At 59.3% G+C, this 55756-nt stretch carries 54 protein-coding genes, 1 tRNA gene and 3 pseudogenes (1 of these 58 only partly in view); 28 read left to right on the top strand and 30 right to left on the bottom strand.

Annotated elements, in window-relative coordinates; genetic code table 11:
- The 3 genes from AWM79_RS20445 to rssC all read left to right on the top strand — a co-directional run.
- On the top strand, positions 1-669 hold the 3' portion of the coding sequence (locus AWM79_RS20445; protein WP_060783651.1) for an MlaA family lipoprotein. It extends 18 nt beyond the left edge of the window; the window shows 669 of its 687 coding nt (coding positions 19-687); its start codon lies off the left edge, out of view; its stop codon occupies positions 667-669.
- Between the two features lie 261 nt (positions 670-930).
- On the top strand, positions 931-2112 hold the full coding sequence (gene rssB, locus AWM79_RS20440) for a two-component system response regulator RssB (RefSeq protein ID WP_017133559.1): 1182 nt from the start codon (positions 931-933) through the stop codon (positions 2110-2112).
- Positions 2112-2594, top strand: coding sequence for an anti-sigma factor antagonist RssC (gene rssC / locus AWM79_RS20435; RefSeq protein ID WP_017133558.1), 483 nt, complete (start codon positions 2112-2114; stop codon positions 2592-2594). The genes rssB and rssC overlap by 1 nt, the downstream gene beginning before the upstream one ends.
- Before the next feature lie 125 nt (positions 2595-2719).
- On the opposite strand, the gene dusA is transcribed toward rssC, so the two are convergent.
- Positions 2720-3730, bottom strand: a complete 1011-nt coding sequence (dusA, locus tag AWM79_RS20430; protein WP_060783650.1) for a tRNA dihydrouridine(20/20a) synthase DusA — start codon at positions 3728-3730, stop codon at positions 2720-2722.
- Between the two features lie 97 nt (positions 3731-3827).
- Between dusA and AWM79_RS25760 the strand changes: the two are divergent.
- Positions 3828-3977: pseudogene (locus tag AWM79_RS25760) on the top strand (site-specific integrase); the annotation flags it as partial.
- Between the two features lie 204 nt (positions 3978-4181).
- Here the strand turns inward: AWM79_RS25760 and AWM79_RS20425 are convergent.
- Positions 4182-4637, bottom strand: coding sequence for a winged helix-turn-helix transcriptional regulator (locus AWM79_RS20425; protein ID WP_017133556.1), 456 nt, complete (start codon positions 4635-4637; stop codon positions 4182-4184).
- A gap of 151 nt (positions 4638-4788) precedes the next feature.
- On the opposite strand from AWM79_RS20425, the gene AWM79_RS20420 reads away from it, so the two are divergent.
- From AWM79_RS20420 to AWM79_RS20380, 9 genes are all read left to right on the top strand, one after another.
- Complete coding sequence (locus tag AWM79_RS20420; RefSeq protein ID WP_060783649.1) at positions 4789-6045, top strand: MFS transporter; 1257 nt, start codon at positions 4789-4791, stop codon at positions 6043-6045.
- Positions 6046-6141: 96 nt separating this feature from the next.
- The gene (locus AWM79_RS20415; RefSeq protein WP_017133554.1) at positions 6142-6438 is read left to right on the top strand and encodes a 2Fe-2S iron-sulfur cluster-binding protein; all 297 of its coding nucleotides are present in this window, start codon (positions 6142-6144) and stop codon (positions 6436-6438) included.
- A 63-nt stretch (positions 6439-6501) separates the two neighbouring features.
- On the top strand, positions 6502-7254 hold the full coding sequence (locus AWM79_RS20410; RefSeq protein WP_017133553.1) for a hypothetical protein: 753 nt from the start codon (positions 6502-6504) through the stop codon (positions 7252-7254).
- Positions 7255-7269: 15 nt separating this feature from the next.
- Positions 7270-8610: an ATP-grasp domain-containing protein gene (locus tag AWM79_RS20405; protein ID WP_060783648.1), complete on the top strand. Its 1341-nt coding sequence runs from the start codon at positions 7270-7272 to the stop codon at positions 8608-8610.
- 72 nt (positions 8611-8682) lie between these two features.
- Positions 8683-10014, top strand: a complete 1332-nt coding sequence (locus AWM79_RS20400; RefSeq protein ID WP_017133551.1) for an ATP-grasp domain-containing protein — start codon at positions 8683-8685, stop codon at positions 10012-10014.
- 31 nt (positions 10015-10045) lie between these two features.
- Entirely contained in the window at positions 10046-11275 is a 1230-nt protein-coding gene (locus AWM79_RS20395; protein WP_060783647.1) for an ATP-grasp domain-containing protein, read from the top strand.
- A 31-nt stretch (positions 11276-11306) separates the two neighbouring features.
- A complete protein-coding gene (locus tag AWM79_RS20390; RefSeq protein ID WP_017133549.1) occupies positions 11307-12203 on the top strand; it encodes an EamA family transporter in 897 nt (298 codons plus the stop codon).
- A 137-nt stretch (positions 12204-12340) separates the two neighbouring features.
- A complete protein-coding gene (locus tag AWM79_RS20385) occupies positions 12341-13570 on the top strand; it encodes an aminotransferase class V-fold PLP-dependent enzyme (RefSeq protein WP_244159582.1) in 1230 nt (409 codons plus the stop codon).
- A gap of 116 nt (positions 13571-13686) precedes the next feature.
- Positions 13687-14868 carry an MFS transporter gene (locus AWM79_RS20380; protein WP_017133547.1) on the top strand — a complete coding sequence of 394 codons (1182 nt, stop codon included), beginning with the start codon at positions 13687-13689 and terminating at the stop codon, positions 14866-14868.
- 8 nt (positions 14869-14876) lie between these two features.
- Here AWM79_RS20380 and AWM79_RS20375 read toward each other — a convergent pair.
- A pseudogene (locus AWM79_RS20375) lies at positions 14877-15116 on the bottom strand (AsnC family transcriptional regulator); the annotation flags it as partial.
- Between the two features lie 605 nt (positions 15117-15721).
- On the opposite strand from AWM79_RS20375, the pseudogene AWM79_RS25755 reads away from it, so the two are divergent.
- Positions 15722-15979: pseudogene (locus AWM79_RS25755) on the top strand (site-specific integrase); the annotation flags it as partial.
- A 31-nt stretch (positions 15980-16010) separates the two neighbouring features.
- Here the strand turns inward: AWM79_RS25755 and AWM79_RS20370 are convergent.
- The 4 genes from AWM79_RS20370 to AWM79_RS20355 form a co-directional block, all read right to left on the bottom strand.
- Positions 16011-16352, bottom strand: a complete 342-nt coding sequence (locus AWM79_RS20370; protein ID WP_060783645.1) for a lysozyme inhibitor LprI family protein — start codon at positions 16350-16352, stop codon at positions 16011-16013.
- Positions 16353-16604: 252 nt separating this feature from the next.
- On the bottom strand, positions 16605-17084 hold the full coding sequence (locus AWM79_RS20365) for a YbaK/prolyl-tRNA synthetase associated domain-containing protein (protein WP_017133544.1): 480 nt from the start codon (positions 17082-17084) through the stop codon (positions 16605-16607).
- Positions 17085-17093: 9 nt separating this feature from the next.
- Entirely contained in the window at positions 17094-17858 is a 765-nt protein-coding gene (locus tag AWM79_RS20360; protein ID WP_017133543.1) for a sulfite exporter TauE/SafE family protein, read from the bottom strand.
- Between the two features lie 4 nt (positions 17859-17862).
- Complete coding sequence (locus tag AWM79_RS20355) at positions 17863-18948, bottom strand: TauD/TfdA family dioxygenase (protein WP_060783644.1); 1086 nt, start codon at positions 18946-18948, stop codon at positions 17863-17865.
- A 110-nt stretch (positions 18949-19058) separates the two neighbouring features.
- Between AWM79_RS20355 and AWM79_RS20350 the strand changes: the two genes are divergently transcribed.
- The 4 genes from AWM79_RS20350 to AWM79_RS20330 all read left to right on the top strand — a co-directional run bounded on the left by AWM79_RS20350 (position 19059) and on the right by AWM79_RS20330 (position 21756).
- Entirely contained in the window at positions 19059-19973 is a 915-nt protein-coding gene (locus AWM79_RS20350; protein ID WP_017133541.1) for a LysR family transcriptional regulator, read from the top strand.
- A gap of 763 nt (positions 19974-20736) precedes the next feature.
- Positions 20737-21066 carry a DUF2790 domain-containing protein gene (locus tag AWM79_RS20340; protein WP_017133539.1) on the top strand — a complete coding sequence of 110 codons (330 nt, stop codon included), beginning with the start codon at positions 20737-20739 and terminating at the stop codon, positions 21064-21066.
- A 155-nt stretch (positions 21067-21221) separates the two neighbouring features.
- Positions 21222-21509 carry a hypothetical protein gene (locus AWM79_RS20335; RefSeq protein ID WP_060783643.1) on the top strand — a complete coding sequence of 96 codons (288 nt, stop codon included), beginning with the start codon at positions 21222-21224 and terminating at the stop codon, positions 21507-21509.
- On the top strand, positions 21502-21756 hold the full coding sequence (locus AWM79_RS20330) for a hypothetical protein (RefSeq protein ID WP_060783642.1): 255 nt from the start codon (positions 21502-21504) through the stop codon (positions 21754-21756). The genes AWM79_RS20335 and AWM79_RS20330 overlap by 8 nt, the downstream gene beginning before the upstream one ends.
- An 80-nt stretch (positions 21757-21836) precedes the next feature.
- Here AWM79_RS20330 and AWM79_RS20325 read toward each other — a convergent pair whose 3' ends face one another.
- The 14 genes from AWM79_RS20325 to AWM79_RS20260 all read right to left on the bottom strand — a co-directional run bounded on the left by AWM79_RS20325 (position 21837) and on the right by AWM79_RS20260 (position 35400).
- On the bottom strand, positions 21837-22754 hold the full coding sequence (locus AWM79_RS20325; protein WP_060783641.1) for a dihydrodipicolinate synthase family protein: 918 nt from the start codon (positions 22752-22754) through the stop codon (positions 21837-21839).
- 129 nt (positions 22755-22883) lie between these two features.
- The gene (locus tag AWM79_RS20320) at positions 22884-23912 is read right to left on the bottom strand and encodes a trans-3-hydroxy-L-proline dehydratase (RefSeq protein WP_060783640.1); all 1029 of its coding nucleotides are present in this window, start codon (positions 23910-23912) and stop codon (positions 22884-22886) included.
- A 9-nt stretch (positions 23913-23921) separates the two neighbouring features.
- Entirely contained in the window at positions 23922-24644 is a 723-nt protein-coding gene (locus AWM79_RS20315; protein ID WP_060783639.1) for an amino acid ABC transporter ATP-binding protein, read from the bottom strand.
- Positions 24637-25287 (bottom strand): amino acid ABC transporter permease, encoded by a 651-nt coding sequence (locus AWM79_RS20310; protein ID WP_017133533.1) that lies wholly within the window; start codon positions 25285-25287, stop codon positions 24637-24639. The genes AWM79_RS20315 and AWM79_RS20310 overlap by 8 nt, the downstream gene beginning before the upstream one ends.
- Positions 25288-25299: 12 nt before the next feature.
- Complete coding sequence (locus AWM79_RS20305; protein WP_017133532.1) at positions 25300-25971, bottom strand: amino acid ABC transporter permease; 672 nt, start codon at positions 25969-25971, stop codon at positions 25300-25302.
- Entirely contained in the window at positions 25964-27733 is a 1770-nt protein-coding gene (lhpI, locus tag AWM79_RS20300) for a cis-3-hydroxy-L-proline dehydratase (protein WP_060783638.1), read from the bottom strand. Before lhpI ends, AWM79_RS20305 begins: the two co-directional genes overlap by 8 nt.
- A 10-nt stretch (positions 27734-27743) precedes the next feature.
- Positions 27744-28562, bottom strand: coding sequence for an ABC transporter substrate-binding protein (locus AWM79_RS20295; protein WP_017133530.1), 819 nt, complete (start codon positions 28560-28562; stop codon positions 27744-27746).
- Between the two features lie 232 nt (positions 28563-28794).
- Positions 28795-29544: an AraC family transcriptional regulator gene (locus AWM79_RS20290; RefSeq protein WP_026013355.1), complete on the bottom strand. Its 750-nt coding sequence runs from the start codon at positions 29542-29544 to the stop codon at positions 28795-28797.
- Between the two features lie 84 nt (positions 29545-29628).
- Complete coding sequence (locus tag AWM79_RS20285; protein ID WP_017133528.1) at positions 29629-30885, bottom strand: NAD(P)/FAD-dependent oxidoreductase; 1257 nt, start codon at positions 30883-30885, stop codon at positions 29629-29631.
- A complete protein-coding gene (locus AWM79_RS20280) occupies positions 30882-31118 on the bottom strand; it encodes a (2Fe-2S)-binding protein (RefSeq protein WP_060783637.1) in 237 nt (78 codons plus the stop codon). The genes AWM79_RS20285 and AWM79_RS20280 overlap by 4 nt, the downstream gene beginning before the upstream one ends.
- Complete coding sequence (locus tag AWM79_RS20275) at positions 31111-32226, bottom strand: NAD(P)/FAD-dependent oxidoreductase (protein ID WP_060783636.1); 1116 nt, start codon at positions 32224-32226, stop codon at positions 31111-31113. Before AWM79_RS20275 ends, AWM79_RS20280 begins: the two co-directional genes overlap by 8 nt.
- Positions 32223-33155 (bottom strand): 4-hydroxyproline epimerase, encoded by a 933-nt coding sequence (locus tag AWM79_RS20270; protein ID WP_017133524.1) that lies wholly within the window; start codon positions 33153-33155, stop codon positions 32223-32225. Before AWM79_RS20270 ends, AWM79_RS20275 begins: the two co-directional genes overlap by 4 nt.
- Positions 33156-33264: 109 nt before the next feature.
- Positions 33265-33936, bottom strand: coding sequence for a GntR family transcriptional regulator (locus AWM79_RS20265; RefSeq protein WP_060783635.1), 672 nt, complete (start codon positions 33934-33936; stop codon positions 33265-33267).
- A gap of 393 nt (positions 33937-34329) precedes the next feature.
- Complete coding sequence (locus AWM79_RS20260) at positions 34330-35400, bottom strand: AbrB family transcriptional regulator (protein WP_060784026.1); 1071 nt, start codon at positions 35398-35400, stop codon at positions 34330-34332.
- A gap of 131 nt (positions 35401-35531) precedes the next feature.
- Between AWM79_RS20260 and AWM79_RS20255 the strand changes: the two genes are divergently transcribed.
- Positions 35532-36434, top strand: coding sequence for a LysR family transcriptional regulator (locus AWM79_RS20255; protein WP_017133520.1), 903 nt, complete (start codon positions 35532-35534; stop codon positions 36432-36434).
- A gap of 18 nt (positions 36435-36452) precedes the next feature.
- Here AWM79_RS20255 and AWM79_RS20250 read toward each other — a convergent pair whose 3' ends face one another.
- From AWM79_RS20250 to AWM79_RS20220, 7 genes are all read right to left on the bottom strand, one after another.
- Positions 36453-36812, bottom strand: coding sequence for a Na+/H+ antiporter subunit G (locus tag AWM79_RS20250; protein ID WP_017133519.1), 360 nt, complete (start codon positions 36810-36812; stop codon positions 36453-36455).
- Entirely contained in the window at positions 36809-37087 is a 279-nt protein-coding gene (locus AWM79_RS20245) for a K+/H+ antiporter subunit F (RefSeq protein WP_060783634.1), read from the bottom strand. The genes AWM79_RS20250 and AWM79_RS20245 overlap by 4 nt, the downstream gene beginning before the upstream one ends.
- Positions 37084-37572: a Na+/H+ antiporter subunit E gene (locus AWM79_RS20240; RefSeq protein ID WP_017133517.1), complete on the bottom strand. Its 489-nt coding sequence runs from the start codon at positions 37570-37572 to the stop codon at positions 37084-37086. Before AWM79_RS20240 ends, AWM79_RS20245 begins: the two co-directional genes overlap by 4 nt.
- Positions 37569-39248: a monovalent cation/H+ antiporter subunit D gene (locus AWM79_RS20235; protein WP_060783633.1), complete on the bottom strand. Its 1680-nt coding sequence runs from the start codon at positions 39246-39248 to the stop codon at positions 37569-37571. The genes AWM79_RS20240 and AWM79_RS20235 overlap by 4 nt, the downstream gene beginning before the upstream one ends.
- The gene (locus AWM79_RS20230) at positions 39245-39589 is read right to left on the bottom strand and encodes a Na+/H+ antiporter subunit C (protein WP_017133515.1); all 345 of its coding nucleotides are present in this window, start codon (positions 39587-39589) and stop codon (positions 39245-39247) included. The genes AWM79_RS20235 and AWM79_RS20230 overlap by 4 nt, the downstream gene beginning before the upstream one ends.
- Positions 39589-42525, bottom strand: coding sequence for a monovalent cation/H+ antiporter subunit A (locus tag AWM79_RS20225; RefSeq protein WP_060783632.1), 2937 nt, complete (start codon positions 42523-42525; stop codon positions 39589-39591). Before AWM79_RS20225 ends, AWM79_RS20230 begins: the two co-directional genes overlap by 1 nt.
- A 294-nt stretch (positions 42526-42819) precedes the next feature.
- On the bottom strand, positions 42820-43773 hold the full coding sequence (locus AWM79_RS20220) for a DMT family transporter (RefSeq protein WP_017133513.1): 954 nt from the start codon (positions 43771-43773) through the stop codon (positions 42820-42822).
- A gap of 83 nt (positions 43774-43856) precedes the next feature.
- Here AWM79_RS20220 and AWM79_RS20215 point away from each other — a divergent pair, with 83 nt between their 5' ends.
- From AWM79_RS20215 to AWM79_RS20205, 3 genes are all read left to right on the top strand, one after another.
- Positions 43857-44420 (top strand): helix-turn-helix domain-containing protein, encoded by a 564-nt coding sequence (locus tag AWM79_RS20215; RefSeq protein WP_017133512.1) that lies wholly within the window; start codon positions 43857-43859, stop codon positions 44418-44420.
- Between the two features lie 288 nt (positions 44421-44708).
- The gene (locus AWM79_RS20210) at positions 44709-46163 is read left to right on the top strand and encodes an FAD/NAD(P)-binding protein (RefSeq protein ID WP_060783631.1); all 1455 of its coding nucleotides are present in this window, start codon (positions 44709-44711) and stop codon (positions 46161-46163) included.
- A 148-nt stretch (positions 46164-46311) separates the two neighbouring features.
- Positions 46312-46385, top strand: a tRNA-Cys gene (locus tag AWM79_RS20205).
- A gap of 631 nt (positions 46386-47016) precedes the next feature.
- On the opposite strand, the gene AWM79_RS20200 is transcribed toward AWM79_RS20205, so the two are convergent.
- Together AWM79_RS20200 and AWM79_RS20195 are read right to left on the bottom strand one after the other, a co-directional pair.
- Positions 47017-47793, bottom strand: a complete 777-nt coding sequence (locus AWM79_RS20200; RefSeq protein WP_017133511.1) for an SDR family NAD(P)-dependent oxidoreductase — start codon at positions 47791-47793, stop codon at positions 47017-47019.
- Positions 47794-48123: 330 nt separating this feature from the next.
- Entirely contained in the window at positions 48124-49065 is a 942-nt protein-coding gene (locus AWM79_RS20195) for a LysR family transcriptional regulator (protein ID WP_060783630.1), read from the bottom strand.
- A 144-nt stretch (positions 49066-49209) separates the two neighbouring features.
- Here AWM79_RS20195 and AWM79_RS20190 point away from each other — a divergent pair, with 144 nt between their 5' ends.
- From AWM79_RS20190 to AWM79_RS20165, 6 genes are all read left to right on the top strand, one after another.
- A complete protein-coding gene (locus AWM79_RS20190; RefSeq protein ID WP_060783629.1) occupies positions 49210-50880 on the top strand; it encodes a thiamine pyrophosphate-dependent enzyme in 1671 nt (556 codons plus the stop codon).
- 245 nt (positions 50881-51125) lie between these two features.
- On the top strand, positions 51126-51956 hold the full coding sequence (gene pxpB, locus AWM79_RS20185; RefSeq protein ID WP_244159581.1) for a 5-oxoprolinase subunit PxpB: 831 nt from the start codon (positions 51126-51128) through the stop codon (positions 51954-51956).
- Positions 51953-52927: a 5-oxoprolinase subunit C family protein gene (locus AWM79_RS20180; protein WP_060783627.1), complete on the top strand. Its 975-nt coding sequence runs from the start codon at positions 51953-51955 to the stop codon at positions 52925-52927. Before pxpB ends, AWM79_RS20180 begins: the two co-directional genes overlap by 4 nt.
- Before the next feature lie 64 nt (positions 52928-52991).
- Positions 52992-53459, top strand: a complete 468-nt coding sequence (gene accB / locus AWM79_RS20175; RefSeq protein WP_060783626.1) for an acetyl-CoA carboxylase biotin carboxyl carrier protein — start codon at positions 52992-52994, stop codon at positions 53457-53459.
- A gap of 2 nt (positions 53460-53461) precedes the next feature.
- Complete coding sequence (accC, locus tag AWM79_RS20170) at positions 53462-54829, top strand: acetyl-CoA carboxylase biotin carboxylase subunit (RefSeq protein WP_017133504.1); 1368 nt, start codon at positions 53462-53464, stop codon at positions 54827-54829.
- A complete protein-coding gene (locus AWM79_RS20165; protein ID WP_060783625.1) occupies positions 54826-55218 on the top strand; it encodes an acetyl-CoA carboxylase biotin carboxyl carrier protein in 393 nt (130 codons plus the stop codon). Before accC ends, AWM79_RS20165 begins: the two co-directional genes overlap by 4 nt.
- The last annotated feature ends 538 nt before the right edge of the window (positions 55219-55756 follow it).

The following is a 55756-nucleotide window of genomic DNA, read 5'->3' as shown; positions in this document are numbered from 1 at the left end:
CTAGCTCAGTTGTCGTTGTGTGCCGGCGTTGCGCTGGCGCCATTTGCCGCGCAGGCGGCGGACGAAGATCCGTGGGAAAGCCTCAACCGGCCGATCTTCAAATTCAACGATACACTGGACACCTACGCCCTGAAACCCTTGGCCCAAGGCTATCAGGCGGTCACTCCGCAGTTCCTGGAGAACGGTATTCACAACATCTACCGTAACTTCGGCGACGTTGGCAACCTGGTCAACGACGTACTGCAGCTCAAACCACGGGCTGCCGGTATCGATACCGCGCGCTTGCTGCTGAACACCACCCTCGGCGTAGCGGGTTTCTTTGATGTCGGCACCAAGATGGGGTTGCAGCGCAACGACGAAGACTTTGGTCAGACCCTCGGTCACTGGGGCGTTGGCAGCGGTCCCTACGTAGTTATCCCGTTCTTCGGCCCGAGCACCGTGCGTGACGCGCCTTCCAGGTTTGCCGACAGCTACACCAAGCCTTATCGCTACATGGACGACATGTCAGCGCGCAACATCACCTTCGGCGTGGATATCATCGACACCCGTGCGAGCCTGTTGTCCAGCGAGAAGCTGATCAGCGGCGACAAGTACATCTTTATCCGCAACGCTTACCTGCAGAACCGCGAATTCAAGGTCAAGGACGGCAAAGTGGAGGACGACTTCTAGCGATTTCGTTGTGGTTTTCGCACTTTTTATAACTCCCGGTGATTTGAGGTGTAAAGACCTCAAACCACCGTCGGCATGAGCTTGAAACGCCCGGCGGATGGGAGTACCGTCTGCGCCTTAGAAGGGCACCTCTGATCGCTATGCACCGGACTTGATCGTCCGTCGCGTTCGAAACAGAGGGGCCAGAGCGAATCCAGTAGTGCGCGTCGGGCTAAAAGCCTCGCCGGCTACGCCAACCTAATCCTGGCGCCGTTTGCCCACATGCAAAAAACCAGTGCCACGCTGCTGATAATTGATGACGACGAAGTAGTGCGCGCAAGCCTTGCGGCCTATTTGGAAGACAGCGGATTCAGCGTCCTGCAAGCCAGTAACGGCCAGCAGGGACTTCAGGTATTCGAGCAAACAAGGCCTGATTTGGTGATCTGCGACCTGCGCATGCCCCAGATGGGCGGCCTTGAGCTTATTCGCCAGGTGACCGACCTTTCCCCGCAAACGCCGGTGATCGTGGTATCGGGCGCGGGCGTTATGAACGATGCCGTCGAAGCGTTGCGCCTGGGCGCGGCGGACTACCTGATCAAGCCCCTCGAAGACCTCGCCGTGCTGGAGCATTCCGTGCATCGGGCGCTGGACCGTGCGCGCCTGCTGCTGGAGAACCAGCGCTACCGTGAGAAGCTTGAAACCGCCAACCGCGAACTCGAAGCCAGCCTCCATCTGTTGCAGGAGGATCAGAACGCCGGTCGCCAGGTACAGATGAACATGCTGCCGGTCAGTCCCTGGAGCATCGACAACTTCCGCTTCGCTCACCAAATCATCCCGTCCCTGTATTTGTCCGGCGATTTCGTTGACTACTTCCGAGTCGATGAGCGACGTGTGGCGTTCTATCTGGCGGATGTCTCGGGCCATGGCGCATCGTCGGCTTTTGTCACCGTGCTGTTGAAGTTCATGACCACGCGACTACTGTTCGAGTCCAAGCGCAACGGCACCTTGCCAGAGTTCACCCCCTCGCAGGTGCTGGGTCATATCAACCGTGGCCTGATCAACTGCAAGCTGGGCAAGCATGTGACCATGGTCGGTGGCGTGATCGATGAAGAAACCGGGTTGTTGACCTACAGCATCGGTGGCCATTTGCCGCTGCCGGTCTTGTACACCCCGGACAGCGCGCATTATCTGGAAGGCCGTGGTCTGCCGGTGGGCTTATTCAACGAAGCCACCTATGAAGACCACATTCTGAAACTGCCACAGACATTTAGTCTTACACTCATGTCTGATGGCATTTTGGATCTTTTGCAACAAGATACACTCAAAGAGAAAGAGGCTGCCTTGCCTCAATTGGTGAGAACAGCTGGAGGCAGCCTGGATGGCTTGCGCCAGGTTTTTGGATTGGCCACGCTTGGGGATATGCCGGATGATATCGCCTTGTTAGTGTTGAGCAGGAATCTTTGATGAGTACCGGTAGAATCCAGTTCGCTGAGCAGGATGGCACCTTCGTTCTGAAGTTCGTTGGTGAAGTTCGCCTGACTCTGTGTTCAGCGTTGGATGCCACGATCGAGAAGATCTTCACGGCGCTGAATTTCACGGCGATCGTGATCGACCTGACCGAAACCCGCAGCATCGACAGCACCACCCTGGGCTTGCTGGCCAAGCTCTCGATCCTGTCGCGGCAGAAAGTAGGCTTGTTGCCGACCGTGGTAACCGTCCACGACGACATCACCCGTTTGCTGCAGTCCATGGGTTTCGATCAAGTATTCAACATCGTCAATCGCCCGGTCCCGTGTCCGGAATGCCTGACCGATCTGCCTTCGCAGGACCAGTCAGAAGAGGTGGTGCGGGTCAAAGTGCTGGAAGCGCACAAGATCCTCATGGGCTTGAACGACTCCAACCGCGAAGCGTTTCACGACCTGGTGAACGCGCTGGAGCGTAGTTGAGCAACTGAAGGCTTGAGCGCAAAAAGGGTGACATTTACCTTGATATTGCTTTCTTTACGCCTTCGAAAACCCTCAGCCCTTGTCGACGCTGGCTAGCCCGCGAAGCACGATAACGCGCCCTCGGATTAGTGCCCCTCCAACAGCTCCCCGGCCTGATCCAGCAACGCCAACGGATCCTTCGTCTTGTGAATATCCACCGACAGCAGTTGCCGAAACCGTCGCGCCCCAGCAAACCCCGTGGCCAGTCCCAACACATGGCGGGTCACGTGATGCATCGCCCCGCCATCGGCTATATGCCCGGCCACATATGGTCGCAACCTTGCCAACGCCTGAGCCCGGGAAATCACCGGCGCATCACTGCCAAACAACTGCTGATCCACCTGCGCCAGCAGATATGGATTGTGATACGCCTCGCGCCCCAGCATGACCCCGTCAAACGTCTGCAAATGCTCATGACACTGCGCCAGCGTCTTGATTCCGCCATTGAGGATAATCTCCAACTCTGGGAAATCCTGTTTCAGCCGTGCGGCCACGTCGTACCGCAGCGGTGGAATATCCCGGTTCTCCTTGGGTGACAGTCCTTCCAGGATCGCGATCCGTGCATGCACGGTAAAACTGCGGCAACCGGCATCCCGGACCTTGCCGACGAAATCGCAGAGCTGCGCATAACTGTCACGACCATTGATCCCGATACGATGCTTGAGCGTCACCGGAATCGACACCGCATCGCACATTGCCTTCACACAATCGGCCACCCGTTCCGGGTGCCCCATCAGGCAGGCGCCGATCATATTGTTCTGCACCCGATCGCTGGGACAGCCGACATTGAGGTTCACCTCGTCATAACTGGCGTCCTGGGCCATGCGGGCGCAAGCGGCCAGATCAGCCGGTACACTACCGCCCAGTTGCAGCGCCAGCGGGTGCTCGGAGGCGTGGTAGCGCAGGAAACGCTGGTGATCACCCTGGAGAATGGCGCCAGTGGTGACCATTTCGGTGTAGAGCAGAGTGTGCTTGGAGAGCAGGCGCAGGAAAAAGCGGCAGTGTCTATCTGTCCAATCCATCATCGGGGCAACGGAAAACCTCCTAAATGCCGTAGTTGCTGATTCAGGTAGGTTTTCCGTGGGTTTCGTCCGCATTCTTGAATCTCTCATTTACCGCTATTTGCTACCATTTTTGCTTATCGTTGATATGGTGTTGTTGAAATTCAGCAAGAGCCATTAGGAATTCAGCAAAATGGGATCTATCACCGTCCGCAAGCGCAAAGACGGGTCTGTTGCCTATAACGCACAGGTTCGCATCATGCAGAAGGGCGCGATAGTTTATCAGGAAAGCCAGACCTTCGCCCGAAAACAGGCAACGCGAGCGGGGAGGCCTCCACGTGAGACTTAATTGGATTCGCCTTTACGCTGCAAACGATAAGACGCCACAGTACCCTGACGCCCGTTTGAATTGCCTTTCATCGCTAGCAGCACTGCCAGTGATGAACAGATTAGCTTGCGGTCAGGTCTTCGTTCGATTCAACTCTTCGGCGCTTCGGAGCAACTTGATCGGCGATCCGTTGCTGTCGACCAGTCGTTTCGACTCGCGTCAATCCCAGCGCTTGACGACCCGCCGATGACAATCGACCGAGGTCAACACCTTGCCCGCCTTGGAACGTACGGCGATGGTTTCTACCGGCTCCGACAATTCATTGTCGAGCAGCACCGAGTAGCTCTCCCCTGTGTTGAACAAGTAGCGCTCCCCCCACTGGCGCATGCTGACGATGATGGGAAACACCGTGCGCCCCATATCAGTCAGCACATATTCTTTGTAGGCACTGCCGTCGGATGCCGGTTGGATGTTGAATACGCCCAACTCGACGAGCATTTTGAGCTTGACCGTGAGGATGTTCTTGGCAAGACCAAGACGTTTCTGAAATTCACTGAAGCGGCGAACGTCGTCGAACGCATCGCGGATGATCATTAATACCCAGCGATCTCCGATTGCTTCGAGCGTGCGGGCGACCGGGCATTCGCTCTGCGCCAGTAATTGCTGTCTGGCCATGGGTCTCCTGGAGGCGGGTCAGTAGGAAGGGGGGAAAAGTTCAAACGTCAGACGAAAATGTTTTACCAATATGGTTGCATTTAACAACCTCATTTGATAAAAATCAACGCATCGGTTTCCTTTAGAAACCACATATTCCAAGGATGGAGTGATGCTGTTCAAGTCTCATGCCCCGGTAAAGATGGACATCGAAGCCGAAAAATCCAGCGGTGGGCACACGCAAGCCCCTCCAACCCGGGACACCTCCCAGCTCAGTCGCTATCAGACTTTTCTTTTTGCAATTACCTGCGCCATGGCGGTCGCAAACGTCTACTTCGCCCAGCCTTTGCTGGAATCGATGGCTGCCAGTCTGGCAGTTTCGCCGGGCACGATTGGTGTCGTAGTGACCGTGACACAAGCCGGTTATGCCGTCGGATTGTTGTTCATCGTTCCGCTGGGTGATTTGCTCAATCGCAAGAAACTTATCCTTACACAAATGCTGCTGTCGGCTCTGGCCCTGTGCGCAGTTGGCCTGTCGCAGGATTGGGGCATGTTGCTCGGCGCGATGGTGCTGGTGGGCCTGATGGCGGTCGTGGTGCAAGTGGTGGTTGCCTACGTCGCTTCGCTGGCGAGTCCCGAGCAGCGTGGCGAAGCCGTCGGCACCGTGACCAGTGGCGTGGTGCTGGGAATTCTGCTGGCCCGCTTCGTCTCCGGTGCAGTGGCTGATCTGGCCGGCTGGCGCGGCGTTTATTTTGTCTCGGCCGCCCTGATGATCGGCATGGCACTGGTGCTGATGCGCACCATGCCTGCCTCCACCACGCCACCGGCGAAAGGCGGCTACTGGCAATTACTGCGATCGGTGTTCCAGTTGTACCTGACCGAACGCACATTGCGTGTCCGGGGCACCTTCGCCCTGTTGATCTTCGCCGCGTTCAATGTGTTGTGGACGTCGATGGTACTGCCGCTCAGCGCGCCACCGTTGTCGCTGTCACACACCCAGATTGGTTTGTTCGGACTCGCCGGTGTGGCCGGTGCGCTGGCAGCGGCACGGGCTGGACGGCTCGCCGACCAAGGGCGAGGCAATCGCACCACGGGCGTCGCGTTAGCACTGTTGACCTTGTCCTGGCTGCCTACGGCGTTCGTTGAACACTCATTGTTCGCCATGGTGGTGGGTGTGGTGTTACTGGATTTCGCCGTGCAAGCCGTCCATGTCACCAATCAGAGCCTGATCTTTGCCGCACGACCCGATGCACAAAGCCGACTGGTGGGCGCCTACATGTGTTTCTATTCGGTGGGCAGTGGTCTGGGCGCAATAGCCGCTACTTATACTTATGCACACTTTGGCTGGGTCGTCGTTTGTATATTGGGTGCCGCCATCAGCGCAATCGCCCTGATGTACTGGATCTACCTGGGACTGACTTCCAAATAACTTTCCAGCATCAACAAACTTCTCGCGATCGTAAGTTAACGGTTGGCGTGAAACAGTGGGGCTGCCACACACACTTTAATATCAGCCGAGGTCAGTATGGCGTTGCACACACTCACTATTGCGTCGCATCAACTTGAGTTTCAGTTACCGGTCAACTCGCCTATTACCGATATCGAGTGGGAAGCTGGTGGCAAGAATGTGATTCCGTTGGGGTGCCGCGTCGGGGCCTGCGGCGCATGTCTGATCAAAGTCAAATCTGGTCTCGATGCGTTAAGCCCTCGGGACGGCGATGAGGAAGCGTTTATCGAAGTGCTGGGCTACACCGGAGAAGAATACCGTCTGGCGTGCCAGTGCCTGATAAGAGGTGAATTAGCTATTGACGTCATTGGCTGATAGCTGCAGTTGAAGTCGGTTCATTAATTAACGCGTTAAAAAAACCAAAACAGAGGCTTGATTATGCTTAACCGTGTGAAGAATGTTGGCTATGGTGATCGCACTCCTTTTCTCAATGCTGGCGCGTCGTTAAATCTGCGTGGGGAAATTGACCGGATTATCGATACACAAGTCGAGCAATGGTACGCAACCGTGCCTCAAGCCGCTCACCTGGAAGGCAAAGACGTCAACAGCGCGTACTACAAACGTCACCTGGTCGAAACCGCATGGCGCATCCGTCTGCTGCGCGTGGCTGAAGCAAAAGCCCTGGTCGATGTGGCCAAGGTCAGCCCGGAAGCTGCACAGATCTGGGCCCACTACGAACAGGAAGAAATGCTCCACGACGACCTGTTCATTCAGGATCTGGAACGTGTCGGCGTAAGTCGCGAAGAGTTCCTGGCCACCGAACCGTACCTGTCCACCAAGTTGCTGGCGGGCTTCTTCTCCTACCTGCTGGACCACGAAGGCCCACTGGGCGTCGTTGCCTATTCCTACCTGGTCGAGTATGTGAACGTGAAGCTCGAACCACGCAAGCTCGAAGCCCTCAAGGCGTCGGTTGGCGAGAAAAACATCATCGGTCAGGTTTCCCACTCTCACACCGATATCAACGACGACCATCCGGGTGAAGTCTGGGCCGCTCTGCGCTTCCTGATTAAAGGTGAGCAGGACATCGAAGCCCTGAAACGCTACCTGACCGAGCATCAGAAAATTCTCGCCATGTACTTCAGCGAGCTGTACATCGACACCCTGGCCAAGCCGCAAGACAAGGCAGCTTAAGCCATGGAGCAGGCAATGAATTCAAATCGAGCCGGCGTTTTGATCCTGAGCCACTGCGGCTTTTCTTTCCTGGAGGACTTGAAGGAGGAGCTGCATCGCCGCCAGCTCCGGTGTTTCGTACTGACTTCATTGCCGCTTCCTGAACACGTACCGGCCCGCCTGGAACAGATTCAGGGCTGGGCGGACCGGCTCTGCACCGCAGACTCTCACCAGTTGAGACTGGAAGAGGTGAACAACACACTCCAGACGCTGCGCAGGTCCGGCGAGCAAGTCACCTGCTGCATCAGTGTGTGGGAAGGTTATCGACACCTGATGGCCGCAGCCAACGCTGCGCTTGGAACGTATGACATTGATGCCCGACAGGCACTGGCATTGCGCAACAAGCTTGAGGTGCGCAACCAACTGGCCGAGGCAGGATTATCGCAAGCCAATGCTTATGCATTGACTGCACCGGTACTGGAAACACTGCAAGCGCGGAACCAGCGCTACTTCATCAAACCGATCCACGGGATCGCTTCGTATGCGGCGTTTCCGATGCGCAAGGACACCACCTGGGAGGCGCTTGAGGAACTGCGCAAGGCTTCGGTCGAGGACACGGTGTATGCCTCGGCCTTCAACGACGGCTTGCAGTTCATGGCGGAGGATTACATCGCCGGTCAGGAATTCAGTTTCGAGATGCTGTTGGTCGATGGTCAGGCGCATGTCGTGGCCGTCCATGAAAAATACGAAGTGACCGAGACCGCTGACACGGTACTGGAAGACAGCTGCACCACGCCGCCGGCAAGCCTTGATCAGGCGCAGATTGCGGCGGGCTTGCAGTGGCTGAAGAACGTGCTGGACTGCATGGATCTCAAGTGGGGCTGCTACCACGTTGAAGCGCGTTTCACCGGGCAACACTGGGACCTGATCGAGATCAATCCGCGCGTTGGCGGCAGCTTGATTTCCCACAGTGTCCAGGCAGTCACCGGCGGCCACAGCATGCTCTCGCTGTGGCTGGATCTGCTTCTGGCCAGTCAGGACGACGCCCTGCCCCGCGAAGCGCTTGTGCAACGCCTGACCCAATTTGGCTGGCAGGCGGACGGCAGCAGCGCACAGACCACAGCGACTTTCTTCCGGGTTTATTTCGCCAAACCGGGAACACTGAGTTCAATCACCCTCAACGACCTGCCCTTGGCGCCGGTGGTGAAACACATCCTGCTCAAAGCAGGCGATGTGATTCCCGCGCATGCCCGCGAAGTGTTTTTGGGCCAGTTGCTGTGGACGTTCGACCGAGACCGTCAGGCAACGGAACTTGAGCGCCTGGCGCGTCTTTGCGCCACGGCGCTGGACATCCAGTACGACGTTGAAAGCCATTGAAATCCCGCTGAGCAAGCACCTGGAACAGCAATGCTGTCCACGAGCAATTCCATGCATTTGAGGATGACGAACATGCCGCTGCGTGCGCCTGTATTGTTAATAGTGGACTACAACCTGAGCCGGATCGGCGATGTTCTGCACATGCGCAACTATGCGCGCCAGCAATGGGGCGCCGAGACCTGGCTGGTCCGGGACAATCCTCAGGATCATGACCTGCAGATCAGTGATCGGGTCATCGATGCCGACCCGCTGGACTCGGATTTCGTCCGCCATGCGCTGCGTCAGTTGGGCGAGGACGCGGACAGAATCAGTGCCGGAATGGTGTTTTCCGACAACGCGGTCGCCAGCGGTGCGGCCCTGCTCGAACAACTCGGCCTGCCGGTGGACGACGCCGAGCTGGCGCTGGGCGCCTTTGACAAACTGGCCTACCGCATCGCCGAGCGTCGCGATCGTCCCCTGCTTGAGCCGCTGGGGGTCATGCTGCCGGACTTCCAGCAGATCGGATGCATCAACGATGTGCGCAATTTCGCCCTGCGCCAGGAACGCGGCTTCGTCATCAAACCTGCGTGTGAAGGCAACAATCGCGGGGTGGTGATGGTCGCACCGGGGGGCGATTGCGAGCAGGCTTTTGCCGAAGTGGCGCCCTACCTGGAGGGCGGTGTATTGGCAGAAGCGTTCATCACCTTCACCCGCGAATACTCCTATGACGGCTTGGGCGATCTGTGGTTTATCACGGAAAAAGTCAGCGCCACTGGACGTTATCCCGTGGAAGTAGCGCAGATCCTGCCCGCCCGCCTCAGCCAGCCAGAGCGTCAGGCGATTTATCAGACCGGCGAGCAGGTCAATCGTCTGGTCGGCCAGCGAATCGGTCCGTTTCACAACGAGATCAAACTCAGCGATGCCGCTTACCAAACGGCCGTGATCGAGCCTAACCGTCGCCCCGGCGGCATGAAAATCTGGACGCTGGCGCACGCGGTACATGGAGTCGATCTGTATGCGGCGTGGGTCGATTCGGTGTTCTCCGCGTCGGTGCCGCAGGAACTGCCACCGGCAACCTGCAGCGCCGCCACGGTGATGTTCGGCGTACCCGAGGACATGACGCTCGACGCGATCGAACTGGGCGAAATCCGCACCATGGTTGATGACACGCTGACGTTGGCCGCGCAGACCATCGACTTGGCCAAGGACGATATCGTGTTGCTCGAATGCGCCTGGATCATCGGCCAGTCACGGCTGATCCATGCAACCCCCAGAGACAACAGCGACTTCGTGGCCCATGCCTGCGTCGCGTTGCATGACGCGCGCATCGACATCTGCGATCTGGTGACGGTGTTGCGTGAACAGTGGCTCACGGTACTGAACCGTCACCTGTCCGCTGCGCAATTGTTCAAGGTCGCGTCCTGACTTCTCTCTAATATGCTTTGAGATCCCCGGCATGAAAATCCTGATTCTTCACCGTGTTCCGTATCCGCGTATCGAATACCACCGCGGGATTGACCATGACTTGCACGATGTCACGTACATCGGCAAACAATCGGCAATCGATACGCTCCCCGCCGACCTGCGCTGCCACAGCGTGGTGCGAGTCGGGCTGAACAGCGCCTTCGATGAAACGCTGGCGTGGCTGGCTGAAAGTCCACAAACCTTTGATCGCGTCATTTCGATGTCCGAGTACGAATTGCTCGACGCGGCGCGTCTGCGCAAAGTGCTGAATATCGAAGGTGCGTCGTTGCAGTCGGTGACCCTGGCGCGCAACAAGCTGGAGATGAAAGCAGCGGTTCAAGCCCGGCATCTGCGTGTACCGCGCTTCATGTCGCTGGAGCGCTATCTGGCGCTGCAAGGCCATGCGCCGTGGACTGGCGCAACCGTGGTGAAACCTCACAGCGGCGCGTCGAGCATGGACGTCAGCATTCATCAGCAACCGGCTCGCGCCTTCGATGAGATCAGGCACAAGATCAGTGGTCTTGCGCTGCGCGTTGATGAGTTTCAGGTCGAAGAGTACATCAGCGGCCCGATCCGCCATTTCGACGGTCTGGTATTGAACGGTCGGGTCATCACCCTGATGTCCAGCGAATACGTGGGCACCTGCCTGGATTACATGGAGCGCGGTCAACCGCTCGGTTCGTGGCACATCGAAACCACGGCGTCGATGCATGAGTGGGTCAGCGCGGCGCTGCAAGCGGTGCAGATTCACAATGGCGCGTTTCATCTCGAAGCGATCATGGCGGACGACGAGCCGGTGTTCCTCGAGGTCGGTAACCGAGTCGGTGGCGCGGATGTGGTCGCGACCTATGAGCTCGCCACGGGCATCCACTTGCCGTCGCTGGAATTACGCATTCACGTAGACGGCGAACTGGACCTTTCGGCCTTCAGTTGCCAGCAGAGCGACTTGGGTTTCGGCTGGTTTGTGTTCCCGGGGCACACCCATCCGGAGCGGATCTACCAGGGCCTGGACGGCGCCGAAGAGCTGCGCGCGAGTGCGCACGTCGTGCAATGGAATGAACTGTCAGTGGGCGCGCTGTTGCCGGAGCACGTGACGTATTCGGCGTTCGAAGCGCCATTGGCCGGCATCGTCAAAAGCGCGGAACCCCAGCAGACCCGGGCATGGATGCAATCGTTGTTTTCACGTGTGCGCCTGGCTCACAACCTGACCTCTGTAGCGTGACACCGACCTCCTTCATCAAGGCAAATAATCCATGAAACCACTGCACGTAGTGTTGGCTGTATTGATAACGGCAATCTGGGGTGTGAATTTCTCGGTGATCAAACTGGGACTGGCCACCGTCGATCCGTTCATCCTGGCGGGTATTCGCTTCAGTCTCTGTGCGTTACCGGCGATTTTCTTCATCCGTAAACCCGACGTGCCGTGGCGCTACATCATCGGCTATGGTCTGGTGTTCGGCATCGGTCTGTGGGGCGTGGTCAATCTGGGTATCAAGGCCGGGCTGTCGGCGGGCATCGCGTCGCTGGTGCTGCAGTTCAGCGCGTTCTTCACCATCCTGCTCGGCGGTTGGGTGTTCAAGGAAGCGCTGACCCGCTTTCAGGTGCTGGGCATGTTGATCGCCCTCGCGGGGCTGGTGTGCATCATCAAGATCAGTGACGGTTCGGTGAGCCTGACCGGCGTGTTGCTGGTGTTGGTGGGCGCGGCGTCTTGGAGCGTTGCCAACATCATCAACAAGAAGGCCAGCACCAAGGATGTCTTCGGCTTTCTGGTCTGGTCCAGCGCTTTTGCACCGATTCCGCTGTTCGCCCTCGATTACGCGGTGAACGGCAGCGCCGGCTACACCGCGTTTGTCAGTCAGGTGAACACGACTGCCATGTTGTCGATCCTGTTCCAGGTCTATCCCAACACGCTGTTCGCTTACTGGATCTGGAACTCGCTGCTCAAAACCTATCCGCTCTCCACAGTGGCGCCGCTGTCTCTGCTGGTGCCGATCTTCGGCATGCTCGGCTCGGTAGTGGTGTTCAACGAAAGTGTGCCGGTGAGCAAAGTACTGGCGGTGGTGCTGATCGTACTCGGCCTGGCCGTCGGCCTCTATGGTCAGCGTATTTTCAATGCTATGTTCGCGCGCCCTGCGCGCACTTCAATGTGAATCGATAGGGAGCCGGTATGAATCTGGGAAGACGTGATTTTATGGGCGCCACTGTAGGAGCGACCCTGATTGGAGGCAGCATGGTTGCAAGTGTAGTAAACGCACAGGTGGGTCAAGCACCTGTCAAGGATGAAACCGTGACGACACTTGATCCCGCCGATTGGGCGTCGGTACGGGCGCAGTTCAAGCTGTCTCCGGAGATTGTGCACATTTCCAATTTCTTTCTGGCTTCCAACCCCAAGCCGGTACGCGATGCGATGGCGCGCCACCGCCAGGCCTTCGACGAGAACCCTTATACCTACCTTGAAGACAATATGTTCGCCAAACCCGAAGACATGGTTTGGCGCAAGGTTTGCTCTGCGGCGGCGGAGTACACCGGTGGCCGGGCTGAGGACATTGCGCTGACCACCAGCACCACGCAGGGTCTGGCGATGATTTACAACGGCCTGAAGCTGCGTCCCGATCAGGAAATCCTGACCACCCATCACGAGTGGTATACCCACGACGAGGCCATGCGCCTGGCAGTGGTCAAATGGGGTGGGAGCATCCGTCGCATCGATCTGTACGAAGGGCCTGAGGATGTCAGTGTCGACGCGATCGTCGCGCGCATAGAAGCGGCCATCAAACCCTCGACGCGCATTCTGGCCATGACCTGGGTGCACTCGGGCACTGGCGTGCGCTTGCCGCTCAAGGACATCGGTACACTTGTGACCCGACTCAATCGTGAGCGCGCTGAAGCCGATCAGATCATCTACGTGATCGACGGTGTGCACGGCTTCGGTTGTTCCGAGGCGCAGGTGGCGAGTCTAGGCTGCGACTTTTTCAGCGCTGGCACGCACAAGTGGATTCTTGGCCCGCATGGTACGGGGCTGGTCTGGGCACGTGAAGGTCAATGGGCGCAGATCACTCCCACCATCCCTACCATCATGGCCGCCGAGCCTGGCAACGCCTGGCGCCAGCAACGCGATCCGCAAGGTGAAACGCAGGCCGCCTGGGTCAGCCCTGGCGGGTTCCTGGCGTTTGAAAACCAGTGGGGCGTGATCGAGGCGTTTGAGTTCGTCAAGAAAATCGGCCGCAAGCGCATCGCCGATCGCGTCGCCGAACTCAACGGTCAACTGAAAGAGGGCCTGGCGAAGCTGCCCAATGTGCACTTGCACACGCCCCGTTGCGCCGAGTTTTCCGCTGGCATCGTGTGCTGCGACGTTAAAGGCTGGACGCCCAAGGATGTCGTGGCGAAGTTGAAAGCGCAGAAGATCATCGCCAGTGCCACACCGTATCGCCATTCGACGGTGCGTTTCTCTGCCGGGATCATCAACACCCCTGAAGATATCGAGAAAACCCTCAAGGTCATGCGCACGTTCGCCTGACACCCAGCCAGCCCGGATCGACGCCAGTCTTCTGCACCGCTCAATGCGGCTACGGGGCTGACGTCGTCCGTTCAAATTCAATGAATCGCGCGTACTCAAGGGTAAGGATCGACGACATGAGTGAACACCCAAGCCCCGCAAAAGAGTTGGTCATTTTCCTGTTCTGCTCGACGGTCTACCGCCTGTTTTCCGGCGCACTGCTGGTCTCGTTGACCTGGACCATTCTCAAACAGAACGATGGCGACTACCTGCCGTTGGCCTTGGCGATTTTCTGCTCGTTCATACCGGCGTTCATCACCCCGATGATGATCAAGCGCCTGTCGCGCCACATGACCGGACGCCAGATGAGCAGTCTGTTCGTACTGTGCCTGACGGGCCTGGCGCTGATCTCCGGGTTCTCGCGAAACTTTACCCTCGGCTTGCTGATCACCAACCTGTTTGTGTGGCTGATGATCATGTCGCTCGAGGCCAGCCTGGACATGTGGTTTACCCAGCTGCAACGGGGCATGGATGAAGCCAAAGTACGGCGGATCAGTGGCGCCACCACGGCCACCAGCCAGGCGGCCCTGATGATCGGTCCGTTGTTGGCAGCGGGTTTGATGCCGATTCTGACCGGCATCGGTTTTTCCCTTGTACTGAGCACCGGTTTCTTGCTGGTTGCGGGTATTTGCTACACGCGCAACGGCCTGCCTATGGATGTTCGCGAGAAGCTCGAAGGGGCGGCTCCCGCCAGACTGCCGATGACCTTGTTGGTGCCGATGGTGCTGATCTGGCCGATTCTGGGCGCGTTCAATTTCATGCTGCCCGTGTACGTATCGAATCACGGATGGACGCTTTTTGAACTGGGTGTCCTTGATGCCGTGTTCGGCTTGGGCATGGCGCTGATCGGTGTGCTGGTCATCATCGCCAACACCGGCCGTAACCTGCTGGTTTACCTGTCGGCGCTGACTGCGCTGGCGGTGATTTCCACCACGATGTGGTGGCTGATGCCGGACACGCTGTTTCTCAAAGCGCTGAGCCTGTTAATTCTGGGCATGGCCTTTGGTGGTGCTCGTGTGCATATCCGTGTCGCGATTGCCTGCCGTTACAGCGAAGCGGCCGTCGGTTTGTACGTGAGCAAGGCAAATGCCCTGGCAACGCCGATGCTGCTGCTGATCCTCAGTATGCAGTTGGCGATCATCGAGAACGCCTGGCTGCTGCCGTTCCTGCTGGTGACCCTGTCGGTCGTGCTGTTGCTGCAGACCTCGGCGACGCGCTTTGCCCGTGGGCAAACGCCTGTCGAAGCCGTGGGGGCCTGAACGCCGAACTACAACGGCAACGGCCGATCCTGAACCATCCGTTTTATCACCAGCGTCGACGTCAGTCTTTGAACATTGGGCAATGTTGAAAGGCTGTCGTCGTACAGCCGCTGCGCATCGATCACCTGCGGTATTTCGACTAGCGCCGCCTCGAATGCTTCGACGGCTTGCCGGTTACCCTCGTGCAACGTGACAAAGACCATCGCGGAGAAGTTGAGGCCGAGGGCGACAGGGTCCAGATTACCTTGAAGAATAGTAATTACATAACCTATTTATTACTTAGATATTACCTTTCCGCTTTCGCCTCAAAGCCTTGAAAACAAAGGGCTGTAGCTGATTCACTGGCCGCACTTACATTTCTTACCTTTTCCCGACGCCTTACTCAAAAAACGCTCATGCATACACGCCGTGCGTCCGTTCGCCTCACTGCGCACATCATGACGATGATGTACGGACGCTCTGGTGCACACACTTAAAAGCGCGTGGGCGTGCTTGTAGGTGTGTGCTGGGATTGGAGCGACGGAACCTTACGCCGGGATATGGGCGCGGTAGGTTGTACGGCTTGCCGGAGATGCTGTTTCAGGTGAGGAGTGGTACAAAAGTGGTACGGAGTTTTCTAGTCTGCTCTGTAATGGCCGGATTACATGGCCTGTAGGATTAGTTGGTGCAATCCATCATCGGGGCTACGCTGAGGCGCCGAGACAGTGCGGGGTTTGATTCTGCTGGGCTGGAACTTTGTTTTTGTACCATTTTACTCAACGTGTTTTTAGCGTGTTTTGGGGTGTTTTCAGGCGTTTTTTAAGTCTCAGCGGTACGATTTATCACTCAAAAACTGACGCGTACCACTTTAGATGTGGCGACTATCAGGGCAAGAAAACTGGCAGATGGGACTGTGAGCTACACGGCTCAGATCCGCATCAAACGCCACGGAAAGCAAGTCTACACGGAGAGCCAGACCTTCGCCCGAAAACAGGCTGCCCAGGCTTGGGCGCGTAAGCGCGAGTCGGGGCCGGATGAGCCTGGCGCGATCCAGAGCGCGAGCCGCAAAGGCACCAGGCTCAAAGAAATGGCCGATCACTATCGGGTCGAAGTTGAGAAAGCCCGACCGCTGAGCACGCCTGAAAGCGTTGTTTCATCAGGGCTCAGAGCGGTTTTTCAATGTGATCGTAACGCTGTTTCAGCTGCCTCAGGCGCTTCTCGTACTCGTGCGAAAGACAATCCTGGTCGCTGCCGCAGGCGTTGCGCTCCTTGAGCCAGGCAGCTTGTTCATCTTGCATGGCACCGCGGTTTCCCATGGCGAACAGGCCGCGCAGTAAGCGGTAAGTGGTGGTCATTTCGACGTCAAGGTCGTTCAATTGGCGGTCGGTGCAGATGCTCATTTCCGCCGGCAGCCTGGCTTTGTCGCAATCGAAGCTGGCTGCCTGAGCGGTGCCGGTGCCCAGGAATAGTGAAGGCGCAGCCAGTACCCATAAAAGTTTTTTCATGTTCGTTTTCAGTGCTCGGTTTTACCTTGATTTCAGTCAGACCGACTTGAACGCAATTGGTTTTACGGGACCGACCATAGGTCAGCGCGTCATGGTCGGCAGCATTCAATTCGTGTTTTCGGGGACTGGTACTCCTCTGGTCATTGATCGTCGGTATGACTCAACCGTAATTTGAGCTGGGCACTTTACCTCCGCCGATATTTGACCTGTACTCCGATAACGAGCGGTGGTGTGTTTCGGTGTTTATCGTGATCAAATCAGACTGATATCCAGCAACCGCGGCCTGGCAATCGCCAGGTAGTCGCGGGTTGCGAGGACCATGGAGGCGTCCAGGCGACCGGCGTTGAAGGCGATGTCTTCATAACGACTGGTCAGGGTTGGGTCGACGATCAGTTGGATCCGCTCATCGAAGACGAACGGCGGAATTGCCCCGATCCGGCAACCGGTTAGTGCCATGGCGGTTTCGGCCTTCACCAGTTCAGCCTTTTTTCCTCCCAGGGCAGCGCCCAGTTTTTTCATATCGAGCTTCTGGTCACCCGGCAATACGGCCAAGGCATATCGTTCGGCCTGGCCCTTGAGGGTGCAGAGCATAGCCTTGGCGCCCTGGCCTGGTTGAGTGCCACGGATCTGCGCGACTCGCGCCGATTGGCCCTCGGCGTCGTGCATCAAGAGGCGGTAGGTGGCGGCATGGCTGTCCAGCAGACTGACCAGTCGATCGAAGATTGGATGCATGGACGTTCCTCAGAGTTGCGTGATCAGGTCGTAGGAGAGTTTGCTGATCAAGATGACCAGCAGCACCAGGAATAACGCGCGGACAAAGGGCACGCCTTTGTGTACCGCCAGCCAGGTACCGGTCAGGGCGCCGAGGATATTGAACAGCGCCATGGGAATCGCCACCAGATAGAGCACATTGCCGGTGGGGATGAAGAACACGAGCGCGGCGACATTGGTCGCGATGTTAACCAGTTTCGCCGAGGCCGAGGCGTGAAGGAAGTCGAAGGCGAAACAGCGGATGAACAGGAAGATCAGGAAGCTGCCGGTGCCGGGGCCGAACAGTCCGTCATAGAAGCCGATGGCGCCGCCGATCAGGATCGCCAGCAGTTTTTCTCGGATGCCGATGCGCAGGGGCTTGTGCAGCGCGCCGAAGTCTTTTTTCCAGAAGGTATAGAGCGCCATCAGTACGATCAGCACCAGCACCGCAGGACGGATCACCGATTGCGGTACCGCCGAGACCGTCGCCGCGCCGCAGAACGCCATGACAAAGGCCGCCCCGGCTGCCGGGACCACCAGTCCCCAATCGATCACCACCTTGCGAACGAACGATCGTGCCGCGAAGGTCGTGCCACAGGCCGCGGCAACCTTGTTGGTTCCCAGTAGCGCGGCTGGCGAAGCCGTGGGCAGCACGTTGAATAGTGCCGGGATCTGGATGAGTCCGCCACCGCCGACCGCTGCGTCGATAAGACCGGCGCAGAAGGCGAAGAGGCAAAGGACGACGATATCGACCATGAAATCAGGCTCTTACAATAAAGGGGAGAGTCGGGTCTAGCGGCACCATGCGGGCCGGATCGTCAACCCCGAACACTCGGATCAGCCAGCGGTCGCGGCCGTCGTAGCGTGGAGTGAAACCGTCCCGGGCATGCAGGGTCTGCTGGTTCTTGAAGATCAACATGTCGCCCGGCTGCAGCAGGATATGGCGGATGACATCGGGGTGGCTGGCGGCGGCGTCGAACAATTGCAGGGCAACGTCCGCATGGGCCGTGGTCGCGGTGGCGCTGGCTTTGTTGTAGCGGCAGTACAGGCCACCGGATTCGGTCCTGTAGAGCAGCGGCACGTTTTCCAGCACGTTGCCTTGCTTACCGAACGAGTCTGGGCGGCGAATGGCAAAATGTGGTTGCTGCAGTTCCTGTTCGACAAAGCCGGGCAGTCTGTCCAACACATCGTGGATGGCGACGATGCGCGTGGGGACATCCAGCTCGCAACGCAGTCCGGTCAAGCTCAGGTATTCGGGGCAGGCGGACAAGTCGCTGACCGGCTCGCAGGTCAGCGGCAGGTGCGGATTGTCGACATGCATGCCCAGGCCCAGGCGCGAGCCGAAGGAACTGGTGGTGGTTTGGTATTTCTGCTTGGGCGAGACATGGCGGAATACCGTGGTATCGCTTTCCCCTTCATAGGCCACCGGGTGGGTTTCCAACATAGCCAGCACCGACAGGATCGCGCCGGCCAGGACCGGCACCTGCTCGATACCGGGCTCGGCAGCGTAGGGTGTGGCCGGCAACTGCGGGTCGACCGGCAGGCCACGGACAATCAGGGCCACATCGCCGGACCGGGGGAAGGCGCGGAGTGCCTGGCGTTTTTCCGCGTCCAGGACACCTTCCAACAACCGGGCGAGGGCCGGCATGCTCGCAATACCCGAGGTGCTGTCGGTGATTGCGAACGGTGCAAGGGCTTCATTCAACTGCTGATGCTCGGTGAACGAAATGTGAATTTCAGGCAAGGTCGACAAAATCGATACCGGTGGCTTCGGGGCCTGCCATTGCTGGCTTTGCTCACTGATCCGGAAGGCGGACTTCCTGACTGTTTCATCCAGCTTTGACACGTCCTTTGCTCCTGTGTGCCTACGTCCCTGTGGGTTAAGCGCGAAGGCTAACGGAAGGGCGCATTTTTGTGTTGCAATGTCACATTGTGAAAAGTGCAATGAGGTTGAGGATGGCGCTGGATTTGTTGGGTGAGCTCGAAGCGTTCGCGACCGTGGCGCGCAAACGCAGTTTTATCGCTGCGGCGCGTACCCTGGGGCGCTCGCCGAGCTCGCTGACCCGTGCAGTTCAGGCCCTTGAGGAAAACGCCGGTGTCAAGTTGTTCAATCGCTCGGCCAATGCAGTAAGCCTGACCGAGGCCGGCGAGCACCTGCTGCCCCATGCGCACAAAATGCTCGATCTGCAACGCGAGGCTGATGAAGACCTGGCAGGCATCAGTGGTTCGGCCACCGGTTGGATCCGCTTTTCAGCGCCCGAGTTTCTTGGCCATGGAGTGCTACCCAGGCTGATCGCGCAGTACTGCGAACGCTATCCCGAGGTGAGTATCGATGTGATCTTCACCGACGAAACCGTCGACCCGGCCAAGAGCAAGCTGGATTTCTCGATCCGCGGTGCCTTTCCGCGGTCCAGCGACCTGATCGGTTTTCCATTGTGGAGCTATGCCCGCCATCTCTATACCAGTCCCGATTATCTGGAGCGCCGTGGCACGCCAGATTCGATAGAGGCATTGGAAACCCATTCGTTGATCCTGCACACCGCCCCCAGGATTCTTAAAGAGTGGAATTTTCGTAGCGAGCAGCAGGCTATCAACTTCCGAGTGCGTCCGAAATTTCGCTTCAGCTCCGGCGCGGCGGTGTTTCAGGCGGCGTTGGCGGGGGTGGGGATTGCTCGGCTGGCAGACTGGCTGGCGGAGCCCGAAGTGGAGCTTGGGCGGCTAGTGCGGGTTTGCCCTGAGTACCGGCTGACCTCCAGCAATGGCGAGAACCCGCAAATGCATGCGGTGTATCCGGTTGGCAACCTGGCGCTACGGGTGAAGATGCTGCTGGACCTGATCCGCGCCTTCGGCGATGACGTTGGTCGGCTCTGATCAGGTCTTTGGCGTTTCGCGAAATGACAGGCTCGGCGCTGCTCGATATGCCGCTCGGGGATCAGGGTCTGTAGCCGTTTAGCATGGATAGCCAAAGGAAGGCCGCCTGCCAGAATGACCACGCTTCCATGGTTATTCTTGAGTTTGTCGAATTTTCGCATGGCCAACGCTTGACCTTACCACCATGGTAAGGAATACGCTTTAACTCAACTGCTCATCTAAACCTGGGAAATGACAATGGCGACGGCTCGAAGAGGGGACAGAATACTGATCAAGCTCCTCATGGTGCTGATTTTGTATCTGGGTGTGGCCCATGGCGGCCCCCGGGAACTCAGCGCCGAGCCTGCAAGTTCGTCCGTTAGCTGCCTGGTGATGCAAGGAGTGCAGGCTGGGGTCGATATGCAAGTGGATAATGTCTGTCCACATATGGACCACCAAATGTCCTGTTCGATCAGTTGCACGGCCTCTTATCTCGGGGCGGTAACGAACATTGTCGACCCAGCGTCCGGCCTGACTTCGCCGCAACATGATTATTACGCTTTCCTTCTTGGCCGCATGGCTGTCGCTCCCGATCCTTTTCCTCCTAAACAATCTGTCCTGAGCACTATCTGAAACTTCTCGTCGACGTCCGCGAGGCGGATTTTCAGACGAATAATATTAGATACGATCACTGATATTTTGATTGTTGTTGATACCCACAACCACGCGGAGGCGATTCCCTGGTTCATCAGGGATACGGCTATCTGCTTGAGGAGAATACCAAATGAAAACGTTGAAACTTATGCTTGTGCTTGGATCGATATATGCCAAACGCGCCACGACTCTATTAGCCGCGATGACTCTGTTGGTGGCTGGTGGAATGGCTCAAGCTGCTCAGGGGCAAGCCATGCAAGGGGGCACGACGATAGCCGGCAGCCCTCCGGTCGAGACTTACCGCTATGGAATGAAACTGGATATTGCACGGGTCTTGTCCATCAGCGATACGAGCCAGGAATACGGCCTCGTGCCTTCGATCATGCGGTATGAAGATAGCAGCGGCACCGTGCGAGCCTTGAAGTATCAGGTTTATGGCGGCGCTGGTTCAGGCAATTGAGCGGGGGGTCTGAATTTTACCTTATCTGGATTATGTCTTTGACACAGCTAAAGCCCGGCCCTACATGGTTCATATAGGCATGGCCGGGCGATAGCCAGGTAACTGGCATATGCTAATCAGTATTGCACACCTGAATCAATTTTGAGAGTTGCACTATGATCAAGAACACCAGGCTTTACCTGACGACTCTACTGCAGCGTCACCCACTGGTTGCGGGGCTTGCCGTCGCCGTCGTCTTCACTGTGCTGCTTAACTTGCACAGTCTGTTTGCTGTAGCCACTCTGCCTATTCTGCTATCTGTCTTGCCTTGCCTGGTGATGGCCGGGATGTGCATGAAGAACATGAAGGGCAAGACCTGCGAGCAAGAAGCTGCGAAGCAACCGTTGCTGAGCCGGAACATAAACCAAACTACCATTATCGATCAGGAGAATCGCCATGCGTAATTCCATTGTCTATAGCGCAATACTTGCCTCCACAATAATTTTTGGTACGGTTTCCGTTGCTGTTGCCGAGCCATCCAAGAATATTGTCCAAGGCAGTTCTGAGATGATGAAAGGAGAAGGTATGCATATGATGGATGGCAATAAGATGCCGATGATGCAGGAGATGAACTCAATGATGAAAAACTGCAATGAAATGATGCAAAACATGAACAAACACATGGGTCAAGGCGATAGCAAGGCGCAGTAAGGTGTTCGTTGCTTGCCAATCCCCCTACGCCTGCGGTTTAGGGGGAGTCGACAAATATCTTTTTGTTCTGGGCGCCTCGCTCAGAGGCCCACATCCGGCAATGCCGGTCGATTGGCCATGGCCTTGGCCATGATCTGCTCGACAAACAGCCGGTCCGCTTCTGGCAACGCCAGGCGCGGTGGACGCGTCAGTGCGCTGCCGCGACCGGCAATGGCTTCGCACAACTTGATGCACTGCACGAGGTCGGCACGGGCATCCAGATGCAGAATCGGCATCAACCACTCGTAGATCGGCAGGGCTTCGGCGAAACGTCCGGCCTTGGCCAGGCGGAAGATAGTCTCGCCTTCCTTGGGGAACACGTTGGACATGCCCGACACCCAACCTTCGGCACCCACGGCGATGCTCTCCAGCACCACGTCATCGAGCCCGGCGAACAGCACGAAGCGGTCGCCGACTTCATTGCGCACGTCGATAAAGCGTCGGGTATCGCCGGAGGAGTCCTTGAAGCACACCACGTTGTCGCAGTCGGCCAAGGAAATCAGGATGTCTGGGGTGACGTCGTTTTTATAAATCGGTGGGTTGTTGTAGACCATCAGCGCCAGGTCGGTGTGCTTGGCCACATAGCGGTAGTGCTCGGCGGTCTCGAACGGCTTGGAGCCGTAGACCAGCGCCGGCATCAGCATCACACCGTCGATGCCGACTTGGCGCACCGCATTGGCGACCTTGGCCGCCTGCACGCTGGTGAACTCGGCAACGCCGCAAATCACCGGCACGCGGCCCTTGGCGGCGTCCACCGCGACTTCGGTCACGGCGATCTTTTCCTCGGTACTCAGCGAGGTATTTTCCCCCACCGAGCCGCACACCACCAGACCCGAGACGCCGTCGCGGATTACGTTGGAGATCACCTGATGGGTCTTTTCCAGGTTGATGGAAAAGTCGTCGTTGAATTGAGTGGTAACCGCCGGGAAGACGCCACTCCAATTGATGCGCTTGTTCATGATTAACTCCAAGGATTAAAAGTATTTCGTATACTATTTTTCAGGTAAAAATAGTCGCCCGGTGTTCTTTCGTCGGGCGCCATGTCGGCGCTACAGCTTTGTTTCAATCAGCGCTCAGGCAGAGGGGACTCAGGCGCCGGGCCAGGTGTCCGACAATCGGTAGCCTTGTGGCCACGGATCGGTGGGGTCGAGCAGCAACTGATGGGTTCCGGTGATCCAGGCTCGGCCGGAAAGACACGGATAGATCGCCGCACGGCCGGCCAGTTCGGTGAGGGAGTCGATGCGACAATGAAACTGCGAACCGATGATCGAGCGGCCAATAAAGCGCTCGCCGGCTTTCAGTACCCCCTTGGCCTGCAACACCGCCATGCGCGCCGAGCAGCCGGTGCCGCAGGGCGAGCGGTCGATCTTGCCAGGACGGATCACCACGGCGTTGGCACCGGTGGCGACACCGTTCTCGTAGACCACCGGAGCAGCGATCTGACAGAAGGAGATATGTGACCAGTCGGGGTTCAGTGGATGGACGAAGCCCAGTTGTTCGTTGGCGGCGCGGGTGATTCTCAGGCCGATCTCGACCATGTCCTGGGCTTCGTCGGGACGAATGTCGAAGCCCAGGTGATGGGCGTCGACAATGGCGAAGCTGTCGCCGCCATAGGCCGTGTCGACCCGGATCGATCCCAGTCCTGCGACTTCGATCCAAGCGTCGAGGCGGTCGACGAACGACGGCACATTCTTGATTTCCACTCGCTGGACCTTGCCATCCTTGCATTCGGCCACGGCTTCGATCAGGCCGCCGGGGGCTTCGAGCACCAGCCGGGTTTGCGGTTCGGTCATCGGCAGGATGCCGCTGTCGAGCAACACGGTGGATACGCACAACGAGTTGGAGCCAGACATCGGCGGAGTATCGGCCGGTTCCATGATGATCCAGGCCATCTGCGCCCGTGGGTCCTTGGCCGGCACCAGCAGGTTGACGTGGCGGAACACTCCGCCACGCGGTTCGTTGAGCACGAAATTGCGTAGGGTTTCATCCCGCGCGATCCAGCGCGACTGCTCCCACACCGTGGCGCCGGGTGGCGGGGCGACCCCGCCGACAATCACATCGCCGACTTCACCTTCGGCGTGGCAGCTAACCACATGAATGATCTTCGATGAACGCATGGATTGCTCCTATTTGACCGATTTGAGGAACGCCGCCGTTTCCGGCCGCTGGGGATGGCCGAGGATCTGGTCGGGCGAGCCGATCTCGTGCACCAGGCCGTTGCGAAAGAACGCCACGCGGTCGGAGACATCCCGGGCGAAGCGGATTTCATGGGTCACCAGGACCATGGTCATGCCGTCTTCGGCGAGCAGGCGCATGGTGTCCAGTACCTCGCCTACCAGTTGCGGGTCGAGGGCCGAAGTGGCCTCGTCGAACAGCATGTAGTCTGGCGACATGGCCAGGGCGCGGGCGATGGCCATGCGTTGTTGCTGACCGCCGGAGAGCCTGCCGGGAAAACTCTTGAGCTTGTCGCCCAGACCCACGTGGGTCAGTTGCCGCACGGCCAGTTCCTCGGCTTGCTGCTGGCTCCTGCCAAGCACCTTGCGCGGCGCCAGCATGACGTTTTCCAACACGGTCAGGTGCGGGAACGCGTTCCATTGTTGGAACACGATGCCGATCTTCTGCCGCAGGCGATTGAGGTCGGTGGCCTTATCGTGGACCTCGATGCCATCGACGCGGATATGGCCCTGGTGGATTGATTCCAGACCGTTAATACACATCAGCAGGGTCGATTTGCCGGAGCCGGAGCCACCGATGATCGACACCACTTCACCCTTGTTCACCGTCAGGCTGACGCCCTTGATCACTTCCAGGTCGCCGAAGGATTTGTGTACGTTGTCGATCTCAATCATTTTCTTGCCACCTTCTTTCCAGGCGAGCGCCCAGGCGGGCGACCACCAGGCTCATGACGTAGTAGATAAGGCCCGCGATGCACAACACCAGCAAGGGTTCCTGGATGCGGGTGACGACGGTTTGCGAGGCGCGCAGCAGTTCGACGATGCCGATCCACATCACCAGCGCGGTGTCTTTCATGACGCTGAGGACCAGGTTCAGCCAGCCGGGGAACGCCACCCGTGAAGCCATGGGTAGAACGATCCAGCGCAGGTCTTGCAGGTAGCTCAGGCCCAACGAACGGCTGGCCCGGCGCACGTTCAGCGGCACCGCGAGCACGCCGCCGCGGACGATCTCGGTGAAGTAGGCGGCGGCGTAGATTCCGAGCACGATGCAGCCGACGGCGAAGGCGCTGATATTCAGGCCGACGATGCTTTTGAGCGAGTTGAACAGGACGAACTGGATCAGCAGCGGCACGCTGCGAAACACGTCCAGAGTCCAGGCCAGCGGCAGGCTAAGCCGTGGCAGCAAGGCACGCAACAGACCGAACAGCAAGCCGGCCACGGTGCCGAGCAGGATCGACCAGACGGTCAGTTGCAGCGTGACCCAGGCTCCGCTGAGCAGGAACAACAGGTCATTCCCGGTAAGACTGGTGGAAAACATCAAGCAGACCCCTCAATAGCGAAACAACCGCCAGGACAAGAGCCGGGCTAGCGCGACGATCGCCTTGGCGATCAGGTAATACAGCACCGCCGCGATGGCGAAGTATTCGAAGGTGCGAAACGTCTTGACGTTGTAGTCCTGAGTCACCCCGGTCAGATCGTTGTTGAGACCGACGATCACCCCCAGCGAGGTCATCAGCACCGCCCAGACCATCTGGTTGGTCAGCGGATAGAACACCACTCGCAACAATTGCGGGACGATAATCATCCGGTAGGCCTGAAAAGCGCTCATGCCCAGTGAGCGTGCCGCGCGCATCTGAGTGTCGGGCACGGCCTTGAGGCCGCCACGGAAGTTTTCCGCCAGATAGCCGGCGTTGTTGAAGGTGATCCCGGCCAGCAGCGCCAGCCAGGAGCTGACATGCAATCCCAGGGAGCCGAGGCCGAAGTAGAGGATGTAGATCTGGAACAGTGACGGGGTGTTGCGGGCGATGGACACCCAACCATTGGCGATGCCGCGCAACAGCGGTTGCTTGGCGTCGTGCATCACGGTCAGGGTCAGGGCGATCAGCACCCCGAAGACCATCGACAGAGCGGCTGTCTCGAAGGTCACCCAGGCACCGTTGAGCATGTCGGGCAGGGCGCGCAGCGCCGCGCGCCACTGGAACGTATAGTCGAACTCAAACATGGACCGCTTCCTCTCGTGGCAGCCAGGCCGGCAGGTGCCCGCTGGCCTTGCCGCTGCAAGCGCTGTCGACACACTCGGCCAGGCTGGCGAAGTGCACCGTGCGCCCCACCAGGCCGGGGGCGTAGTGGGCGTACTTGCCGGAATTGGTCATCAGCGTCCGGGCGGCCGGTGGAATCACCGGTTCACCGACCATGCACCAGCAGGTGTCGGTGATCAGGCTCGCGCCAAAGGCTTCGATCACGGCGATATGCCCGGCGGCACGGGCCTGCTCCAGCACGGCCCGCCCGCAGGTGATTGCCAGCACCACGTCAGGGTGCTTGTGGCGACCACGGCACAGGCGTGCCAGGTGGGCGAATTCGCTGAGGGAGAAGTGCGGGTTGCCCAGCGAGACGACATCCACCTGCGGCTCGCGAGCGCTATTGAGTTCACGCCAGCTACCCAGCAGATCGTCGAGGCTGATACGTTGCACCGGCAACGACCGACCCGGCTCCAGCACCTGCTGCGGGTCGAGGGCCTCCGGGGTGACCCCGGCGATATGGAACAGCGGCGCCGCCGAGGTGGTGGCGAAGGCCGCGCCGAACGCCTTGAGGTCGTCGAGGCTGGGCCGGGCCAGCTCCAGGCCGCGTATCAACGGGATATAGCTGCCGGACAGGGCGCCAATGTGGTAGCCGAGCAACGGGTAGAAGGCATCGTCCAGTTCGCTCATGGGCGGTACTTCGATCTCCAGGCGCGCCTTGCGCCGTTCGGCCAGGTGGCAGCCAGTCAGCGGTGCGCGGCCCGTCAGGGCGATACAGATATCCAGGTAATCGGGGTATTTCTGGGTCCAGGCACCGAGCACGCTGTTGGCATAGACCACGGCATTGGATTCGGCCCAGACGATCTGTTCGCCGGCCTTCGGCGCGCTGTCGAGCAGGTAGGGCGCGCAGGTGTAGCTGAGCTGCGCGCCCATCGCCATATAGGCCGTGCCCAGGGCACTGGCGGGTTCACCGAGGGCCGGGTCGACACCCAACTCACGCCAGCGGCGCTGGTCGACGGAGATGGCGTTGAGGGTGGTCGGGACACGCACGCACGCGCCCCATTGCACCAGTTGTTCGGCAAAGCGCAGGCTCGCCGGCCCGGTATAGATGCAGCCGTCGATATGCGCCTGGGTCACGTCCAGCAGGCTGGAGGCTCTTTGTAGCTCGGCCATCTGTAGGACGATTTGCATAGCCACCTGGGCGGCCTTGCCGTACTGGCCATCAAGCAGGGCCTGGTCATGTTGGCTGAGCGCGACACTGCGGGTCGCGGGTTGCGCTCGCACCGGCATGGCCAGTGCCCGCCAGGGGGCGGCGGGTATTTTGTCGAAGAGTGTCAGGCTGGCGCCTTCGATCCGGGCAAACGCTTGGCCGCGCAAGGCGGCAAAGGCCTCCCTGCCGATGCACAGCACCGGCAGGGAGCGTTCGAAAATCACATGGGCCACCAGCACGCCCAGGGTCAGGATCTCGTCGGCCTCGGCCAGTAACAACGCGGCCGGGGCATGACCGTTGCTGATCAGTTCCATCATCACGCTGCTGCCGGTACAGGACCCGCGACCGCTGGGTAGCGCCAGCACACAACCGGCCAAGTGCTCGCCACTCAAGGGGTGATGACGGTCGATCACCTCGCCGCTGAACGGATCGACACCGCCCCAGAAGCTCAGGCCGATATCGGCGAACAGCAGCGGACCTTGGGCGGCACCCTCGACCAGGCAGCGTCCGGTAAGGGAAGTGGGGGTGCTGGGCATGCGGTCTTCCTCAGTAGTAGACGTGGGGCACGGTCAGGTCGGTCGGTGGGATCTCGGTCCCGACCCACTTGGTGAACAGCTCCTTGTAACGTCCGGTGCGCACCTGTTGGTTGACGAACAGGTTGAGGTAGTTGATCAGGCCGTATTCGTTGCGCTTGGCACCCAGCGAGACGTAGTCGATCACGTAAGGAGCATTGCCGACGACCTTCAAGCCTTTGTACTTGCCTGATTTGAGCGTCGCGGCGGCCACGGTGTTGGTAACGACGGTGGCATCGATATGACCCTGGGCGACGGCCAGGATGGTGTCGTTCTGCGACTGGTAAGCGCGGAAGCTGCCAGTGCCCCAGCTCTTCTGGTCTTTTTCCAGAGCGATGGCTTCATAAGTACCGCTGGTGTTGCCGACAGGATGACCCTTGAGGTCTTGGTATTGGTTGATCCCGGTATCGTCGCGGGTCAGTACCACCATCTGGAAGGCGAAGTAGGGAATGGTCAGGCCGACGGTTTTGGCCCGTTCGAGGGTATCGGAGGTCGAGGCGACGATCACGTCGGCACGGCCCGACACCAGTGCGGGAATACGGTCTGGAAAGGGCGTTTCGATGATCTCGGCATCGACCCCGAGGACTTTTGCCAAGTCGTTGCAATAATCGACGTCGAAGCCCACTGGCTGGTTGCCGGCATCGCGCGAGCCCATCGGCGGAAAGTCCAGGGTCACGGCACAGCGCAGCTTGCCGGAACCGATGATGTCATCGAGCTTGTCGGCCTGGGCCGTGGTTATAAGGGACGAACTGAGAACCACACTGAGCGCTACGACAAAAACGGGATTTTTCATGAATGCCTCGTTATTGGTAAGTGGCGTTGTTCTTCGTATTATGAATTTCGTATACGATATTATATTAGCAATGACTGTGCCGATTGCTACACCAGAACATGAATCTCTCAGTGGCCCTTTGATTAGAGGCGGTGCCTGGTTTCGGGGGCGAGTTTCCCGTGTTTGAAGGGTGAAAGGATGTTACAGAAGGGAGCATTTTTCCCCGTGCAAGCCCCTTAAAGGAACACCACGGTCAGCGATGGCTTTCGCGGTAATGGCTCGGCGACAGGCCGGTGAGCGCACGGAACTGGCGACTGAAGGCGCTGTGGTCGGTGTAGCCACAACGCAGGGCGATCTCGGTGATCGGCAGGTGGGTGTGCAACAGAAGTTGCGCGGCTTCTTCCAGGCGGGCCTTGTGGATCATCTGCCGTGGGGTGAGTTGGAAGATCCGCTTGCAGTGGCGTTCCAGTTGGGCCACCGACAAGTCGGCGATCCGGGTCAGTTCGGCGAGGCTGATGGGTTGGGCGAAATGTTGGCGGATATGGGCGTCCACCGCGGCGACCTTCTGGAAGGACGGGTGGTGCGATTGCGGCAGTTGCAGGTCGCGGGAAATACCCGCCAAGCCGACGATCCGCCCCGTTGGGTCGCGCAGCGGGACCTTGTGGGTCAAGCACCAGATCGGTTGATTGCCGTCATAGAGGTGCAGCTCCAACTGGTCGGCCAGCTCGCGCCCGCTGTTCAAGACCCGGCGGTCTTGCGCGGTATAGGAGGTGCCGAAATGTTCCGGAAAGACCCGGTCGGCGGTCTGCCCCAGCAGTTCGCCGGGCAGCTTGAAGCCGCAGCGCCGGGCTAGGGTCTGATTGACGAAGGCATAGCGCGCCTCGCTGTCCTTAATGAAAAACACCACGTCCGCCAGGGTATCGAGCAAGGGCGCGATGGCATTCAGGCTGCTTAGCAGGGTCGCTAGGTCACAGGGTTTGAAGCGGTTGAGCGAGGTGTACATGGCGTCGGGCATCTGGCGGCAACTCTTGGGATCATAGAGACCCTGCGAGGCGGTCGAAACCCCCGCACCACTATTCATACCGGCTTATACCGGCGGAGTGTCGTCGAGACATAACAGGGTGTCGATTCGCGCCGGACTGAAGGGCGGGCGTGGTGCCGGAAGTTGCCAACCGAACAGGTGCCGGGTTGCGGCACCGCACACCCGGCCCTGGCAGGCACCCATGCCGCAGCGACTAGCCAGCTTCGCTTCGTGCCAATCGCGATGGCCTTGCAGAGCGGCATAGGTGACATCCTCGCAACGGCACACCAGGGTGTCGGGCTTGGCCAGGGCCTTGAGTCGCGGGTCCAGGGCGAAGGTCTGGTTCAGGGTGTCGGCGAAACCCTGCCAGCGCGCTCGGACCGGCCACAGGCGCTGAGCCGCGTCACGCTCGCCGACCGCCGCGTGACCGGCAATCGCGCCTTCCACCAGGGCCAGTTCACTGCCGCCGAAACCGCAGCATTCCCCGGCCGCGTAATGATCGGCGAGGCTGCTGGCCTGCCAGGGGTCGACGGCGAGGGCCAGGCCGTCGAGCGCGCAGCCCAGGGCCTGGCCGAGCTGGGTATTGGGGATCAGGCCGAAGCCGCAGGCCAAGCGGTCACAGGCGAGCTCGGTGATCTGGCCGCGTTGTTCCAGGCGCACAGCCTCCAGGCGCTCGCTGCCGAGCGCGGCGATCACGTGGCTGTCGGTGCGGTAATGCGGGTCGAACAGAGCGAAGGCTTGCAGCCATTTGTGTGGCCAGCGCGGCAACTGCGTGGCGAAAGCGGCGACGGATCGCCATGCAGCCTGTTCGGCGACTCGCAGGATCCGCGCCCCGGCGTGGCGGGCGGTGGCGGCACTGGCGAGGAGCAACGGCCCGCTACCGGCGACCACCAGGCGCTCGCCGCTGACTGGCAAGCCGCCCTTGATCAGTGCTTGCAGGCCGCCGACGGCGGTAACACCGGGTAACGTCCAGCCGGGGAACGGCAGCAACAGTTCGCGGGCTCCGGTGCAAAGGATCAGTTGATCGTAGCCGATTTGCCAGCTCCGTCGCGGACCTTCGAGCAACAGTCGTTTCGCGCCGTTGCTGGCGATCACTTGGGTGCTGGGGTAGTGCCGCACATTGTCACGGGCCTGCAGGCGTTGACGTAGCTTGCGCGCCTGGGGCGCCAGCCTGGCCCGCGGACCGTCGCGCCAGATCTGCCCGCCCACCTGCGGGTTGTCGTCGATGATGACGATACGGGCGCCACTGGGGGCGGCGGCCAGGGCGGCGGCGATGCCCGCCGGCCCGGCGCCGATGATCAGTAGGTCGGCGAAGTCGATCATGGCCGGGTCTCCACTTGCATGCCGTCCTGGCACAGGGTCTGGCAGGCCAGGCGGCGATTGCCGTCGATGTTGACCCGGCATTCCTGGCAAATGCCCATGCCGCATACCGGTGCACGACGGCTGCCGCTGACCGAGGTGCGGCTGCAACCGTCACCACCCAGGGCCAGGGCCGCGGCCACGGTGGTGCCTTCGGCGACGCGCAGGGCGCGACCGTCCAGGGTCAGCTCAGGCATGGCGCTGGGCTCCGAGAAAGCGTTGCGGCAGATAGGCGGCGGCGGCCAGGGGCGGTGTTTCGTTGAACAACTGGGCGACCAACAGGTCCGCCGTGCCGGGGGCGGTGGTGACTCCCAGTCCTTCATGGCCGACGGCCAGCCACACACCCTCGCGCTGTGGATGTCGGCCCACCAGCGGCAAACCGTCCGGGCTGGCGGCACGCAGGCCGGTCCAGGCTCGGATCGCATTCAGCCGAGCCAAGCCCGGCAGATATTCGACGGCGCGCTTGAGCATTTTTGCCAGCATCCAGCCTTCGACCTGCGGGTCGCGAGTGCCGAACTGTCGCGAGGCGCCGATAAACAATTGGCCGGTGGGGCGTGGCTGGATATTGCAGGCAACGGAAGGGCCGTTGGCGTGGTGGGCGCTGGTGACATAGCCCAGCTCCACCAGGGTATGGGTGACGGTTCCTGGGTAACGGTCGGTAATCAGCAGATGGCCTTTCTTCGGTTCGATGGGCAGTTCCGGGCACAGCTCGTTGGCCTGCACGCCGTTGGCCAGGACCACCGCCCCGGCGCCGAGCCAGTGGCCGTTGTCGAGTCGCACACGGTTGCCGTCGACTTCGCTGACCCGTGCCCGGCGCTGGCGAATACCGGCGGTTTCGAGCATCCAGCGGGCCGTGGCCGGGGCATAGAGAATGCCGTCGCCATGGATCAGCAGGCCACCTTCGAGGCCGTCGCGCAGTTGGGCTTCGCGTGCGCGCAGAGCCTGGCTGCCGAGCAGCTCGCAGGCGATGCCATGAGCTTGCAAGTGGGCGTATTTGGCCTGGGCCAGCGCCATCTCCTCGGGGTTGGCGGCGATCCACAGCGTGCCGTTGTTACGATAGGCGCAGCCTTCGGGCAGGTCGGCAGCCACCTCGCGCCAGCGTTGCACGGAGTATTGGCACAGCGCCAACTCCGCCGGGTTGTCGTCGAGCACCAGCAGGTGGCCCATGCCCGCCGCCGTGGCATTGGGCAGGCCGGCGTCGAGCACCAGCACGTTCAGGCGCCGATTCGCCAGCGCTTGAGCACAGGCGGCGCCGATGATTCCGCCGCCGATCACGATGATGTCGGCCACCGTGCCTTCGTTCACGGGCAGATACCCCAGGCGAATGGGTCGTCCCGTTCGAGGATCAGGGTGGTTTCGGCGCTGATATGCGCACGCCCGCGAATGGTCGGTACGATGCGGTCGCCGTCGGACTCGTAGGAACCTGTAAATTCGCTGCCGATCACACTGGCCTGACGCCAGAGTTGTCCCGGCAGTAGTTTGCCGTCGGCCGCCAGGCACGCCAGCTTGGCGCTGGTGCCGGTGCCACAGGGCGAGCGGTCGTAGGCTTTGCCAGGGCAGAGTACAAAGTTGCGGCTGTCGGCGTGGGCGTCGTCGACGAACAGTTCGACATGATCGATCAGGCCGCCGTCCTCGCCACGGATGCCTTGCTGTTCCAGCGCTTGTTGTACGGCGAAGGTATAGGCGGTCAGCGCTTGCAGGTTGGCGCGGGTGACGTCCAGGCCATGGTCGGCGATCAGAAAGAACCAGTTGCCACCCCAGGCCACATCGCCCATCACCTCGCCGATGCCCGGCACGTGCAGGGCCAAGGCGTGCCGGTAACGGTAGGACGGGACATTGCGCACACTGACCGAGCGGTCTGCGTGAAGGGTGGCCTGCACCGTGCCCACCGGGGTTTCGATGGCATGGATACCCGGCCCGATGCGCCCCAGGTGCGCCAGCGAGGCAATCAGGCCGATGGTGCCATGCCCACACATGCCGAGGTAGCCAGTGTTGTTGAAGAAGATCACCCCGGCCGTGGCCGCCGGGTTCACCGGTGCGCACAACAGGGCGCCGACCAGCACATCGTTGCCGCGTGGTTCGAGAACGCAGGCGGCGCGCCACGCATCATATTCTTCGGCCAGCCGTTGGCGGCGCTCGGCCATGCTGCCAGCGCCCAGCTCAGGGAAACCGGCGGTCACCAGGCGGGTCGGTTCGCCACCGGTATGAGAGTCGATCACACTGATACGTTTCATGGCAGGCCACTGGCGAATAAAAGAGTTCGCAGAGTGGCTTGTCGGAGGGGGCTGCGGCTTGATGCTTTTATGGCGCTCCGATGAGGAAATCAGCACAGCGATGCCCGGCTCAACGGGCGCGCGGCAGGTGCTCCAGGAGTGTCGCGCAAACACCGGCAATGTGTTCGTCGAGCAGTTTCACCGCCCGTTCCACGTCGCGGGCGCGGCAGGCCTCAATGATGTCGCGGTGCTCATGGTCGGCGCGCTCCTTGCCAGCCGAAAGGCTCATCTGCAGACGCAGGTAGCGTTCCAGCTTGTCATTGACCGAGCGGATCAGGCTGACCAGGAATGGTCGTTGCGCCGGTTCGTAGAGGCAGGCGTGGAGTTGCCAGTTGAGTTCAGCCCAGCGCCCGATGTCGTGTTCGCCGACGAACTCCTGGCAGATGCGCTCGGCTTGGGCGAAGGTGTCTTCGCTCATGTTCGGGATGGCCAGGCGCAGCACCTTGTCTTCGAGCAGCATGCGCACTTCGAACATTTGCGCCAGTTCCGGCTCGGAGAGGCGTGTGACCATCGCCCCGCGGTTGCGCTGGAACACCACCAGCCCTTCGGCCTCCAGACGCTTGAGGGCCTCGCGCACAGGAATCTTGCTGACGTTGAACTGGCGGGCGATTTCGTCCTGGCGAATCGCTTGGTCCTCGGCGAAATTGCCGGCGACGATGGCCTCGCGCAGATGTCGGGTGATGATCTCCGAGGTCGAAGGCGCATTGCCCAGGTCCGGGAGGTTAAGCTTGGGTAGAGTCACGGCGAGATCATTCGAAAGAGGGGAAGGGGATATGGTATACGAAAAACCTTTTGCCTTTCTATCCGCTATCCTCTTGCTCATCCAGTCCGCCAGGGACACGAGGGTGTGTGCGAAGGCCAATGTCTTCTTCGCGACTCAGGCTCTGTACGAAATGTATCTGCGCTCGCCCATATGGCGGTGAAAGCCGGCTTGCGTTGCCCGACCTTCGCGCAAAATCAGTTCGTACAGGCCACTAGTAGCCTGTGTGGTGAGTTCTATGAGTCAATCTCGGCGCCATAAATCCCTGGCCTGCGTTGCTGTTCCTCGCCATAGCCCGGCTATGACTCGTCACAGCGCCTTGGCCATGGACTTATGACATCCGAACTTGAGCTAACGAACTCACCGTACAGGCCACTAGCGGGCGAGACGAATCACCAATCGGGCGAAGAAGGCGCCGGTGAAGATCACCGCCAGCAGGCGCAAGGTCTGCATCGCCAGGACCAGACCGACATCCGAATGGGTGTCGACCGCAATGATCGCCATGGTATCCAATCCACCAGGGCTGGTGGCCAGGTACACCGAGAGGAAGTCCAGGCCGAGCCATTTTGCCAGGACCCAGGCCGAGGCGGCGCAGAGGGCGATCAGGCTGATGGCGCCGAGGATCATCGTCGGTAGCTGTTTCCATACGTACAGCACGGTGGGCCGGTCGAAACGCAGGCCGACGAAGCAGCCGATGGCACCGTAGGCGACTGCCAGCAGACCGGCGGGCAGGGTGATGTGCAGTAGTCCGGACAGTTGCAAGGCGCCACCGATCAGCAGCGGCACCAGTAGCGCGCCAGCAGGAATATGCGCGCCGAGCAGCATGCCGAGCATCGCGACGGCCAAGGTGAGCCCCAGATTGACCGGGCTGAAACTGTGCAGGGCGGTATCCGCGACGTGCACGTCGGTGCCATTGACGGGGGCCTCCAGTACATGACTGACCAGCGCCCCGATCACCACCACGCAGACCACGCGCACGTATTGCATGGTTGCCACGACCCGTCCGTCGGCACCGAAATCGTCGGCCATCAGGACCATGGCCGACGCCGCGCCCGGTGAGGTGCCCCAGGCGGCGGTGCTGGCCTTGATCCCGCCGAAACGCACCATTGCCAGGCCGACCAGGGCACTCAGGCACACCGTCAGCACCGTGGCGAACAGCATCAGTTGCCAGGATTGGGCCATCGATGTCAGGACCGCCAGGGTCATGGAGTGAGCGGCAAGCAGGCCGATGCACCCCTGGCTCAGGCGAAAGACCTGACGGTGAATACGAATATGGGCTCCGCTGACGCCGAAGCCGATCGCCACCAGCATCGGACCGATAAATTGCCCGGCGGGCAGCTCGGCATTCTTGAGCAGTTGTCCGGCGGCGCCGGCGAGGATGATCAGGGCCAGCCATTGCAGTGGGCGGGGCCAGGTAGTGAAAAACAAGCGGGGTGTTGCGGACAAGGACAGTCTCCAAAACGCTGGACGCGCCTGTTGCAGGGCGTTGGGATCGGCGCGGTAGGTCAATTATTGATGGCGCTATTGATCAAGTCTAGTTTCTAATTGTGATGAATCGATAACTTTGGTTGATCAATATGGATCTGCGCGATCTCACCTATTTCGAAACCATCGCCGAGTTGGGACATCTGGGGCGTGCGGCCCAAAGGCTCAATCGCAGCCAGCCGGCGCTGACCAAGAGCATCCAGCGCCTGGAGGAATCGTTCGGCACTAAGTTGTTCGAGCGCGAGGGTCGACGGATCAAGCTGACGCCGGTGGGCGTGCTGTTACAGCAGCGCGGTCGGCAGTTGCAGCAGAGCATTGCCGATACCCACAGGGAGGTGCGGGACTTTGCCCGAGGGGTGCTGGGCAATATCCGCCTGGGCTGCGCGGCGAGCATGGCCGAATACCTGCTGCCGCAGCTAACCACCGCCCTGCTTGAGCGGGCACCGCAGATCACCCTGAACCTGGCCATCGGCCAGGACGACATGTTGTGCGAGTCGTTGCGCTCGGGACGGCTGGACATGGTGATCTGCCCGCTGTTCGACGATGACCGGCAGTTGCTATCCCATCCGTTGTTCGACGACGAAGCGGTGGTGGTTGCCAGTCGCAATCATCCGATTTTCGATGGACCGATTCGCCTGAGTGAGTTGGGGCGCTATCGCTGGGTGTTGCCGGCAACCGGGGTGTCATCGCGACGCTGGATCGACAATGTGTTTCTCGGCCATGACCTGCCGCTACCTTCGGTGCAAATCGAGACCAACACGATTTCCCTGCTGCCGCGCCTGATCGGCCAGACCCGGTTACTGAGCTTCCTGGCGCGCGAAACCCTGGAGGATGTGCGGGGGGCGATGCACCTGCGGGAGGTGCGGCTCAAGGAAACCACGATGAAACGTACCCTGGTGGTGTCGGTGCGGGCCGGCGGTTATCTATCGCCGGCGGCGCAGACCATGCTCGACCTGCTCAAGCGCGATGGCCGGGCGTTTTTCAGCGAGCGCTGATAGCTGCGGGGCACGCGGTCAACTGCCGCCTTCGGTACGGCCACCACTGACCTCCGCCGGTACGTCGTAGCCGGCCACGCGCTGGCGAAACAGCCCGGTACGAGCCAGCAACAGGGTGGTCACCGGCACTGTGATCGACAGCAGGATCGGGATCAGCCAGGCATGGATCACCGGCTCCGACTTGAGCACCGAAAAGTACAGGATCGAGGCCAGTGCCACGCACCAGGCACCGAGGGTCGAGGCCAGGGCTGGCGGGTGCATGCGTTGAAAGAAGTCCTTCATGCGCAGCAGGCCGATGGCACCACAGAGGGCGAACAGACTGCCGAGCACCAGTAGTACGGCCACTGGAATCTCGATCCACAGGGACAACTGGTTCATTCAATCACCTCGCCGCGCAGGAGGAATTTCGCCAGGGCAAAGGAGCCGACAAAGCCGAACAGGGCGATTAGCAGCGCCGCTTCGAAGTAGGTGTCGCTGGCATAGCGGATGCCCAGCACCAGCATCATCAGCATGGCGACGATGTACAGGTAGTCCAGGGCCAGGACCCGGTCTTGCGCCGAGGGGCCCTTGAACAGCCGGACGGCGGTCAGCACCAGGGCCACGCTGAAGATGAACAAGCTGAACAGGATCGCGTTGGCGAGCAGGACGCTCATGTGAAAATCTCCATTAGGGGGCGTTCGTAAGTCGCCTTGAAGTTCTGGATAAACGACGCTTCTTCCTCCAGGTTGAACACATGCAGTAGCAGGATGCTGCGATCCAGCGCCAGCTCGGACCAAACCGTGCCGGGAATCACCGTGCAGATCATCGACAGCACGGCCAGGCCGTTGGCGTCGCGCAAGTCCAGCGGCACCTTGACGAAGGCCGAGTGCGGCGGGCGCCGACCGGCATTCAAAACGCTCCAACCGACGGCCAGGTTGGAGACGATCACATCCCATCCCACCCGCAGGAACAGGCGCAGGATCACCCCCGGTCGACGAATGCGCACCGGCAGCGGCCGCAGTGGCGCCATCATCAATGGCGCACAAAACCCCAGGGCAGCGCCCAGCAGCAGGTTGCCAGGGCTGATCGACAGGTTCAGCACCAGCCATAGCAGCCACAGCGCCAGGGACAGCCAGGGTGCGGGGAACAAGCGTTTCATGGCTGCACCTCCAGTGCCGTGGCCCTGGCTTCGGGGCTGGGCACCGCGCGGGTCGCCAGCACTGCCATGACGTAGTGCTCGGGGGTATTGAGGTTGTCGGCTACGGCCTGGGTGTAGCGCAGCAGCGGCTCGGCCTTGATCGTCAGTAGGATACACAGGCCGAGTAGGGCGACAATAGGCAGGCATTCCAAGCGCCGCAGCGTCGGCGAAGGGCGGTCCGCCGGGGTCCAGAAGCGCTGGACGCCCAAGCGCGAGAAAGCCACCAACGAGGCCAGGCCGGACACTATCAGCAATACCAGCAAGCCCCAGGCCGCTGGCGAGATCAGTGCCTCATGGCCCAAGCCCAATGGATTGAGCAGGGCGTTGAGCAGGCTCAGCTTGGCGATAAACCCGGACAGCGGCGGCATACCGATGATCAGCAGGGCACAGGCGATAAAACTCAGGCCGAGAAAAGCCATGGTCCAGGGAATCACCTGACCGACCACCACATTCTGTTCGTCGTCGAGATTGGTGCCGGGGCGCGGGTGCAGCGATTCCAATGGACGTGGCAATGGGTCGATATCTTCCTCCAGCGGCAGCTCATTGGCCGAGCGTGAGCGCTCGATCAGCTCGGCCAGCAGGAACAGCGCGCTCAGCGCCAGGGTCGAGCTGACCAGATAGAACAGCGCGCCCGCCGTCAGGTTCGGCTGGGCGAAACCCACTGCTGACAGGAGGATCCCCGCCGACACCAGAATACTCAGGCTGGCCATGCGCTCCAGGCGTTGGGCGGCGAGGATCGCCACGGCAGCGCAAGCGATGGTCGCCATACCGCCGTAGATCAGCCAGTTACCACCAAAGTACGCCGAAGCACCGGCCTGACCGGAGAACAGCAGGGTCCATAACCGCAGCAGGGTATAGACCCCGACCTTGGTCATGATCGCGAACATCGCCGCCACCGGCGCGCTGGCCGAAGAGTAGGCGGGCACCAGCCAGAAGTTTAGCGGCCACATTCCGGCCTTGGCCAAGAACGCCACGGCGAGAATCGCCGCACCGGCATGCAGCAGGCCACGGTCGGCTTCCGGCACCAACGGGATCTTCAGGGCCAGGTCGGCCATGTTCAGGGTGCCGGTAACGCCATAAACCATCGCCGCGCCGATCAGGAACAGCGACGAGGCCAGCAGGTTGATCGCGATGTAGTGCAGGCCCGAGGACACCCGCGCCCGTCCCGAACCGTGCAGGACCAGACCGTAGGAGGCCGCCAGCAGCACCTCGAAGAACACGAACAGGTTGAACAGGTCGGCGGTCAGAAAGGCACCGTACAGGCCCATCAACTGGATCTGGAACAGTGCGTGGAAACTCGCGCCGGCACGGTCCCAGCGAGCCATGGCGAACAGCAGGGCGCTGACACCGATGATCCCGGTGAGCACCAACATCAGCGCCGACAAGCGGTCGGCCACCAGTACGATGCCGAACGGTGCTTGCCAGTTGCCCGGCAGATACACGCCAATGGACGCAGGTTCCGAAGATTGCTGAGCGCCGATCAGCAGCAGCACGGAAACACCCAGGCCGAGCAGGCTCGACACCAGGTTGAGGCGGGCCTTGAACGGGCGATGTTTCTCGCCGAGCAGCAGCATCAGCGCCGCCGTCAGCAGCGGTAGTAGGATGGGCGCGACGATCAGGTGCGGCATCAGGTTCATTCCTTGGCCTCCCGGCCATCGACGTGGTCGGTGCCGGTCAGCCCCCGTGAGGCCAGCAGCACCACCAGGAACAGCGCAGTCATGGCGAAGCTGATGACAATCGCCGTCAGCACCAGGGCCTGGGGCAGCGGGTCGGTATAGTTCAACAGGTCCTGGGGTACGCCATCCTTGATGATCGGCTCCTTGCCGATAAACAGGCTGCCCATGCTGAAGATGAACAGGTTGACCCCATAGGACAGCAGGCACAGGCCCATCACCACCTGGAAAGTCCGGGGCCGCAGGATCAGCCAGACGCCGGACGCGGCGAGCACGCCGATAGCAATTGCAATGACTTCTTCCATCAGGCGGCTCCTGGCTTGAGTTGAGGCTGTGGCCTGGCATGTGGCAGGGCCAATTGGCTTGGCCGATGGGCGCGCACCGACTGGTGCGCCAGGGCCGTGAGGATCAGCAGGGTCGAGCCGACCACCACTGCGTACACACCGATATCGAAGAACAGTGCGCTGGCAATATGGATATCACCCAGCAGCGGCAGATGCAGGTGCGCAGTGTGAGTGGTCAGGAACGGATAGCCGAAGGCCATGGCCCCCAGCCCGGTGACGGTGGCGAACAGCAGGCCGGTGCCCATCCAGCGCAGTGGCCGCAGGCTCATTTGGGCCTCGACCCACTGGGTGCCAGCGACCATATATTGCAGGATGAACGCCACCGACATCACCAGGCCCGCAACAAAGCCGCCGCCGGGCTGGTTATGGCCGCGCATGAACAGGTACATCGAGACGATGAAGGCAATCGGCAGCAGCAGGCGCACCAGCACCGCCGGGACCATCATAAAGCCCAGCGCGGTATCGCTGGCGCTGCGCGGGTTGACCAGATCGGTGACCACGTCGCTGGCCAGTTGGCGCTGCTGGTTGGGCAACTGGAGGCTTTCCTTGGGCGGGCGGAAGCGGCGCAGCAGGGCGAAGATCGCCAGGGCCGTGGCCACCAGCACGGTAATTTCGCCGAGGGTATCGAAGCCACGGAAATCCACCAGCATCACGTTCACTACGTTGCTGCCGCCGCCTTCGGGCAGGGCGCGGCTGAGGTAGAACGAGGAGATATCGTTGGGCGTCTGGCGCGTCAGCATGGCGTAGGACAGCAGCGCCATGCCGCCACCGACCAGACCCGACAGCAGCAGATCGCGCAGGCGGCGAATGCGCGCCTTGCGCAGACTGCCGGGCAGCGGCGAGACCTCTTCGATCCGCCGTGGCAGCCAGCGCAGGCCGAGCAGGATCAGCACCGTGGTCACCACCTCGACCACCAATTGAGTCAGGGCCAGATCCGGCGCGGAGAACCAGACAAAGGTGACACAGGTCATCAGGCCGCAGACACTGACCATGGTCAGGGCCGCCAAGCGATGGTACTTGGCTTGCCAGGCGGCGCCCAGGGCGCAGGCGATTGCCAGCAGCCAGAGGGTGACAAAGACGATGGATCCGGGAATCTTCGGCCGATCGCCAAAGCTCAGGCTGGCGTGGAGCATCGGGATCAGCCCGGCCACCACGGCTGCCAGCACCAGCAGGAACAGTTGCGGTTGCAGGCGTTGGGTGCTGATGCGGCGTTCCAGGTGCCGGGCACCGCGCATCATGATCGCCAGGCTGCGTTCGAACAGACGCTTGCCGTTGAGGCGACCGATCAACGGCAGGCGACTGAAGCGACCGCGCTTGAGCTGCTTGCGTAGCAGCAGGTAGAGCAGCACGCCGCCGGACATGGCGATCAGGCTCATGACCATCGGCGCGTTCAGACCGTGCCAGATCGCCAGGCTGTATGGTGGCAGAGTCCCGCCCACCACCGGCAGGGCGGCGCTGGCGAGGATCGAGCCGACTACCTGCGCCGGGAATATGCCCACCAGCAGGCAGGTGAACACCAGCAACTCCACCGGCGCACGCATCCAGCGCGGCGGTTCGTGGGGCGTGTGGGGCAGATCGGTGGCCGCCGGGCCGAAGAACACATCGACGGTGAAGCGCAGCGAGTAGGCAACGCTGAAGGTCCCGGCGAGGGTCGCAATGATCGGCAGGGCGATCTCGACCCAGGCGGTGGAGTGGATGAAAACGGTTTCGGCGAAGAACATTTCCTTGGAGAGGAAACCATTGAGCAGCGGCACGCCAGCCATCGAGGCGCTGGCGACCATCGCCAGCGTGGCGGTGAATGGGATCAGTTTGACCAGGCCGCTGAGTTTGCGGATATCGCGGGTCCCGCTTTCATGGTCGATGATCCCGGCAGCCATAAACAGCGAGGCCTTGAAGGTCGCATGGTTGAGGATATGGAACACCGCCGCGACCGCGGCCAGTGGGCTGTTCAGGCCCAGCAGCAGGGTGATCAAGCCCAGATGGCTGATGGTCGAATAGGCCAGCAGGCCTTTGAGGTCGTTCTGGAACATGGCGCAGTAGGCACCGAGCACCAGGGTCGCGGCGCCGGCGCCGCCGACGATCCAGAACCATTCTTCGCTGCCGGACAGCGACGGCCATAGCCGGGCCAGAAGAAACACCCCGGCCTTGACCATCGTCGCCGAATGCAGGTAAGCGGAAACCGGGGTGGGCGCTGCCATGGCATGGGGCAGCCAGAAGTGGAAGGGGAATTGCGCACTCTTGCTCAGAGCGCCAATCAGGATCAGTGGCAGCAGGACGGGGTACAAGGCATGGGCACGGATCTGGTCGCCTGCTGCCAGCACGGCGTCCAGGTCATAGCTGCCCACCACATGGCCGAGGATCAGTACCCCCGCCAGCAGGCATAAACCACCGGCGCCGGTGACCGTCAGTGCCATGTAGGCGCCACGGCGGGCATCGGAACGGTGGTGCCAGTAGCCGATCAGCAGGAACGAGAACAGGCTGGTCAGTTCCCAGAAAAACACGATCTGGATCAGGTTGCCCGACAGTACCAGGCCGAGCATCGCGCCCATGAAAGCCAGGAAAAACGCGAAGAAGCGCGGCACCGGATCGTCCGGCGACATGTAGTAGCGGGCGTACAGCGACACCAGCGTGCCGATGCCGAGCACCAGCATGGAGAACAGCCAGGCAAAACCGTCCAGGCGCAGGACCAGGTTCAGGCCCAGGCTGGGCAGCCAGGTGACGGTCTCGTGAATCACACCGCCATGGGCGATCTGCGGGTAGAACAAGGCCATTTGAATCGTGCCGGCCAGGGCAATCACACCGGCCAGGATCGATTCACTGTTACGTGCGTTATGCGGCAGCAGGGCCGCCAGACAGCTGCCGATAAAAGGCAGAAGTAGTAGAACTATCAGAGACATAGGCTTCTAATCTGCGGGAGTTTGCGAAGAATCATACGTGGCTGGAGTTGGATCACCAACCCTTAAGCTGTCGCCGAATCCTACAAAGTGGGAGATAAATGGCTGATATGCATGGTCTAAATTGTAGATGGAGAACCGAGCCCTGTGGCGAGCGGGCTTGTCGGCACCGGGGTGCGAAGCGGCGCTAAAACCGGTCTCGGGGTGTCTCAGATAAAACAAGGGACTGAGGTTGTGACTGCTGCGCAGCCGAGCGCGGCGGTGCGGCGTGCCGACAAGCCCGCTCGCCACCGAGTGTTATGGGTTGTTGGAATCCAGAGCCTCGCTCTCGATCTCGTCATCGACCGGGACCAGCGGTTTGCCCTTGGTCTTCAGCTCGCTGACAATCACTGCCGCGACGATCAATGCCGCCCCGACCAGTGCCAATCCCGGCAGGCGTTCGCCGGCCAATCGCCCGGCAATCCCGGCCCAGACCGGCTCGCCGGCATAGATCAAGGTCGCGCGGGTGGGCGAAACACTTTTCTGCGCCCAGTTCATTGCCACCTGGATCGCCGCGCTGGCGGCGCCCAGGCCGACCGCACTGGCCAACAGTAGCCAGGAAAAGTCCGGTAGTTGTTCCTGGGTCGGCACGATCATCAGGAACGCCAACACCGAAGCGGTGGCCAGTTGCACCACGGTGACGCGACGCACATCGACCTTGCCTGCATAGTTGCTGATCAGGATGATCTCGGCGGCAATGGCGATGGCGCTGATAATGGTGGCAATTTCCCCTGGACTGAAGTCCAGATGGGCGCCGCTCGGCCCGGACAGCAGCATCAGCCCGGTGAAAGCCAGCATGATGCCGATGCTTGGCATCAACCCGGGCCGCTTGCCCAGCACCAGCCATTGCAACAGCGGTACGAAGGGCACGTAGAGCGCGGTGATAAATGCCGACTGGCTGCTGGGAATGGTCTGCAAACCCACGGTTTGCAAGCCGTAGCCCAGCATGATCGCGGTGCCGATAAAGATTCCGGCCTTCATCTCGAAAGCACTTATGCCCCGCAGGCTGCGCGCCGAAAACAGCGCGACGATGCACGCCGCCGCGGCAAACCGCAAGCCCACGAAGAACATCGGCCCGCTGACGGTCATGGCGTTTTGCACCAGCAGAAAAGTGCCGCCCCAGACCATGGTGATCAGGATCAGCACGCATTCGGCTTTGCTGAACCTTAGGGTCGAGGGTAACCACTTGTTGTTGGATTTCACCGGAGTCATGACCTTGCGCGCTACCTGAGTGAGACGCACAATGCGCCGGAGCTGGGCAGTATACTGCGCAAACCCACTGAGTGAGCAATATAGTGCACAAAGAAACCTCGCAACGCGCGTCGGTCCTGCAACACGTCAGCCGAAATGTGCGACACCTGCGGCATGAGGCCCAGTTGAGCCAGACCGCGCTGTCGGAGAAATCCGGAGTCAGTCGGCGGATGCTGGTGGCCATCGAAGCGGGGGAAAAGAACGTCAGCCTGACCACCCTCGATCGTGTGGCCGAAGCACTGAACGTAGCCTTCAGCGACCTGATCCAGGCGCCGGATGCCCGTGACCCGAGCCGTATCAACGAACTGGCCTGGGCCGGGTTGATTCCCGGGAGCAAGGCAGTGCTATTGGCCAAGGCGGTGGCTTGCCGTGAAGTCGAACTATGGGAATGGCGCCTGGAACCAGGCGAGCGCTACCACTCCGAGCCCGATGGCGATGGCTGGAGCGAGCAACTGTACGTTTTTGAGGGTTGCCTGACCCTGTGGCTCGGCGAACAGGAGCGGCAGATCCATGCCGGCGAGTTCTTCATGTTCGCCAGCAACCAGCCCCACGGCTACCGCAATGATGGCGAGGCGGCTGCGCGGTTTGTGCGCAATGTGGTGATCTAGACGGCTGGGCACTATTGATGCAGTAACTGTTGATGGGCGGCTGACTGTTTTTGCTTGTGGGAATCTCTAGATTTTTGGCGTAATTAACTGACTTTAAGCTTTTTTTGTTCTTGCGATGTCCCATGCCTGCTTTTTGCACTCGCGAGGACTCTGGAGGCGGTCTTTGCCAACTGCCTGGCCCGTATTCGACACTGGCCGGCTGGTGCTCGGCAATACGTCGGATGATTGACTGGTCACGGCGACCTGCACGCTTTCTACTGAGGCGAGCATTGAACAAGAGAGCGAATAATGGCTGAAACCCTGAGCGGACAAGCAACACACGCTATCTTGGCGGCCGATGTGTTGATTGTCGGTGGTGGTCTGAGTGGCGCGATGCTGGCAGTGCAGTTGCTGCGCCTGCCGGGCCGGCGGCGGATTTTGATCGTCGAGCCACGTGCCGAGTTGGGACGGGGTGAGGCCTACAGTGCCACGCAGCTTGGGCACACGTTGAACGCCAATGCGGCGCGGATGAGCGTCGACCCGGACAATCCCGATGACCTGACCGAATGGTTGCAGATCCATATCGCCGCTGGCGGCTGGCCCGAGTCGGACCAGCAACAGGTGCCGGTCAGCGAACTGTTCATGCCCCGAGGAATCTTCGGCCTCTACGTCCAGCAGCGCTTGGCCGAGGCCCGGCAGCAGGGGGTGGCCTGGGGCTCGACAGCCGAGCATGTGCGCGGCGAGGCGGTCGACCTGCACAGCGACGGCCACGGCGTACACCTGACCTTGGCCGATGGCCGGCAACTGCGAGGGGAGCATGCGGTACTGGCGACCGGTATGTTCCCGGCGGCGCGGGCCCGGCAAAAGCAATCTAACGGCCTGAACGCGGCGGCGCTGGACCCTTGGGACGTAGCGACCCTGTCGCGGCTCGATCCACAGGGCGCGGTGCTGATCATCGGCTCCGGCCTGACCATGGTCGATGCCGTGGTGTCTTTGGAACAGGCCGGGCATCGCGGACCGATCCGGGTCATTTCCCGCCACGGGCTGCTGCCCCATGTACGCCGCCAGCCACCGGCCTGGGTCGACTTCCTGGCCGCCGACCTGAGTATTCGCAGCCCGCGCCACCTGCTGCGCGAGGTCCGTTGCCAATGCGCCGAAGCCTTGCGGGCCGGCATCGACTGGCAGGCGCCGCTGGACACGGTACGGGCTCATATCGGCCGACTCTGGAGCCAGGCCAGCGACATCCAGCGTCGCCAGTTTCTCCAGCATGTACGGCCATGGTGGGAAAGCCATCACCACCGTTCGCCACCCTTGAGCGCCGAGCTGGTGGAGCGCCTGTACAGGGAAGGGCGGCTGACCATCGAGGCGGCATCGTTCAAGGGCTTGGACGAACTACGGGACGGGCAGGTAAGCATTTTCATTCGACCTCGGGGTGAGTCGCAGACACGTATCGTCACGGGCGCGGCCTTGATCAACTCCACGGGTATCGAATATGACTGGCGTCGGGTGGATCGCCCGTTGCCCCAGCGATTACTGGCACGAGGATTGATCCGGCCAGGACCGTTGGCCCTGGGTATCGCAGCCGATCCGGGCGGCGCGGTAATGAATGTGGAGGGTGATATTTCCATGCGGCTGTTTGCCATGGGACCGCCGTTGCGGGGCCTATGGTGGGAGAGTACGGCGGTCACCGATGTGGCGAGTCAGGCCCAGTCGCTGGCGGCGCGACTGGTACAGTTGGCGGCTGCGCGCAAAGACCTGGACTGACCTAAAAATTATTAGAATTCAGGGGGTTGCCAGTGCCATGCAACTAGGACATAATGCGCGCCATCAGCTCGGGCGGCAACGTCGTGAACGCTGAAGAATCAAGGAGTTGCGGCAAGCCTGGCTTGCAAGGGCGCTCGATTCGACCTGAGGCCGAGTAGCAAAATGGTTATGCAGTGGATTGCAAATCCATCTACGCCGGTTCGATTCCGACCTCGGCCTCCACCTTCAAAGCCCCGTAAATCAATGGTTTACGGGGTTTTTTAATGCCTGCGATTTAGGAAGCGTTCCGCAACTTTTGGGATGTGTTCCGCAACCATGGGGTTGCGGAAGGTAAAGCTTGCCTTCTTTTTTGGCTTTTTTTCGTGGTATCAAGAATGCTACGAAGTGATAGATCTCCATTTACCTCAATATCGTTAGGTGTTTCGAGTTTTTTATCGTTTCCAGAAAAAATAATTATATATTTGCTTTCTTCGTTAGGTGAAAACGACACTGGCTCTTGACCAATTATTTTGTGTTCGACTCCTGCGCGTGGGTGTTATGTCACGAGTTTGTCCATGTTTTTGGGGGATCTCGATTTTTTGTAGAAGAACAGCGTTGTGTATGTTTTTATGGATTCGCGTACCGATACTTGCGCTCGATAATTCGTGATGCCTCTCGCTATCCAAAAAAATATTAGTACGCATGACAAGAGCAAAAAAATGAAGCCTAGGCTGCCAGTTTAACTAGCACTCAATGTTAATGAGTGCTTTCACGAGCGGTTGAGCTCTTTACTCTCAACCCGATCCTTGAAAATGAGATGTTCAGTGCGGAGGGAGTGCAGGAGATGGGCTGACCCTACATAGTAGAAAATCAATTACTCAGTCACCGGAACGACCGTGTTTAGTACCAAACGACCGCCATCCGGGTAAATGGTCTGTCCAACAATGTACGAGGCATCGTCGCTGGCCAGGAACGATACAACGCTGGCCACTTCAGAGGCTTCCCCCACTCTGCCGATCGGGGTTCGGGATAGAATGCCACGGCGGGCATTCGGGTCGCTAGCCAGTACGGTGGAGACCAAGTCGCTCGCGATAGTGCCTGGTCCGACCGCATTCACACGGATGCCATGTTTGATCAAGCTTACGGCCATTACTGAAGTCAGTTGTTTTACTGCGCCTTTTGACACGGCGTAACCCACTGAGTTTGGCATGGCCAAGAGCGCATTAATCGAGGACATGTTGACGATGGCGCCCTTGATTCCATTGGCAATCATGTAGCGAGCCACAGCCTGGCCAATCAGGAAATACGATTTGACATTAATCTGCTGAATGCGGTCGAAGATATCTTCGGGAAAATCGACGAACTCGGCCTGATGAATAATGCCCGCGTTATTCATCAAAATGTCCAGCGATCCAAACTTATCGACGGTTTTGTTGACGATGTCGTTGGCGATGTCTTGGCTGATAACGCTCAAGTCAGCAACGATCCAGCTTGCGTTGGTGCCCAGGCGCTTCGCTTCTGCTTTCACTTTGTCGGCCTGCACATCTACCAAGACAACTTTAGCGCCATCTGCGATAAAACGTTCGGCGATAGCCAATCCCAGGCCCTGGGCAGCACCGGTTACGACAGCTACCTTATTAGCATGCTTCATGCGGATATCCCCCTATCGAAATAACAACCGAGTTTAGCCAGGTATCTCTGAGGCCTTGGAAGTAGTCTGCTTGTCGGTAGGTTGATTGTCTTGATTCAATGCATTTGATTAGCTGCGGAAATCGGCATAGCGAAATGAATACCGGTTATCTCATTAGACGGTCAATCGCTAAGGAGCAGATTCCTCGGCAGCATTCCTTTGGGCTGGCCGCTGACCCTTGATATTGTGAAGGAGGGCTGGTTCATGTGTTTTATCTGCGTAAACGGCAAAATCACATCAGGTTGTTGTACGTCGAAAAATTCAGTCGCAACGGACTAACCGTACAGGCCACTAGAGCGTGCGTAGGGACCTGATGCCCAGCGTGGCGGAGTCATTTTCGACGAGTGTGTCGACGATATTTTTTATTTCCTGCTCAATCAGTTTGATGGCTCGGGTTACAGGGCGATTGACCACCGTAGCCAGTACCAATTTTGTAAACAGACACGGGGAGGTAATTAGGTGCGCACTCAACGTGCCTCTGGCGATTTCCTGCATCACGGCGGGTTTGGCCAAAATTGTCGAGGCCAGATTTGCCGTAACGATTTCTTTGAGAAGCTCAAGCGTGTCGGACTGAAATTTGATGTTTGGCTTAATATCCAGTTTGCTGGTGGCATAGTCCAAAGTCCTGCACAGGCCATGATTACCGGTAGGAAGCACTAAGGGATGTTCAGTGACCTGGCTCAGTTCTACCTGATCAGTGTTTTTAAAAGGGTCGTGGCTGGCGCAGGTCACGAAGTACAGCTCGGCCTGGCACAACGGCGCTACCTGAATCGATGCAGAGCGCCGAGCATCGTGCAAGATTGCAATATCAACCCGCCCATCCACCAGCCACTCATGGACATAACCACTGTATCCGCTGACCAGGTTTATCTGTAGCTCAGGATATTTTTCCTGGATGGAAGTAATGAGCTTCAGGCCGAGCAGATTACAGATAGTAGGGGTTACGCCGACAGTCACTGCGCCTTTGGGGGATGCGTATTCCGATTGCAGATCGGACGGAATCGCAGTCAACTCGAGCAGAAGCGGCCCGGCCCTGTCGAGCAAGGATTGGCCTTCTGGCGTCAGCATGACGCCTCTCCCGTGACGATAGAAAAGGCGAAATCCACATTCCTCTTCCAGCTTGTGCATCTGCCTTCCGAGGGCCGGCTGAGCTATGCCCAAGACGGTGGCGGCTTTAGAAAAACTGTCGAAATGTGCCACTTGCATCAGTAGTTCGAGTCGTCGTAGATCCATGATGGTCTCAGCGAGCTGTGCCGAAATTGAATAGCTGATATCCCTGCGAGTCCAATGGTTGCAGAAGTACGGTTATATAACAATTGGGGCAACCAAAGCCCATGCCGGCTATCACGGTCCGTCCCATTGCTCAGGTTTCTACCCATGCAATTCGCCAAAAGCACCACCTCTGCACATGCGCTTCTTTCGGTTTTTGCCGCAAACGGTATCGATCGGGTCTTCCTGGTTCCGGGCGAAAGCTACCTCGGTATCATGGACGCCCTGGGCGATTTTCCGGCGATTGACGTGGTGACCTGCCGACAGGAGGGCGGTGCAGGCTTTATGGCATGTGCCGACGGTCGCCTGACCCGTCGCCCAGGGGTGGTCATGGTCAGTCGTGGCCCAGGCGCGACCAATGCTTCGATTGCTGTCCATACTGCCCAGCAAGATGCCATTGCGCTGATTCTCGTTGTTGGCCAAGTCCCGAAAGCCGACCTGAGAAAAGAGGCTTTTCAAGAGATCGACTATCAAAAGATGTTCGGTTCGATCGCCAAATGGGTGTGTGAACCCACCGAACCAGGGCAATTGGCGGCGGCAGCCTTCAAAGCTATCCGCGTGGCAACGAGCGGTACTCCGGGTCCTGTCGTGTTGGTAATCCCGGAGGATATTCAGCAGCAGGTAATTCCCGTCGAGGAGTGGCAGGCCGTGGCGCATGTATCTACCCGGCCCGTTGACCAGGATGTCCAGCGCATTGCCTCCTTGTTGAAGGCGGCGAAGCGGCCATTGATCATTGCCGGTGGCGCCCTGGACAGCGAGTTGGGGCGCGAAGCGTTGCTGAGGCTGGCCGAGGCTTACGATGTGCCTGTCGCTGTCTCATTCCGTCAACATGACATCTTTTCGAACAAACATGTGCTGTATGCCGGTGAGCTGGGTCTATCCAATCCTCGAGATCAGATGGCCAACTTCGAGACAAGTGATTTGATCATTGCCCTAGGGACTCGCCTGGGCGATATCACGACTCAGGGTTACCAGTTCCCGAAGCATCCCCGGTCTGACCAGACCCTCGTTCACGTCTATGCGGACGACCATATTGTCGGACTGAACTTAGTGGCTGATGTGGGCGTAGTATGTGATCCGACTGCTCTGGCTATCGCACTCACTGAGCAGTCTGGCGGTAAGTTGGAGGGTAGAGATTGGGTTGTTCAGACGACGGCGATTGCACGACGTCTCTCGGCCTGGCCGCAAGTGAAGGCACAAGACGGTGTTCCGTTCGTTCACGTGATTCGTGCTCTGGTGCAGAAAGTCTCCCCTGAAGCCATAATTTGCTTGGATGCAGGTACCTTCGCGGCGCCTGTCTACCGGCATTTTCCATTCACCTATCCGCAGCGATTGATGGCTCCTCTCTCGGGTGCCATGGGCTACGGCACTCCGGCGGCAATTGCCTCGCAGCTGCGTTACCCGCATCGTCAAGTGGTCTGTATGGCGGGAGATGGCGGCTTCCTGATGACAGGCAACGAGATGATCGCCGCGGTCGAGCGCAAGCTGCCTATTCTGTTCATCGTATCCAATAACAACTGCTACGGCTCAATTCGCATTCACCAGGAACGTACCTATCCAGGCCGAAAAGTCGGGACGACACTTTCGAATCCGGACTTTATAAAGGTCGCCCAGGCATATGGTGTTCGCTGTGAACGAGTCAGCGAGGTGTCTGAGATTGAATCGGCTATCGCCCGCGGATTGGCTGCGCAACAACCTTACTTCATTGAAGTGGTCTCGAGCTTGTCCGCAGTGCTGCCTAAATCAGAGCAGTCCGTTACGAAGCATAACGATGACTAGCGATCTTTGGGAGAGAGCTTCAAAGCTTCAATGGCATTCGCCGCGGCGCTTTTGCGAGAAATACGAGCTTTCTCCGTTTTTCTGCCGGTCCGGCATCATAGCGTAAGGGGAGAGGTCTTAAGGGTGGATTCGTCGAGGCATTTCAAGGCGGATTGGTATGCGGAATTCCGCAACTAAGTAGCTAGGTTAGATCAAGCCTGGAGACCGTGTCCGGTTGCAAGATAGAGCCAGGTTTGATGAGCCCGATGAGCACCCGCAAGTCGCTGCGAGAGCGATTACGTACTGTCAAAGTGGCCTCTTATCGGGTGGTCCGCAGCAGATCACCGTGTTTCTGCTGGTCTGGACCGCCCGCCTTGGCGGACTTTATTCAATCATTTTGCCAAAATAAACCAGTGAGCGTTTTTGAGATGGCAACGCCTGATAACAAGCCCCAGGTAAACATTTTAGGGAGCCAGGGGCTTTTGCTGGATGTCACGGCACCTGCCTTCAGTGAAGACGTTCAGCGGCGCGTACTTGCAATTGCGGACGAGGCAGTGAAGCAGCCTGGCGTACTCGAAGCCGTTCCTGGCATGAACAATCTTCTGATTGTGTACGCACCAGGCCTGATTTCGGCGGCGGCGATGACCCAATGGCTGCTGGCCCTCTGGGAGAACGTCTGCATTGAGAAAAAAGCGGGCCGCGAAATCGAGGTGCCGGTCATCTATGGCGGCACCCAGGGCGAAGATCTGCCCGAACTGGCCGAGCGTGCCCAGCTCGACATTGAAACCTTTATTCGTCTGCACAGCGAGGCGATTTATCAAGTCGCGGCGATCGGCGGCATGCCGGGGTTTCCCTACCTATCCGGGCTTGATCCTCGATTAGCGACGCCGCGCAGGTCGATACCCAAGATGCGCTTGGACGTTGGCGACGTCATCATCGGTGGTCAGCAAGCCGGCATCATGCCGATTCCGGCACCCTCCGGCTGGCACGTCATTGGTCATACCGACTTAAAGCTATTTGATGCGCACCTTGCCTCACCTTCGTTATTGCAAGCAGGTGATCGTATTCGCTTTAGCATTGCCGGAATCGAATCATGATCGAAATCCTCTCTACCGGTGTGCTCAATTCCGTTCAGGACTTGGGGCGCAAGGGATACTTGAATATCGGCGTGGGGCATTCGGGGGCAATGGATTGTCCGGCGTTGACAATCGCCAACCTTCTCGTGGGTAACGATATCAATGATGCGGGCCTGGAAATCGCGTTATTTCCATTCAAATTGAAATTTATCGATGACTGCCGGTTTGCGTTGACGGGCGCAAATGCCAAGGCGCATTTGGATCAGATCGAGCTGCCTCCCCATTGGTCCATGGATGCAAAGGCTGGGCAAACGCTGACCATTTTGACACCCACCGAGGGGGCGAGGATGTATTTGGCTTTTTCGGGCGGCATCGACGTGCCGCTGGTGATGAACTCCCGGTCCACGGATTTAAAAACCGGATTCGGAGGGTTTCAAGGTCGAGGCCTGCTTCGTGGTGATCGCTTGCCGATGTGCCATACCACGGCAAAATCTCCTCGCAGTGGTGTAGGCGCAGCCATCGCTAGGCAACTGCCTGGAAAAGATTTCGAGGTTTCTATCCGGGTGATGCCATCGGCTGAGTTTGATTGGTTTGATGAAAGCGCCAAGTTCGATTTTTTCAATCAGCCATGGACGTTAACTCAAGAAGCAAACCGCATGGGCATGCGCTTTTGTGGCCCATCCCTGAAACTCGCCCGCGCCCTTGAGTTGTTTTCTCACGGAATACTTCCCGGCACGGTGCAGGTGCCTCCTTCTGGCCAGCCCATTGTCCAGATGGCAGAAGCCAATACCTGCGGCGGTTACCCGAAGATCGTGAATGTCATTAGCGCCGATCTTTGGCTGCTGGCCCAGACACCCATTGGCGCTACGATTCGTTTTGTGCAGGTGGATTACGCCAGTTCGCATCAAGCTCAAGAAAAACAATATGCGTATCTATCAGACCTTGGTCGGGCGTTGGCCGCGCTAGTACGCACTACGTTGCCAAGCAACTAAATTACCAGCGGCCACCTCCTTTGAACGTGACAATTGTTCGTAGTCCAGGACAGCGGAAATTAATATGAACCTTGAATTCATTGAGCGCTTGATCGATATCGTAGAGCGTAGCCAAGTCGCGGAGTTGGAGTACAGCGAAGGCGATTGTCGAGTACGCATAGGGCTTCGGCCTTTTGGCGCAACAATGTCCGGTTCTCCTTCGGTGTCCTCTTCGAAGGCGTTGCAGTCGGACAATCTTGAAACCTCGATAGCTTGCACCGTGGTAGCCGCGTCTACGCCACGCAGTGAAAGTCATACTGTCTCATCCAGCCTGGTAGGGCTGTTTTATCGTTCGCCGGCAGCCGATAAAGCTCCTTTCGTTGAAGTCGGCGATGTTGTGGAGGAGGGGCAGACGCTCGCTATTGTCGAAGCGATGAAAATGCTCAACCCCATTGAAGCGGATCGACATGGGCGAATCAGCGCCATCTTGAAAGCTGATGGCGAAATGACTGAGGCCGGGCAAGCGTTGTTCACTATCGAGCCCATGGAATAAGTATGAGCCAGCCATTATTCGACAGTGTATTAATTGCCAATCGCGGCGAAATCGCTTTGCGTATCCTGCGCGCTGCCCGCGAACTGAACCTGCGCACCGTCGCCGTGTATTCTCAAGCCGATGCCGAGCTTCGACATGTGGCGTTGGCCGATCAAGCACTTTGCATCGGTCCGGCCTGCGCCGCAGACAGTTACCTGGACGCTAAACGGCTTCTGCGGGCCGCTGCGCTCACGGGGGCGGGTGCAATACATCCGGGTTACGGGTTTCTGGCCGAGCATGCCGGGTTTGCCGCCGCAGTAGAGGACGCGGGGCGCGTTTTTGTCGGACCCACCTCGGCCTCGATTCGTTTGATGGGCGACAAGGTTTCGGCCAAGCAAGCCATGCTTGAAGCCGGCGTACCCTGCGTGCCCGGATCTCCCGGCGCGCTGGCGGACGATAAAACGCAAGTACAACACCTGGCGCAGTCTTGCGGTTACCCGTTGATTGTCAAGGCATCGGCCGGTGGCGGCGGCAGAGGCATGCGCATCGTGCGTTCGGCGGCGGAGCTTGATGAAGCGGTCGTGATCACACGTGAAGAGGCGAGTCGGACTTTTGGCAATCCTGAAGTTTATCTGGAGAAGTTTCTCGAGCATCCGCGCCATATTGAAATCCAGGTGTTGGCGGATAATTTTGGCAACGCGGTGTGGCTCGGCGAGCGTGATTGTTCCATGCAGCGCCGCCACCAGAAAATCATTGAAGAAGCGCCAGCAGTCGGGATTGATCGCGATGCAATTGAGCGTATCGGTGAGTGCTGTGTCACAGCCTGCCAATTGATCGGCTATCGTGGCGCGGGAACATTCGAGTTTCTTTATGAAAACGGCGAGTTCTTTTTTATCGAAATGAACACCCGTGTACAGGTCGAGCATCCCATCACGGAACTCGTGACGGGGGTGGATATCGTCCGCGAACAACTGCTGATTGCACTGGGTCAGCCGCTGTCGATTTGCCAATCGCAAATTCGCATTCAAGGGCATGCGATTGAATGCAGAATCAATGCCGAGGATCCATTGAGTTTCGCGCCGGCGCCTGGTCGCGTTGCTTCTTGGATTGCTCCCGGCGGCCCTGGAATTCGGGTCGACAGTCATCTCTATACGGGCTACCAGGTACCACCGTTTTATGACTCTCTGGTGGCCAAGTTTGTTGCCCACGGTGCGACCCGTGCTCAAGCCATCGCACGAATGAGCGGTGCCCTGCGGGATGCCGAACTAACCGGTATCAAAAGCAACATTGCTTTGCACCAGCGTTTGATGGCGGAGCCAGGATTTGCGGCAGGCGGCTTTGATATTCACCATTTGGAACGCTATCTGCACCAACCGGAGGTCTCCCAATGAGCCCGGATTTTATCGAGCAGATCATCAACTTGGTTAAGCGGAGTTCGCTTTGCGCGTTTGAGTTCGAGCAGGCCGGCACCTGCTTGCGCATTTCCCTTGAGGAGCGCGGCTCGGGATTGTCGGCGTGTTCGCCAGCCGCGACGCCAGCCCGAACCGTCAATTACCTCAGCTCACCGGCCATGGGGGTGTTGCGCCTGAAGCATCCCCAACGCGACGAGGTTTTTTGCGCAGTGGGCAGTGAGGTCAAAGAGGGGCAGGTCGTGGCGTTTCTGCAAAATGATGCGCTTCTGGAAGAGATCAAAGCATCGAGTTCTGGCGTGCTTTTGGCCGCACTGGTAGAAGACGGCGACATTATTGGGTATGGACAAAAGCTTTTTGAAATTCGATAAGATGGCGTTGTACTTTTGCGATGATATTTCCTGAAGTATTTAAGCTTCAGCATATTATGTTGGCTCTATGTATCATTCGCGCACGAAGTGTTTGTATCAAGTGAGCGTAGTACGTCCAAGGCATAGGGCGTTTTTGCCTTTACCTCAAAAAATGACTTCTATCCTTCTTCGAATCATCGCTCAGCCAAAAGCGATTTTCGAACCTTCCTAATTATTTTTGGGAAAGGTCTTACAGTAATTCCTTTTCCGCTTTGTTAGCGTCTACCTCGGTTTAAATTTATCAGGTTCGGCATGGCGCGAATGATTACGCCGTGAGTTGCCGTGCCAGCGCGTCGAAGCCCGCCTTAGTCGGGCAAAAACAACAATAAAAATTTCGTCTTCGGCAACCTACGCCGAGACACCCAGAACAAGGAAGTAGGCCCATGGCACAAACTTCATTCGCATATTTCAACGTCTTCAATCCCGGTAAATCCAGACACCGGGCATCACGCCTCAAATGGCGGGCGCCGACCCAGGTCGATGGCGATAAGCAAGATAT

Origin of the sequence: Pseudomonas agarici, assembly GCF_001543125.1 — a bacterium.
Taxonomy (GTDB): domain Bacteria; phylum Pseudomonadota; class Gammaproteobacteria; order Pseudomonadales; family Pseudomonadaceae; genus Aquipseudomonas; species Aquipseudomonas agarici.
Note: the sequence above shows the minus strand (reverse complement) of the source record. Positions and strands in the feature narration are given on the sequence as shown.

What these genes read in the sequence shown, in the direction of transcription:
- rssB (WP_017133559.1), top strand. Translation starts at nt 931, where the DNA reads ATGCAAAAAACCAGTGCCACGCTGCTGATAATTGATGACGACGAAGTA.
- rssC (WP_017133558.1), top strand. Translation starts at nt 2,112, where the DNA reads ATGAGTACCGGTAGAATCCAGTTCGCTGAGCAGGATGGCACCTTCGTT.
- dusA (WP_060783650.1), bottom strand. Translation starts at nt 3,730, where the DNA reads ATGCGGACGAAACCCACGGAAAACCTACCTGAATCAGCAACTACGGCA.
- AWM79_RS20425 (WP_017133556.1), bottom strand. Translation starts at nt 4,637, where the DNA reads ATGGCCAGACAGCAATTACTGGCGCAGAGCGAATGCCCGGTCGCCCGC.
- AWM79_RS20420 (WP_060783649.1), top strand. Translation starts at nt 4,789, where the DNA reads ATGCTGTTCAAGTCTCATGCCCCGGTAAAGATGGACATCGAAGCCGAA.
- AWM79_RS20415 (WP_017133554.1), top strand. Translation starts at nt 6,142, where the DNA reads ATGGCGTTGCACACACTCACTATTGCGTCGCATCAACTTGAGTTTCAG.
- AWM79_RS20410 (WP_017133553.1), top strand. Translation starts at nt 6,502, where the DNA reads ATGCTTAACCGTGTGAAGAATGTTGGCTATGGTGATCGCACTCCTTTT.
- AWM79_RS20405 (WP_060783648.1), top strand. Translation starts at nt 7,270, where the DNA reads ATGAATTCAAATCGAGCCGGCGTTTTGATCCTGAGCCACTGCGGCTTT.
- AWM79_RS20400 (WP_017133551.1), top strand. Translation starts at nt 8,683, where the DNA reads ATGCCGCTGCGTGCGCCTGTATTGTTAATAGTGGACTACAACCTGAGC.
- AWM79_RS20395 (WP_060783647.1), top strand. Translation starts at nt 10,046, where the DNA reads ATGAAAATCCTGATTCTTCACCGTGTTCCGTATCCGCGTATCGAATAC.
- AWM79_RS20390 (WP_017133549.1), top strand. Translation starts at nt 11,307, where the DNA reads ATGAAACCACTGCACGTAGTGTTGGCTGTATTGATAACGGCAATCTGG.
- AWM79_RS20380 (WP_017133547.1), top strand. Translation starts at nt 13,687, where the DNA reads ATGAGTGAACACCCAAGCCCCGCAAAAGAGTTGGTCATTTTCCTGTTC.
- AWM79_RS20370 (WP_060783645.1), bottom strand. Translation starts at nt 16,352, where the DNA reads ATGAAAAAACTTTTATGGGTACTGGCTGCGCCTTCACTATTCCTGGGC.
- AWM79_RS20365 (WP_017133544.1), bottom strand. Translation starts at nt 17,084, where the DNA reads ATGCATCCAATCTTCGATCGACTGGTCAGTCTGCTGGACAGCCATGCC.
- AWM79_RS20360 (WP_017133543.1), bottom strand. Translation starts at nt 17,858, where the DNA reads ATGGTCGATATCGTCGTCCTTTGCCTCTTCGCCTTCTGCGCCGGTCTT.
- AWM79_RS20350 (WP_017133541.1), top strand. Translation starts at nt 19,059, where the DNA reads ATGGCGCTGGATTTGTTGGGTGAGCTCGAAGCGTTCGCGACCGTGGCG.
- AWM79_RS20340 (WP_017133539.1), top strand. Translation starts at nt 20,737, where the DNA reads ATGAAAACGTTGAAACTTATGCTTGTGCTTGGATCGATATATGCCAAA.
- AWM79_RS20335 (WP_060783643.1), top strand. Translation starts at nt 21,222, where the DNA reads ATGATCAAGAACACCAGGCTTTACCTGACGACTCTACTGCAGCGTCAC.
- AWM79_RS20330 (WP_060783642.1), top strand. Translation starts at nt 21,502, where the DNA reads ATGCGTAATTCCATTGTCTATAGCGCAATACTTGCCTCCACAATAATT.
- AWM79_RS20325 (WP_060783641.1), bottom strand. Translation starts at nt 22,754, where the DNA reads ATGAACAAGCGCATCAATTGGAGTGGCGTCTTCCCGGCGGTTACCACT.
- AWM79_RS20320 (WP_060783640.1), bottom strand. Translation starts at nt 23,912, where the DNA reads ATGCGTTCATCGAAGATCATTCATGTGGTTAGCTGCCACGCCGAAGGT.
- AWM79_RS20315 (WP_060783639.1), bottom strand. Translation starts at nt 24,644, where the DNA reads ATGATTGAGATCGACAACGTACACAAATCCTTCGGCGACCTGGAAGTG.
- AWM79_RS20310 (WP_017133533.1), bottom strand. Translation starts at nt 25,287, where the DNA reads ATGTTTTCCACCAGTCTTACCGGGAATGACCTGTTGTTCCTGCTCAGC.
- AWM79_RS20305 (WP_017133532.1), bottom strand. Translation starts at nt 25,971, where the DNA reads ATGTTTGAGTTCGACTATACGTTCCAGTGGCGCGCGGCGCTGCGCGCC.
- lhpI (WP_060783638.1), bottom strand. Translation starts at nt 27,733, where the DNA reads ATGCCCAGCACCCCCACTTCCCTTACCGGACGCTGCCTGGTCGAGGGT.
- AWM79_RS20295 (WP_017133530.1), bottom strand. Translation starts at nt 28,562, where the DNA reads ATGAAAAATCCCGTTTTTGTCGTAGCGCTCAGTGTGGTTCTCAGTTCG.
- AWM79_RS20290 (WP_026013355.1), bottom strand. Translation starts at nt 29,544, where the DNA reads ATGTACACCTCGCTCAACCGCTTCAAACCCTGTGACCTAGCGACCCTG.
- AWM79_RS20285 (WP_017133528.1), bottom strand. Translation starts at nt 30,885, where the DNA reads ATGATCGACTTCGCCGACCTACTGATCATCGGCGCCGGGCCGGCGGGC.
- AWM79_RS20280 (WP_060783637.1), bottom strand. Translation starts at nt 31,118, where the DNA reads ATGCCTGAGCTGACCCTGGACGGTCGCGCCCTGCGCGTCGCCGAAGGC.
- AWM79_RS20270 (WP_017133524.1), bottom strand. Translation starts at nt 33,155, where the DNA reads ATGAAACGTATCAGTGTGATCGACTCTCATACCGGTGGCGAACCGACC.
- AWM79_RS20255 (WP_017133520.1), top strand. Translation starts at nt 35,532, where the DNA reads ATGGATCTGCGCGATCTCACCTATTTCGAAACCATCGCCGAGTTGGGA.
- AWM79_RS20250 (WP_017133519.1), bottom strand. Translation starts at nt 36,812, where the DNA reads ATGAACCAGTTGTCCCTGTGGATCGAGATTCCAGTGGCCGTACTACTG.
- AWM79_RS20245 (WP_060783634.1), bottom strand. Translation starts at nt 37,087, where the DNA reads ATGAGCGTCCTGCTCGCCAACGCGATCCTGTTCAGCTTGTTCATCTTC.
- AWM79_RS20240 (WP_017133517.1), bottom strand. Translation starts at nt 37,572, where the DNA reads ATGAAACGCTTGTTCCCCGCACCCTGGCTGTCCCTGGCGCTGTGGCTG.
- AWM79_RS20235 (WP_060783633.1), bottom strand. Translation starts at nt 39,248, where the DNA reads ATGAACCTGATGCCGCACCTGATCGTCGCGCCCATCCTACTACCGCTG.
- AWM79_RS20230 (WP_017133515.1), bottom strand. Translation starts at nt 39,589, where the DNA reads ATGGAAGAAGTCATTGCAATTGCTATCGGCGTGCTCGCCGCGTCCGGC.
- AWM79_RS20225 (WP_060783632.1), bottom strand. Translation starts at nt 42,525, where the DNA reads ATGTCTCTGATAGTTCTACTACTTCTGCCTTTTATCGGCAGCTGTCTG.
- AWM79_RS20220 (WP_017133513.1), bottom strand. Translation starts at nt 43,773, where the DNA reads ATGACTCCGGTGAAATCCAACAACAAGTGGTTACCCTCGACCCTAAGG.
- AWM79_RS20210 (WP_060783631.1), top strand. Translation starts at nt 44,709, where the DNA reads ATGGCTGAAACCCTGAGCGGACAAGCAACACACGCTATCTTGGCGGCC.
- AWM79_RS20200 (WP_017133511.1), bottom strand. Translation starts at nt 47,793, where the DNA reads ATGAAGCATGCTAATAAGGTAGCTGTCGTAACCGGTGCTGCCCAGGGC.
- AWM79_RS20195 (WP_060783630.1), bottom strand. Translation starts at nt 49,065, where the DNA reads ATGGATCTACGACGACTCGAACTACTGATGCAAGTGGCACATTTCGAC.
- AWM79_RS20190 (WP_060783629.1), top strand. Translation starts at nt 49,210, where the DNA reads ATGCAATTCGCCAAAAGCACCACCTCTGCACATGCGCTTCTTTCGGTT.
- pxpB (WP_244159581.1), top strand. Translation starts at nt 51,126, where the DNA reads ATGAGCACCCGCAAGTCGCTGCGAGAGCGATTACGTACTGTCAAAGTG.
- AWM79_RS20180 (WP_060783627.1), top strand. Translation starts at nt 51,953, where the DNA reads ATGATCGAAATCCTCTCTACCGGTGTGCTCAATTCCGTTCAGGACTTG.
- accB (WP_060783626.1), top strand. Translation starts at nt 52,992, where the DNA reads ATGAACCTTGAATTCATTGAGCGCTTGATCGATATCGTAGAGCGTAGC.
- accC (WP_017133504.1), top strand. Translation starts at nt 53,462, where the DNA reads ATGAGCCAGCCATTATTCGACAGTGTATTAATTGCCAATCGCGGCGAA.
- AWM79_RS20165 (WP_060783625.1), top strand. Translation starts at nt 54,826, where the DNA reads ATGAGCCCGGATTTTATCGAGCAGATCATCAACTTGGTTAAGCGGAGT.